This is a genomic window from Coriobacteriaceae bacterium, assembly GCA_025757745.1.
Lineage (GTDB): Bacteria > Actinomycetota > Coriobacteriia > Coriobacteriales > Coriobacteriaceae > Collinsella.
In genome coordinates, this window is sequence record CP107217.1 from 1,786,497 (window position 1) to 1,843,728 (window position 57,232).

Below are 57,232 nucleotides of genomic sequence, written 5' to 3' on the forward strand. Positions count from 1 at the left end.
ACAACATGAATGACGCCATCCGTCTGGGCAATCGCCTGATCATGATGCACGAGGGCCACGTTATCTACGACGTGGCGGGCGACGAGAAGAAGTCGCTCACCGTCGCCGACCTGCTGCAGAAGTTCGAGGAGGTCTCGGGCGGCGAGCTCGCCAACGACCGCATGCTGCTGAGCTAAAACCTGCCAATAAGGGACAGGTTTATTTTGGCAGGTTTTATCTGCGCAAACGTCAAAACCGCCGCAAAGGAACAGATACCTTTGCGACGGTTTTCGCATATCATGTCGATAATCCAGCGTCAGCAGGAACCACTGGTTAAGAACTAAGGAAACTGCCATGAGAAGACTCCTTCCCCGTCTTGCTTGACCGCCGCACTCCTTGCCGGCGTGCTCGCCGGCGGCCCAGCTTACGCCACCGCGGCCACCCCATCTCAAGTTATCGGCCCGTCCGATGTGATCGGACGGGCTTTTTGGTGGGTATCATGGTTGAATGATCATTAGGAGGTTTTCCCTACATGGAATTGTTTGAACCGATTCTTCATTTCTTTGAGCAGCGCTGGGTCCACAACATCATCTGGGCCGTCATCTTGGTAATAGTCACCGCCATCGCCGCCAAGGTGGCATCCAAGACCCTGCGCCACCTACTCAACCGAGACGACAACCCGCTTCCCGCATCGAGCATCTTCATCAACATCGCGCGTGCCGTCATTTGGATGATCGGCGGCAGCTTTATCCTCGACAACTGCTTTGGCATTAACGCAAACGCGCTCGTCGCCGCTCTTGGCGTCGGCGGCATCGCCATCTCGCTCGGCTTTCAGGACACGCTATCAAACCTTATCGGCGGCATGCAAGTGACCTTTATGGGCATCATCAAGCCCGGCGACAATATCGAGGTCGGCGGCGTGTCGGGCGTGGTCCAGGACATCACTTGGCGCCACACGACCATCGAGGACGCCTGCGGACAGACCATCATCGTCCCCAACTCCAACATCTCCAAGAACACACTCGTGCACCTCATGCCCTTTGGACGCGTTGTCGTTCCCGTCGCGGTGAAGGACACGTCAAAGTGGGACTCGCTCGATGCGCTGGCAGACGAGCTCGCCTGTGCCACCAAGGTCGCCGTTTCACCCATCTCGGGCTTTGACAAGGAACCCTACGTGCTCTTTAGCGAGATCGGCGACTTTGGCATTAAGGGTAAGATCATCTTTATCGTCAGTGACGACAGCACCACCTTTACGGCAGCCGACGCCTGCATCCGCGCCATCGCCCCCATCATCGCCTAAAACCACCGCAAAGGGGACAGGCACCTTTGTGGTGGTTTCGCATCGTGGTACCATGGTTCATATCGTTGTTTAAACGACTAAGGGAGTAGACACCATGGAAGAGGCCTATCGTCAAGCGCGCAAGCGCGGCGAACAGGGACGCCGTCGCGCCATCAGCCAAAGCGAGCATCCATATCTTACGGACCTCGACAGCTTGGTCGCCCAGCTTCCCTGCGGGCAGCGCGAGAACATCGGCCTGCGGGACATTCCGCTCGAAATGGTCGTCGGCACGGTTACCAAAGGTCGCCAGTCCGCCTTTTCGTGTAACTTTATGCCGCTGCTCCCCTGGAATACCGAATTCGCCCGCAAATGGTCCAACCTCTACGATATCCAAATCTCCGAGGGCTACCGCGACCCCATCATCGTCACCGAGTTCATGCACCGCTTTTACGTCCAAGAGGGCAACAAGCGTGTCAGCGTCCTCAAATTCCTTGACGCTCCGACGGTTTCGGCCAAGGTGACGCGTCTGTACCCCGGTAAGTGGGATTCCGTCGAGAGCCGCCTGTACGGTGAGTTTTGCGCCTTTTGGTACGTATGCCCCCTGTACGAGATTGAGTTTTCGCGCGAGGGCAGCTACGAGATGCTTGCCAAAATGCTCGGCCAAGATCTTGTCGAAAAATGGCCTCAAAAGAAGGTCGACTACCTACGTCACACCTTCCTGCTCTTTAAGCGCGCCTATCTTCGCGCGGGCGGCGACCACTTGGACATTACGCCTGCCGATGCCATGCTCGTCTACCTCAACGTCTACAACCAGGACCGTCTGCTGGATACGCCGACGGATATCGTCGTCAACCGTCTGTGCAAGATTTGGCGCGAGCTTGTCATTGCCGGCAAAAGCGACGAGGACAAAGTCGATCTTGTCGAAGCGCCGCAGCCCAACGAGAAAGAGGGCGCACCGACAAAAGCTACCTCGGGCGTGCTCAACTTCTTTATGAGCAAGACCGTCTACTCCACTGCCAATCCCATGCGAATCGCCTTTATCCACGAGTTTCCCTGTGCCACGTCGAGCTGGGACAGCCTACACGACCAGGGCCGCCGGTATCTTGATGAGCACTTTGGCGGCATCGTGCGCACCGAGGCGTTCGAGGACTGCCACGATTCGGACGTGTTCTACGCCGCCGTCGAGACAGCCGTAAAGCACGGGGCGAACGTCATCTTCTCGACCTCACACCGGCTCATGGAATACACGCTCAGGGCGTCAGTCGAGTATCCCCAGGTGCGGTTCCTTAACTGCTCAATCGGCCTTCCCCACCAAAGCGTCCGCTCGTACTTTGGAAAGATGTACGAGGCCAAGTTCCTACTGGGCGCCCTTGCCGCCAGCATGGCCGACAACCACCGTATTGGCTACCATGCGTCGGTCTTCGCCTCGGGCGCGCTGAGCGAAATCAACGCCTTCGCTATCGGTGCCTCGCTGCTCGACCCTCGTGCGCAGATTATCCTCACTTGGGGAGATGTTCCCGCCGGCGGTCTTGCCGAAGCCATGTGTCGCGAGGGCGTGAGCGTCATGACCGGCGCCGATATGTCCAAGTCTCTCGAGGACCCCACCGCCTACGGGCTTCACCGTCTGGTAAACGGCAAGGAAGTTACCGGTATTGCTATGCCGGTATGGAACTGGGGCCGTTACTACGAACTCATCGTACGCAGCCTACTGCACGGCACATGGGACGAGACCGCCGATGACCAGCAGGTGCGCGCCGTCAACTACTGGTACGGTATGAGCTCCGGCGTCATCGATATTCGCTACGCTCCGGGCCTACCCTATCAGACGCGTAAACTTGTGCAGCTGCTTCGCAACGGCATTGTCGAGGGCTCCATCAACCCATTTGGCGGCGAGCTCCACAGCCAGGACGGCGTGGTTCAGATTGAGGGCTTCCCTCCCCTGCCGAGTACGCAGATTGTCGAGATGAACTGGCTGGCTGACAACGTTATAGGCTCGATTCCGCAGCTCGATAACGAGCCGGAGGTCCGTGCCCTATGAATATCCTAGCCATTGCCGATGTAGAGGAGCGCTGCCTGTGGGAATGTTTTCGCAAGGAGCGCTTTGAGGACGTTGACCTGATTCTATCCGCAGGCGACCTGGATCCGGACTATCTTGAGTTTTTGGTCACTGTCATCAACAAACCGCTTGTGTACGTTCGTGGCAACCACGACGACCGCTACGCGCGCCATGCACCGGGCGGGTGCATTTGTGTTGAGGACAGCGTATATGTGTACCGAGGTATTCGCATTGCGGGTCTGGGCGGTTCCATGCGCTACCGCGACGGCGCGAACATGTATACCGAGCGCGAGATGGCAAAACGCATGCGCAAGCTATCGCGAAAAATCGCACTGGTAGACGGATGCGATATTCTACTTACCCATGCACCCGTCGCAGGCATGGGCGACCTGGACGACCTGCCGCATCGAGGATTCGAGTGCTTTAATGCGGCTCTTGAGTCTTGGGGTCCCGACTATATGATTCACGGGCATGTGCACCAAAGCTACGGCCCCAACTTTCAACGCGAGCGCCAACACCCATGCGGAACGAAGATTGTCAACGCCTGCGGCTATACCAAGATCGAAATTGACGAGGCGCGCTACCCCACGCGCGGTTGGAAGGCCGCTTGGCTCAACTCGCAAACCATGCGCCGCGAGCTCAAACGCCACGAAGCAATCGAGTCTTCAACCGCCAGAACCCCCTGGTAACTGCCAACAACCACCACGAAGGGGATAGGCACCTTTATGGTGGTTTTGCTGACTCGTCCGACCTGTCCATCACGGTGCTTGTGTAATTAACGAGAACACTCATTGTTTTGTAAGGACGGCGCTCACGTGCCGTCTTTTTTTGTCAACTTATGCAGTCTCGACCGTGTTGTATGTAGAGGGACCTCGCGAGACGCCTTCCCTATATCCACCACGACCAATTGGAGGTGACACTATGCCTGCACGCCGTAACCGCAATAGCACGCTCCGATGCGATGCCGATCAGATCGAGCGGGAAGCAAAGCGCTTGGTCGACACGTATTCCGACCTCATCCTTCGATTGTGCTATTCGGCCCTTGGATCCGCTGACGACGCTCAAGACATCTGCCAGGACACGCTGATCAAGATTCTCCAACGCACTCAACCGTTCGACTCGCTCGAACACGAACGTGCTTGGGTGATCCGAGTCGCACTGAACGCATGTCGCGATATCGGCCGTACGCACGCGAATCACCCGGTTGTCGACCTCGATTCGCTCCCCGATTTCTGCGCACCCGTAACACATACCGAGCAAGAATTCGCGCAACGCGACTGCGCCATTCTTTCCGCTGTCACGGCCCTGCCTCAAGCACAGCGCATCGCCATCTTTTTGCACTACTACGCAGGCATGAGCATCAGGGAAATCGCAGACGCCGTTCACGCGACGCCAGCTGCAACCGCCCAGCACCTTAGCCGCGGACGTGCGTCACTTCGGCTTTCCTTGAAAGGAGACCACAATGACTACGAATTCGAATGACTATCGCCACGCCCTGGAGCACATTTCGTTTACCGATAATGCGAAGCAGCACATGGCAAACTCGATTGCTCAGTCCGTCGCCTCAAGCGATGCGGCGACCGCTCAAAGCAACTTTAATGGCACGCGACGCAAGCCGCGCATCGCCCGCCATCCCGTAAGAACAGTCGCTCGCATTGCCGCTGTAACGGCAGTCCTCGCTATCGTCATTGGAGGCGCTGGCACGGCTATGGCAACAGGCGTCCTGCCGCTTCCTTCTGACATGCTTTCCGACATCTTTGACGGACCTGCTTCTCAAACCGAGATCATCGACCGTATTGGCCGGCCCGTCGGTGCTAGCTGCTCCAACAACGGAGTCACCGTGACCGCCGACGCCATCATGGGCGACAAGGATATGGTTACCATCGCCTATACGCTTACGTTCGACGATCCCGCTGCCCTGAAAAAGCTTTCCGAGCCGGGCGAGAACGGAACTATCGCCGGAAGTGTCGATGGAAACGTATACGTTGATGGCGAGCATGGCGGCCAAGGCCAATCATGGCTCATTGACAAGAACCCCAATGACTCCAGCATTCAATACTTTGCACAGTTCAGCGTTGAATCACCCGGCCTTATGGGCAGGACCGTCCGCACGCATATCAACTCTTTCGTTGTGCCACGTGCTGGCAAAGAGCTTCCCGAGTATAAGAAAATACTTACGGGCCCATGGGATCTTAAGTTCCAGCTGAATTACGAAGATACATCCGTTACGATTCCCGCGCCCAAATCGGTCAACTTTAACGGCACCAAGGCGACGATTCAAGAGGCCACCGTATCCTGCGTTGGCGTTTCAGTCCGCTACAACATAGATCGTTCCATCGAACACGACAACAACAGCGGCAAGATGTCTCAAAACATGGAGGAGTCTATGGATGCCGTTGGCAACATACCCCTCATCGTGACGTTCAAAGACGGTCATGTTGAGGACGCAACCAGCCACAGCGGCTATTTCGCAAATAAACTGGATAACGGCACCACTGATGTCCACAAGACCTGGCCGTTCTCGCAAGTTTGTGACACAGACAAGATTGCAAGCGTACAAATTGGCGATACGGTCATTCCCATGAATTCGTAACGCTACGCGGCTCGTATATGCACCCGGTTCCGCACTTCGCGTCTAAAGATGCGCTGTCATCGAGCAGCGTGAGCGCAAGGCCGCCCGTATGGTCGGCTGGGAACACCTCGTTGCGCTAAAAACCACCACGAAGGGGACCGGCACCTTTGTGGTGGTTTTGCTGACTCGTCCGACCTGTCCCAACGGTTTGTCTCAATCTGTAACAGGTAGGGCCCAAATAATCGGTTAGCTGTTACAGATCGAGACAGACCACGGATGCTCACCCGAAAATCTCAATCTGTAACAGGTAGGAACGATTTTGCCCCTTAGATGTTACAGATTGAGATATTTGACAGCTTGAATCGGCATCGCCTACAGCGCGGCGACGACCTTGTCGCCCATCGTCGTGGTGCCGAGGATCTTATCTGCCGGGGTGTTGACATCGGCGATGTCACGGGTGCGCCAGCCCTCGTCGAGCACGCGCGCCACGGCGCTCTCGATCCACGCGGCTTGCTCGCCCATGTCGAGCGCGTAGGTCAGCAGCATCGCCACCGACAAGATTTGAGCCAGCGGATTGGCCACGCCGAGCCCCGCGATGTCAGGAGCGCTGCCAGCGCTCGGCCCAAACAGCGATACGCCATCATCCAGCGAGGCAGAGGCAAGCATACCGAGCGATCCGGTAATCTGAGCCGCCTCATCGGACAGGATGTCGCCGAACATGTTCTCCGTCACCACGACGTCAAAGTCTGCCGGTCGACTGATGAGCTGCATGGCGGCGTTGTCGACGAGCAGGTCCTCAAGCTCCACGTCGGAGTACTCCTCGTCTTGCACGCGATGCACGATCTCGCGCCACATGCGGCTCGTCTCCAGCACGTTGCGCTTATCAACGCTCGTCACCTTGCCGCGACGTTTGCGCGCCGCCTCAAATGCCTGGCGCGCAATGCGCTCAATCTCGTACTCGCGATACTCCATCACGTCGACCGCACGCTGACCGGCCGCACCCGCAGCGCCCGCGCAGGTCACGGATGCGGGCGCCAAAGTCCCACGGCATGTTGTAGCCCATCGTATCGGGGATGTTCACGACCGTGGCACCGGCCTTTACGGCCGCCTCGATAATGCGCACCAGAAACTCCTGATCGGAGCGGCCGGCATCCTCGGCATAAAACTCAACATCGTCAACGAACTTGCGAGCATGTTTGACGGCATGGATCGCTCACTCAATTGCCCTTTCCTCAGTCATATGGAGCTTGTCGCGCAGGTGACTGGTGCTCACACCCAGCCCTGTATGGATACGGGGCCTCTGGGCCGTTTTGAGCGCCTCTGCAGCCACTTCGATATCCCTGTCGACAGCGCGCGTCAGGCCGCATACCGTGCATCGGTCGCCCGCAATCTTGCCAATCTCCTGTACGGAGCGAAAGTCACCAGGACTCGAGATGGGAAAGCCCGCCTAGATAACGTCCACGTTCATGCGCACCAGCTGGCGGGCGATGAAGAGCTTTTCCTCGGTATTCATGCTGGCGCCCGGCGACTGCTCACCGTCGCACAGGGTGGCGTCAAAGATTGTAATTTTGCGGCTTATATGTTCCTCCTGATTGACCGTTTTATGACAGATGGCTTTCAGGAGAGAGAGAAGGCCTAGAGATAGAAAAATACCCGTGTCGCTCATCACGCCTGAAAGCGGCAGACGATAGCGCACCCGGGTACAACAAATCGTTATAGCGAGATTACAACCCTAGCGCGCTATCCAATCTAGTAGCGCTAGGCCTAGGAGCTGTTGCGTGTTCTTAAACATGTTGGGCTCCCTTCGGCCTCGGGTAGTACTACATCGCGCTAAAGTACAACACAAGTAAAACCACCACAAGGGTGCCTGTCCCCTTCGTGGTGGTTTCGTTGACTCAAAAGCAAGAGACCCGGTCCTGCACGAGGCAGAACCGGGTCTCTTTAGCAATGCTTGCTTTGCTCAGGCAGTAACTGTTAGTTACTCAGCCAGGAAGTCGCGCTGGATAGCGGGATCGACCTTGACGCCAGGGCCCATGGTGGAAGACACGGAGATGGACTTGACGTACTTGCCCTTAGCAGAAGAGGGCTTGACGCGCAGGATCTCGGTGTACAGGGCAGCGTAGTTCTCGACGAGCTGCTGCTCAGAGAAGGACTTCTTGCCCAGGGGCACGTGGCAGATGCCGTAGCGGTCGGCGCGGTACTCAACGCGGCCAGCCTTGAGCTCGGAGACCATCTTGGCGACGTCCATGGTCACGGTGCCGAGCTTGGGGTTCGGCATGAGGCCACGGGGACCAAGGATCTTACCGATGCGGCCAACCTTGGCCATCATGTTCGGCGTAGCGATAGCGGCGTCGAAGTTGATCTCGCCCTTCTGAATCTGGGCGACAAGCTCGTCGGAACCGATGATGTCGGCGCCGGCAGCCTCAGCCTCGCGGGCCTTCTCGCCCTCGGCGAAGACGGCAACACGAACGGTCTTGCCGGTGCCGTGAGGCAGGGAGATGGAACCACGGATGTTCTGGTCAGCCTTACGAGTATCGATGCCCAGACGGAAGTGGGCCTCGACGGTCTCGTCGAACTTGGCGGTGTCGAGCTCCTTGATGAGCTTGGCAGCCTGAAGGGGGGTGTAGAGCGTGGCGCGGTCGATCTTCTCGGCAGCGGCGTTATAGCTCTTACCATGCTTAGCCATGTGCATTACCTCCTGTGGTTAAACGGGCGCGAGCCCTCCCACATCGTATCGTGTGCCCTATTGCACACATTTAACGGGCGCCCCGGTTGGAGCACCCGTCATTACCAAAAGAAATCGCTACTCAGCGATGGTGACGCCCATGGAACGGGCGGTACCGGCGATGATCTTCTTGGCGGCGTCAATGTCGTTGGCATTGAGGTCCGGCATCTTGATCTCGGCGATCTTGGTGAGCTGCTCCTGGGAGAGCTGACCAACCTTGTCGGCCTGGGGCTTAGCGGAACCAGACTTGAGGTTCAGCTCCTTCTTGATGAGGTGAGCCGCCGGCGGGGTCTTGGTGATGAAGGAGAAGGACTTATCCTCGAAGACAGTGATCTCAACGGGGATGATGTCGCCCTTCTTGTCCTGCGTCTCGGCGTTAAAGGCCTGGCAGAACTGCATGATGTTCACGCCAGCTGCGCCCAGGGCGGGGCCGACGGGAGGAGCGGGGTTAGCTGCACCAGCAGGAATCTGGAGCTTAATGACGTTGGCAACCTTCTTCTCAGCCATGGTCATTCCTTTCGAATCACGAGTGTGAAGTACTTGCTATATCGTAAGCACGCACGTGTTAGAAGCACTCCTGAGATGAGCAGTCACAGAAGAAGCACGCTCGAGCGAACGGACGAAAACTTAAGCGATGACAGCAACCTGGTTAAAGTCGAGCTCGACCGGCGTCTCACGGCCAAAGATCATCAGGGTGACCTTCAGCTTGCCTGCCTCGGTGTTAACCTCGGAGACCTTGCCATCAAAGTCGGTAAGCGGGCCATCGGTGACACGGACGGACGTGCCGACCTGAATATCGACCGAGGTGCGCTTGGGCGAATCGCCCTTACCGGGACGACGAGTCATCTTATTGTACTCGTCGCGGGAAAGCGGAGCGGGCTTGCCATTGCCGCCCAGGAAACCGGTAACACCGGGCGTGTTGCGAACACACGTCCACGCATCGTCATCCATCTCCATGCGAACCAGGACATAACCCGGGAAAATCTTGGAATCCTTGGTCTCGCGCTTGCCACCCTCTTTGATCTCGGTGACGCGCTCCATAGGAATCTCGATATCAAAGATACGGTCCTGCATGCCCATGGTCTCGATGCGATGCTCGAGATCGGACTTAACGCGGTTCTCGTATCCAGAGTAAGTGTGAACGACGTACCAACGCTTAGACATGGTTTAGCCCCTCAATCCAGAGAACAGAGCAAGAGCCTCGCCAAAGCCAGCATCGAGCAGAGCGATGACGACGCCGACGACGATCAGAGAAGCGCAAACGACGACCGAGTAGTTCACGAGCTCCTTCTTATCGGGCCACGTGACACGCTTCATCTCGGACTTCACCGAAGCGAAATACTTCTTGGTGCGGGCGAAGAAACCAGGCTTCTCATTCTTCTTGGACTTCGCAGCCTTCTCGTTCTTCTTGGCAACGGCCTTCTTGGCCTCAACCTTGGAGTTGGCGGCAGCGTTGTTGGCAGGTACCGGCTGCTGAGCCTTCTTCTTGTTCTTCTTGTTGGCCATTTGGGTTACCTCCGCGCAATGCGCTTATACATGAGTAAACCGTAAGCCCCCAATTGGGAGCTTACGGAATAATGACTGGCACGCCAGGAAGGACTCGAACCCTCAACACTCGGTTTTGGAGACCGATGCTCTACCAATTGAACTACTGGCGTATGTGACTAGAGACTAGCGAGTCTCTTTGTGCAGCGTGTGGTGACGGCACCAGGGGCAATACTTCTTGATCTCCATACGATCAGGCATGTTCGACTTGTTCTTGGTGGTCGTATAGTTGCGGCGCTTGCACTCAGTGCACGCAAGAGTAACTAGAGTACGCATTTATCCTGAACCTTTCATTTCCGCCCCGTACGGGCACGAGTTGGTACTTTATCAGCTCTACGTAAGTGCTGTCAATGAAAACCTCGAATCAATTGGTTCTCGCTGGATCCATTCATATTTGGAACACATCAATGAAGCCAGTGAGATCTAATCGATCCCTCACGCTCGGCTTAAGAGCGAGCGAAGCGCAATCGTCAGGGAACAAGCCCCGCGTAGAAAAGAACCCGGCACCCTATAAGTGCCGGGTTCTCTCTAAGTCAGCTATATCAAAGAGCTAATTTACTCAATGATCGTGGAGACGATGCCCGAACCGACGGTGTGGCCACCCTCGCGGATAGCGAAGCGCAGGCCCTCCTCCATAGCGATCGGGTGAATGAGGTCGCCCTCGATGGTGATGTGGTCACCAGGCATAGCCATCTCGGTGCCCTCGGGCAGCTTGACCGTACCGGTAACGTCGGTGGTACGGAAGTAGAACTGAGGACGATAACCATCGAAGAACGGGGTGTGACGGCCGCCCTCCTCCTTGGTCAGAACGTAGATCTCGCCGGTGAACTTGGTGTGCGGGGTAACCGAACCGGGCTTGCAGAGAACCTGGCCGCGCTCGATGTCCTCGCGCTTGATGCCGCGGAGCAGCAGACCGACGTTGTCGCCAGCCTCGCAGAAGTCCATGGACTTACGGAACATCTCGATACCGGTAACGACGGTGTTCTGGGTATCCTTGATGCCGACGATCTCGACGGGCTCGTTGAGCTTGAGCTCACCGCGCTCGACACGGCCGGTAGCAACGGTACCACGGCCGGAGATGGTCATAACGTCCTCAACGGCCATCAGGAACGGGAGGTCGTTGTTACGAGCAGGCGTCGGGATGTACTCGTCGACGGCGTTCATGAGCTCGCGGATAGCGTCCATCCACTTGGCGTCGCCCTCAAGAGCGCCCAGAGCGGAACCACGGATGACGGGGATGTCGTCGCCGGGGAAATCGTACTCGGAGAGGAGCTCACGGGTCTCCATCTCGACGAGGTCGATGAGCTCGTCATCGTCAACCATGTCGCACTTGTTCAGGAAGACGACGATGTAAGGAACGCCGACCTGACGGGCGAGCAGGATGTGCTCGCGGGTCTGAGCCATGGGGCCGTCGGTAGCGGCGATGACCAGGATAGCGCCGTCCATCTGAGCAGCACCGGAGATCATGTTCTTGACGTAGTCAGCGTGGCCCGGGCAGTCAACGTGAGCGTAGTGACGGGCAGCAGTCTCGTACTCAACGTGGGAGACGGAGATCGTAATGCCGCGCTCGCGCTCCTCGGGAGCCTTGTCGATGTTCTCGAACGCAGTGAAGTCAGCCTTGCAGCCCTCGGTCTCGGAGAGAACCTTGGTGATGGCGGCGGTCAGCGTGGTCTTGCCGTGGTCGACGTGACCAATGGTGCCGATGTTAACATGCGGCTTAGTGCGCTCAAACTTCTCTTTGGCCATAAAGCCCTCCTCTAAACAGGTCGTCCCCGGACGGGACTTTGCCTTTATACCATAGTGGCCTCTCAACATACTATTGAGAAGCCACCGTGTTACCTATGGTAGCGGTGACTGGATTCGAACCAGTGACGCCACGGGTATGAACCGTGTGCTCTAACCAACTGAGCTACACCGCCGGATGGAGCCTGCAACCAGACTTGAACTGGTGACCTCTTCGTTACCAACGAAGTGCTCTACCGACTGAGCTATACAGGCACTTGACGGGTGGGAGCTATAGGATTCGAACCTATGTAGGCAGAGCCAACGGGTTTACAGCCCGTCCCCATTAACCACTCGGGCAAACTCCCAATCGTTCAAGTATCCGCAGGTCCTTTGGTCTTTTGGACCGCCGCCCCCGCGAACGAAAAAGATAATACGATGCAACCTTGGGGGCTGTCAACGAAAACCTCTAGATACACGGTGCCGGGCGTATCTATATAGCCGTGACCTGCGGTTTTGTTGAGTTTGGATATGAAGGACGCTGGATTTGCATGTAGCGGTGACATTTCACGAGGGAATACTTTGTCGTAGTGGAGTGAGCCTGCAGAACATCCCTTCGATAACGACTCATTTGCACCTATATATAGGTGGAGATCGGGCTTCCGCGGCAAATTCGAGCGTGGATTATCTCCCGTTTGAAATCGAGCGTTGATAACCTCCCGCTTTTGGCGTGCCACTGGGCCCAAAGTGGGAGATTGTCTACGTTCATTCTCTAGGCGGGAGATTTTCCACTCTCGTGTGTCCGAATATCCACGCTCGATGACGATGGTCAACCTCGCCCCGGCTTCTGTCTCGATCTGTAACAGTAAGAGGGTTATTCCTCCTCTATCTGTTACAGATCGAGATGTTTCCCTGGCGGTCTCCAGTTTATCTAAATCTGTAACAACAAGAACGGTTTTCCTTCCCTAGTTGTTACAGATTGAGACACTTCTCAGCTCGCCCCCAGATTGTCTAAATCTGTAACAGCTGGGAGCTGAATGCTCGTCCTCGTGTTACAGATCGAGATTGTCGACTAACCCCAACCAAGCCCTTAAGCCAGTACCTCAGACCCGTTGTACAGTCTACTGCCTTTAAACGAGCGCAGCAGGAGTTCGCGACGTTCATCGAGGTCCTTCAGTTCGCAGGGGAACACGAACAGCATCACGTTTTGATGATACTTGTAATCTGCATAGACATCCGGATCGCCCAAACGTGTGGGTGTGGACACGATACCATCCGACATATGCTCGCTTGAGCCCACATAAATTCCCAGATAGTCACTGTAGTTCTTATCGTGACCGCCCTTTTGATACTTTGCGATAAGGTAGCAGCCAGGCGTATCAAAGCCGTTAAACGCAGCATCGACAGCCCTTTCCTGCTGGCAGACAAACTTGTGCAGGGGCATCACCGTCGACGCACTTTCGAAAATCGACTGCCTTGCGGCGTTGATCTTTTTGCGAGCCTCGGCGGCTTCTCTTGAGTCCTGGAACGCTTTCACAGCACCGTCCAGCGCGCCAACTGCCGCGCCAACGCCATCGGCCGCTACTCCGAACCCCTTGCCAATGCCATCGGCAACGACACGCGCACCGTTAGCAGCGCCGCCCGCTGCATCCATTACAGCGCCGCCAACGGCATCGACATCGACGCCGAGCTGCTTTGCGCCCTCAATGACACCAGCTGCCGCGGCCAGAACATCCGCCGCAAGATTCACCGCGTCTTTTACAGTTTTAAGGTTTACAACCATCCTGGTATTCCTTTCGACATTTCCCTCAACCGAACCGATTCATGACTTCCAAGAAGCGAGAGGGGCTTAGCTCGGCATCTCGCAACTATGTCTGATATCTCAAGCACCTAAATCAGCAGTCTAAATCCAAATGTACGAAACGTTCCAACAAGGTAGCTATTAATCGGCGAGCGCCTTGAGTGGCCTGAGGTGTGTCCCACATTTAGACTCACCTCCACTATTCGCAACCAGATTGAAATGAGTAGATTACGCTATCGGGCAGAGGGAATTGGCTCCAGTATTATGTCCGCACGAGCTCCTATTCTTTTTGACAGCGAACAGCCCGCTGTCAAAAGAAGGAGATTCAAATGGGCAACTTGGAAGAATTCGAATTGACTTGACGTGGATTTACGGTTCTTGCCGCTTCGGCTTTCGGAGCATTCTTTATTAAGCCCGAATCAGCCGCCAATTCCTCTTGCGACAAAACGTATCTCGTAAGCGTTAAAACAATCGGATACGGCTATCTCTGGGAAAAGGAGTTTGAAGACACCGATTGGATGGACGAGCCAGACGAGTCAGAAATCCAGCGCGAAGCGCTTAAACCGGGAACCATCCTCCGCTTCGAACAAGACCCCGATATCCCAAAGGACGCCGCCTGGCTCGACGTCGTGTCTGAAGACGGCGAGCAACTCTGCGACATCCCCTGGAATGCGACAGCGGAAGAGAAAGCAGCCGTCATGAGGATCGTCGATAAGATCAACGGCGGCCATAAAGTCTGGACAGAAGTGAGCGATGCCGAGCATTCTACGATTGACGCCGATCCAGACAATGCGCGCATTCACACAATTGAATTCGACGTGTTCTACCGGTAATTGCTGTGTGGTGTCCGATGAAATCGGCACGATCCAAGCCGACAAGGAGAACCAGGTTCACTTTTCGCCAGCTTAGTCTTACCATTCGTCCACCATGCCCATATGTGCAAGTAAACTCACTCGGTCACGTACTGCCTTGCCATCCCCATCGCATCCACCGTCATTTCGGGCGGTCTCAGTTCAAGCGCACAGTTATTCGACTGACGCCGCAGCAAGAGAGGAGCCCGTTTACCGAATAGAAAACCGTAGCAACTGCGGAATAGTCAGAAAGCGCTAGCATTTTCATATCAGGAAAGGAGAGCACTCATTATGGACAAAAAGAAAAGGACAGCCATCGTCTCTGCCGTCGCGGCCTTAATCGTTGCTATCGGAGCGTACTGGTACGTCAATTACCAGATACCGCACAATAAGGCTGTTGAGGCCTTCAACACCGCCGCCGACGGACTTTCAGGCCGCAACGATGACTTAGACGCCGCAATCAAAGAGCTTCAGGAACTGAACAAATCGAAGGATAAGCCCTATGATTCGTCGACGTCTGATTCCGCGACCAATGCGGTAGCCCAAGCTCAGGCCGCCAAAGAAGATATCCCCGCGATGCCAGGTAATACCGACGAGATAAACGCTATGGCAAAGAAGATCGACAAGATGGGAAAATACGATTCCGTCATCGCCGATCTTTCCACCGCCAAGTCCAACCTTCAAGACAGCATCGACCAACTCAAGCAGGTGACCAACCCCTCAGAGCAATTCATTCTGCAACGGCTCACGGGCATTGCCAACATCACGGCACTGGAAGCTGTTTCGGAGGGCAACGATCCAAATAATAAGTTAGGCAAACAGGGCGGTTACACCGCATGCATCTACTTTAATTCCGATTTGGTCGGCTCTTCCGACGTGTATCTTAGCGGAGATTACACCCCCGTCGTGGACGGCGGATGTGATGCCGGCGGAGCCGTCGAGGTGTACGCAAACGCCAAAGATGCCAAAAAACGCGATGAGTACTTGAGCAGCTTTGACGGCAATTCGATCTTAGATCCCGGTTCGCACAAGGTTGTTGGCACCTGTGTGGTTCGCACTTCCTGCCATCTTGCCGCATCGCAGCAAAACAGCATGACGAGCAACGTTGAACAGGCACTCATCAGGCTCGACAAGTAAGTTTTATATTCGTCATATCAACTAGCGATTAAGGAGTGTAGATATGAGCGACAGATTTCCCGATGTTGATTGGTGGTGCGATCGTTGCAACGCCCATCTCAACAATCAGCCAGGTTTTGACGATCACAAGTACACGTGGGTTTGCACTGAATGTGGTTACAAGAACAGTATCTCCGCAACCAACATTTATGAATCCGAAGAGGACTATCGCAACTCGCGTTAGGAGATTCTTATGAAATACAAGGTCGTTTATCATTTACCGAGCGGCGCCGACGAAGAGGAGGATGAGCTCTTTTATTCAGAATCTGAGGCTCACGACGCCGCACGCGAAGGACTTTCCAATTATCGAACGGGCGCAGAAGAAGACTATCTGTTAAACCCAGGCGACAATCCCCTCCACGATGACGATGGTTACAGTTACGACATCGTAGGGGTAGACGAGTAGGTCTGTTAGCCCCGCCCATTTGGGCGGGGCTTTTTCTCTGGCATCAACCAGATTCCCTTGCGCAGTACCAGTCAAAATGGTTAGCCCCCCTCTTTGCATCGTCTCAACCTGTAACAACTGAGCAGTTTTTTCCTCCTAACTGTTACAGGTTGAGACAAACCGAAAAAACAACGGTACGGCGGCGTTCTCCTACAGCCAATAAGGTCGAACAGTCTCTCTACTGTGCTTTTACGAAGCACAGAACATTACCAACGACCACGCAGTAATCCGTAACGCTCGCGTCGGTCAAATAAGGAACGGCCACCTTCTTGGTGCTGCCTTCGGGCATCGTCCCAAGATAGCCGCCGGTTGCAATCTCGTAGCCAGGCCACTCATAAGAGAAGTTAGGGCAAGTCAGATCGATACCATCAGGACCCTTAGTTTGAATCAAATCACCAAAGGAAATGCCGTCCGTTGTCTTGGGATCGATAGAGTCATTCGTAACCGTGCAAAGGAGATAGCTATAGTTCTGATTCTCAGACCAACCATCGAACTCACGAGCACGCTGGCTTGAGTCGGCGTCAACGACAAAACCGTCAACAGATAATTCCATCCCGCCTGCCTCAGTTTCAAATGAAATAGTCTGTCCAAGAGGAACGAGCTCAGAAGGCGACTTCACATATTTGGAAAGTGCCTTGGAATGGTCGTCATCCATTTTCAGCCCCGCTTTATCTTCAAGCTCCTTTACAACCGAAGCGGCCTTTTTGCATCCCTTGACGTAGTTGTCGTTGTAGGTAGCAGGGTCGTTCGGATAATTAACGAGGCCAGCGCTTTCCATATCCAAAGCAGACTTATAGTCCTTAACGAGATCTGCAAAAGACTCGTCCTCAAAATCCTTCGACTTGAATTTGCTCACTGCGTCAATTTGAACATCAATGCCCTGCTGCAAGAGAGAAATCTGCTCATCGATAGAACCAGCCCTCTTCGAAGAAACGTCGGACCAGTCAGCAATACCAGCCTCAACGGAATCAACAAAAGAAGCCTGGCGTTGGGCTTCTTCATTATTGACACCGCCACAACCAATTAGCGAAAGCCCGAGAACAGCAATGCAGAGAACTGCACCGAATCGCTTACCCATAGTTTTAATCCTTCCCATAGCAGCAAACACATTGATAAGGATAGGCGTAAATGAAAGTGCCGCCAGACCGATTCGGCAAACGGAACAGCGCGGGGGACGAATGAAAGAACGCCCGGACTTTCTATCCCATGCCAGCAGATCGTCCATCTCAGCATCTGGTTCACACGTCGTTGCACAGTTTTATACCGTGCGCCCAGTACATTCCGGCACGCGGCGCCCACACCGTATTCTCCGCGAATCACGGCGCGCCGACCACACGCCCTGCCAAGCTCGCGGCCGCGCGCGGATTCAATGCTCGCGCAAGGTGAGTTATCGTTGCCCACATCCACGCCACCGTGTCGTCGGGTTGCGTACGGTATACGACACCGCTGTTTAGCTCCATAACATAGTGCGTCATGCGCGCCCAGCTCGCGGTACGCCGCCAGTAGGCAACGTGGTTGGCAGCGCTCGCGTCGGCATTCCCCGCCTCATGGACTGCCAAAAACGTCGGCGAGCGGGCGCCGTGCCCCTGTGACACGATCGCCTCGCGGTTCTCGTAGGCCGCAGCCGGCGTGGTGAGCGCCAATGCAACCACCAGCACGGCAAGCCACACAGTCGATCTCTAATTCCTCATAGCCCTCCTAAAAACAAAGGCACCGTGGCCGTGAGCTGCAGCGACCCTGGGACAGACAGAATCACCTCCTAGACCGCACCGCCCGAGTCGAGCTCCGCCATCACCGGGGAGAGCGCAGCCATGATAAGAGCCACGACCAATGCACGCCATGCGTGGTCCAGCACCACCTGACCAAAAAATCAGGTCTACGTTGGCGATGATCACACCGAGGATGCCCTGGACGATGGCACGGGCCAATCGCCGCTACCATTCGTTTGAGTTCAGAAACTCTTCCATTACTCCGACCTTTCTGCCAGCGACTGAATGTCATGCTGTATGACGGCCATGTCCTGCTCAAGCCTGTAGGTGCGTTCAATCAGGGTGTTGTGCTTTTCAACGCGCTTCGACAAGATGTCGGTCTCGATCTCCATCACCGCGCGGTTGCGGGAGTTGGAGCACAGCGCGCCTGCAAGCGTGACGACACCACTAATAAGGACAACAACAATCGATTCCAAACGACTTCCTAACGTCTTCCGTTGGAACCATCATCGAGGGCGGTCACAAACGGATTTATTACTACATTCGTCCTTTTATTACTACGCCCATAGTGTTAGATTGCTCTATTACTACTGAAAATTCTAATTTTATGGTATTGCATTAGCTGAGAGGAGCGAATCGTGGAAACCTACAGCGTCAAAGACATTGCAGATCTGCTGAAAACAAATCCGGAAACGGTCCGCCGATGGATTAGGAGCGGAAAGCTAAAGGCAACGCGAGGGGCTTCGAGAAAAGAAGGAAGCTCGATTAGCACGAATGACCTTCTGAAATTCCTCCAGGAGAATGCAAAATACGCTGGAATTGTCGCCAGCGCAGCTTCTACCCCCATTGGAGCGATGTCGGCTGCGCTTCTGGGCGCGGCGGGCGGAATTGCCGCCCTTAAATCCAGAAATGAGCAGGCGATCGAAAACTCGACGGCAACTCAATATCAAATCTGCGCCTACCTGAACGATGAGATCCAACGACTCTCGGAAAGCATCGAACAAAAGGAGACGATCGCTTCCCAATTAAAGGCGGAGATTGAGCGAGACAAGGCAAAAATCGATGAGATGAGAGGGGCGATACTTCAACTTTCACAGGAAGAGAAAACAAAATGTATTGGAGGATAATAATGTGGGATTATGCACAATTGACCAAGACGGCAGCGGAATACGGCGGCCCCGACAAGTATATCGACACGATCAAAGCCTTCGCCCACGCCGAAGGATGCGCGAGCGGTTTTATAAAGGGCGCTGGTATTGCCACCTTGATATCCGTTCCGGTTTGTACTGCGATTGCAAAATTTTACGCAGACTATCAAGTCAAAAAAGAAGAAGCAAGCAGAGCAAAACAGGCCCTGTCAAATTATTTGCAAATGGAAGAAAAGATGGAAGAAAGTTGGGAGAAGAATCATGACGAAATATAAAGTCATTTACCATTATCCGGATGGGTCCGACGACGAAGAAGACGACCTCTTCGACACCGAGGACGAAGCCTTTGAAGTGGCAAGCTACGGCGTTTCCTGCTATAGCTCCGGCGCAGAGATCTTAAACATGTCTAACCCAGGCGATTACCCATTAGACGGCTCAGAGGATGACTGTGAATTCGAGATCATCGAATTCGACGAATAATGCCTCCGGCCCCGCCCGCAAGGACGGGGCCTTTTCATGCCTATTCTGTCATCGAGTACCCCGGTGCCGCCGCAGCGTCCACCACCGCCGTGGCGCCAGATATTTTGTTCGAGCTCCAGAGGCCTGTTCTGTTCGAGCGTGCGACTGTCCACGGCGTGCTGCGGCCCGGCCGCGCCGAACAACCTGACCAACCACCCCATCACACTCTTGGCGACATCGCACTCGACCACAATCTCGTATTTCGGTTTGCCGACATTAGACAAGTCAACCATCCGACCTTGAGCGCATCGATGAAATGCCTCGGGCGCTTGGAAAACCTCGCATACCGTTCTTCCGCCTCTCGTATCTTTCCCGAAACTGTCCACCCCAATGTAGTCAATTCGTCGATCGTCTCTTCGCCATCAACCTCAGCTCCCATGGATACCCTCCATAACCGGGCCCTCGCGGCCTAGTCGCTATTAAGGGCGTCCAAGATTTGGAACGCAGTTCACAACCAGCGCGGGCGTTTCTTTTAAAAGAAACGGGCCCTGTCCCACAAGGAACAGAGCCCGAAACTCTCATGGAGCCAGTGACAGGAATCGAACCTGCAACCCACTGATTACAAATCAGTTGCGCTACCGTTGCGCCACACTGGCACACTTGGCGCTTTCGCGCGAAGCCAGTTAAGAATAAAGGAATTACGGACTGGGCGCAACAGACCCTTTGACCGACCACATCTCAAAACTATTCGCCAGAACGAATAGTTTTAATTACAATTGAATAGATAAAACTGTTCGTTCTAACGAAGGGTTTCGCGATGCTTACTACCAAGGAAGCCGCTGAACTGCTCGGCATCACTCCGCGCAGGGTGCAGGAGCTCATAAAAAACGGAGCACTTGAGGCCCGGAAGGCTTCTGGCGTGTGGCTTATCGACAAAGACAGCATCGACACGCGACTCCGCTCCGTGACCAAAACGGGAGGACGTCCCCGCCGCGGCCACGGTAAGAGCGAGATCGCATTCACCCTCATGAACCGCACGCACGAAGTCGCCCAGCTGGTCTACAGCACATCGCGAAAAGACTTTACCCACATCGGTGCCGACATAGATTACGCCCACGCCCCTATTGGAGTATTTGGCCCTAATAGCCCCATATCGCTCGACTCCTTCCGCATCTGGTGGCGCGGCCGCGGTATCCCGCTCGCACGCATTGGGCTAGCCTCCCTGCTTGCAGAAGCCGCAGTCGATGTTCCCGACGAACTTGTCCAGCGAAATCTCGGCCTCTCCCTATCCGATCAGTATTGGATTAGACCCCAAGGTTCCGGTCTCGCTTGGGAGGATATCAACTTCTTCAATAATGCATTCGACGACGTCTCGTTGACCATTGCGCCCTTTGCCCCCGAGGGTAAAGCGGCCGTTGCAAAGCCCGACAACACCTCGGACGGCAATCTTCAAAAGTACTGGACATGCGAGGGCGGGCGCCGAATTCTGCATAAGGCAGGAGCACACCTGAACCAGGAACCTTATAACGAGCTGGTGGCGACCGCGCTCCACCGTCGCATCCTAAACGCCTGCGATTATGTGCCTTACTCGCTCGAGGGCATGGGCACTTCCGCCCTGAGCATATGCGATGTCTTCTTAACTGATGAAGAAGAGTATGTCCCTGCGTTCTATGTAAACCAGCACGCAAACGCAGATGAACGGCTAACCGACCACGAGCGATATGTAGCAAACTGCGAGGAGCTCGGAGTGACAGGCGTCAAGGATGCCCTTGACCGCATGATCGTATGCGACGACATCATCGCCAACTATGACCGCCATTGGCGTAACTTTGGCCTCGTGCGAAACGTCAACACGCTAACCTGCAGACCTGCCCCCATCTTCGATTCGGGCTCATCACTCTGGTGCAACATATCACTAGAGGAGCTTAGGGCGGGAGAGCACAGTTTTACCAGTGCACAATTTCATTCAAGCCCCGCCAAACAAATGTTGCTCGTCGAAGACATGGGCTGGTTTGACGGCGACAAACTCGAAGGCTTCGTTGACGAGGCAATCGAGACCCTGTCCAGAAACGACGCGCTCACGGCAAGGCTGCCATATCTAAAAGAGGCGCTTACATGGCGCCTCCGCAGAATGATCGACATCGCTGAATGGAGTTAGCGAGACAGCGTCGCGCCGTCAGCTCCCTTACCTCCCGCGCAACGCCTTGAGCTTTGCCAGGGCATCGGGGCTCAGGCGACTGCCCAGAGTCATCTTGATCTGCGGAGCTTCCTCTGCCTCGTGAACGTCGTTATCGATCTGCTTGATCTCGTCCACCAGCATACGGCTCGAGATGCGCGTAACACCCTTGCCCATGACGACGGCCTGGATTGTGCCGTCACTCGACACCACGGAGCACGCGCGGCCCTCCTCACGTGCCTCGATGCAGAGCTTCTGCACCACGGTATCGGCAGAGACGCCCGTCGGCGAAAACTCGATGCGCACGCCGCGGGCCGGCAGGTTGGGGCGCTCGCTGGAGATATTGCCCGCGCCGTCGAACACGATCACGGCCTCGTAGCGGCCCTGGGCAAAGGCGGCGACGTCGTTGATGAGGGCGGTGCGCGCCATATCGTGAACGTCGCTGGAATACGGATCGTCGGAATGGTCGTACACGAGCTTTTCGTAGCGCGGCGTGCAGTGGATCACGTTGTAGCCGTCGACCACCAGCAGCTCGGGCTTATTGGAGTGCACCGTCGAGACCGGATCGGCGATAGCCTGCGCAAACGCATTGCCGCCCACGCCGTAGGTCGCGGCCGAGACAATCGGCTTGGCCGAGCCTTCGCCAAAGCGCTTGGCCTTGGACTTGGCACGGTTCTTTTTGGACATGCGCTACTCCTCCCCCATGAGTTCGCCGGCGTTGCGGCGCAGCCACTCAAAGCACAGCGCCGTGGTCGCCTGGGCAACATTGAGGCTCTCGGTCATGCCGCGCTGGGGAAGCTTGGCCAAAAAGTCGCATTTCTCGAGCACCAGGCGCGAGATGCCGTCGCCCTCGGAGCCCATGACGAGCGCCACGCGGCCTTCGAAGGGAGCATCCCAGCAGCTGCCTTCGGCGTGCTCGGAGGCACCGCCCACCCAAAAGCCAGCGGCCTTGAGGTCATCGAGCGCACGGGCGATGTTGGGCACTTGCGCGATGGGCAGGTGCATGACAGCGCCGGCAGAGGTCTTGTAGCTGCCCACGGTCACGCCGGCGGCACGCTTGTTGGCGATGATGACGCCCGCGGCGCCCACGACCTCGGCGGAGCGCACGATAGCACCAAAGTTACCGTCGTCGGTCACATGGTCGAGCACCACGACAAGCGCCGGGCCCTCGCCTGCGCGGTCGAAAATATCGGCGACATCGGCATAGGGAAAATTACCCACCTCGAGCGCGATGCCCTGGTGCGCACCATGGCTCGACAGCACATCGAGCTGCGCGCGCGGCACATACTTAATGCGGACACCCGCGGCGTTGAGGTCGTCGACCAGGCGCGACAAGGCGGCATCGCGCTCCCCGCCCTCGGCAATGAGCGCGCACTTGATGGGAAAACCAGTGCGTAGCGCCTCGGCGGCAGCACGACGACCTTCGATAAACTCGCCTTTGGGGACCTGAACGTTGTCGCGGGTGCGATCTCGCTGAGGACGCGCAGCCTGGGCATGGGAGCGCTCGTGCTGGCCCTTGGGAGCGGCAGCGCGGTCGTTGCGGCGAATCGGACGCGAGCCAGAAGCAACCTGTTTGCCACCACGCGATGCACGCTTGCGATTGTCGGCCATAGGACGGCCTCCTAAATATAACTATCAAACGAAACAAATAGACCGACCGTCCGAGGTGCGGCAGATTGCCTTGAAAGAGGAGGGCATAGACCTTGAGGTCATGCCCGACGATTGAAAGGCAAGGTGCCGTGGCTCGGGCGGTCGGGTGCCTGGGAAACCCGCAGGGATTAGAGAGATTTGATACGGGTGCCGGCGGCGGTATCCTCGATCGTCAGACCCAGGTCCTTGAGCTGATCGCGGATGGCATCGGCCAGATCCCAGTTCTTGGCGGCACGGGCCTCGGCGCGAGCCTCGAGAATCTTGGCAGCTGCCTCGTCCACATCGTCACCCGTGTAGGCGACCAGGCCGGCGGCAACGCCCAAAAGACCCAGCGGCAACTCGACCTTAGGCTCGGGAAGCTCGACGCCAAACGTATCGAGCAGCTCGGTCAGCGTATCGGCGGCAGCCAGGGCTGCGGCCTTGTCGGCAGCATCGCCCGCCTGCTCCAGATACTGGTTGCACTCGGTGACAAAGCCAAAGACGGCGCCCATGGCACCGGCGGTGTTAAAGTCGTCGTCCATGCACTCCTTAAAGGTGGCGCGGGTCTCGGCGGCCTTGGCGGCAAACGCCTCGGATACTGCCTCATCGGCATCGGCCGTCGCGTGGTTCGCAGCCCAACGCAGGTTCTCGACCGTACCGGCGATACGCGTGAGCGAGTTCTCGGCACCCTCCAGGCGCTCCCAAGAAAAGTCGAGCGGCGAGCGATAGCTCGTCTGCAGCATCAACAGGCGCAGGGCCGCGGCAGAGTGCTGCTCGAGGACCTCGGCCAGCGTAAAGAAGTTACCGAGCGACTTGGACATCTTCTCGCCGTCGACCAGCAGCATGCCCGTGTGCATCCAGGTGTTGGAGAAACCCTGGTGCCAGGCGCAGGTGGCCTGGGCGCACTCGTTCTCGTGATGCGGGAAGGCAAGGTCGGAGCCGCCGCCGTGGATGTCGATCGGGGTGCCCAGGTAGCGGTGCACCATGGCGGCGCACTCGGTGTGCCAACCGGGACGGCCCTCGCCCCAGGGGCTCGGCCAGCTGGGCTCGCCGGGCTTGGCGGCCTTCCACAGGGCAAAGTCGAGCGGGTCGTTCTTGTCCTCGTTCTCCTCGATGCGCGCACCAACCATAAGGTCGTCGATGTTGCGGCCCGAGACCTGACCGTAGTTGGGATCGCTGCGCACGGCAAAGTACACATCGCCGTTATCGGCTGCGTAAGCGTGGCCCTGCTCGATAAGCGTCTTGATCATGGCGATCATGGGGCCGATCTCCTTGGTAGCGCGGGGACGCACATCGGGGTCGAGCACGTTGGCAGCGCGCATGACGCCGATGAACTTGTCGGAGAACTCCGTCGCGACCTCGGCGGCAGTGCGGCCCTGATCGTTGGCGCGCTTGATGATCTTGTCATCGACATCGGTGAGGTTCTGGGCGAACGTGACCTCATAACCGCTCGCGATGAGCCAGCGACGAATCACGTCAAAGCTGATGAACGTGCGGGCATTGCCGATGTGGATGTTGTCGTAGACCGTGGGGCCGCACACGTACATGCGGACCTTGCCGGACTCGATGGGCTGGAACTCTTCCTTTTTATGGGTAGCGCTGTTGTAGATACGCATTCGTTACTCCTTAACGGTTTTCTGTAGCAGGCAGACGGCCCAGGCACCGATTCCCTCGCCCTGGCCTTCCCAACCGAGCTTTTCGGTCGTAGTGGCGGCGACGCCCACGTTTTCGACGTCAACGCCCAGGGCATGGGCAAGGTTGGCGCGCATGGCATCGCGGTGCGGAGTGATCTTGGGCTGCTGACAGGCAATGGTGCAATCGGCATCGACAAACTCAAAGCCCAGCTCGCGCGCATAGTCCATCACGCGAGCGAGCAGCACCATCGAATCGGCACCCTCGTAGGCGGGATCGGTGTCGGGGAATAGCTTGCCGATGTCTCCCCCGCGGCAGGCGCCCAGAATGGCGTCGGCCAGGGCATGCGCGAGCACATCGGCATCCGAGTGGCCCAGCAGGCCGCGCTCGTAGGGAATGTCAACCCCGCCGATGATACATCGACGCCCCTCCACCAAACGGTGGACGTCGTAGCCGTGGCCAATGCGCAGGTTACTGAACATGGGGAAGGTCCTCTCCCTCGGCCATGCGGCCAAGCAGAATCGCGGTTACGGGACGCAGGTCCTCGGGCACCGTCACCTTAAGGTTATCGCGCGGGCTCTGGACACAGCGGACGCGCCCGCCCATGCGCTCGACCAGCGAAGAATCGTCGGTCCCGATAAAGCCCTCGGCGATAGCTGCGGTGTGGGCGCGCTTCATGGCGTCGACGCTAAAGATCTGCGGTGTCTGCGCGGCCCAGTAGAGCTCACGCGGCGGCGTCTCGACGATATTGTCGCCGTCGACGATCTTGAGCGTGTCGATCGCGGGCTGACCGCATACGACACCGTCGAGCGAGCGGTCGCCCACAAGCACGTCGATCGCATGATCGATGGCCTCGGTCGTGATAAGCGGACGGGCGCCGTCGTGGATGGCGACATATTCGAAACCCGCCGGAACCGCATGCACGCCGGCACGGGTGGAATCCTGACGGGTATCGCCGGCATCGGCGAAGCTGATGGGCGTGTCATAGTCAAACGGGTCGATGGCCAGGCGGCGCATCTCGGCACGGCGCTCGGCAGGGCACACCACCACGATGTGGCCGACCTTGTCGCTCCGATCGAACGCGCGGATGGACCAGCTCATAAGCGGACGGCCCGCTACATTGACGAGCTGCTTGCCACCGGGATTTCCAAAGCGCTGGCCGCTGCCACCGGCAACGACCACGGCGCATACGGGCGCCATTATGCGTTCCCCTGTTTGGTGCCCTTCATGCGGTACAGGGAGTCCGCAAGAATGGCAGGGTTGTTAACGCCAAAGTCGCCCAGGCGCTCCGGATCCTCGCTGATGTCGTCCATGAGCTCCTGCAGCGAGCCGTACTCGTCGACGATCTTCTCGGCCACGCCGTCACGCACGACGGACACACGCGAAAGCGTGCGCAGGCCCAGCGGTGTCATGACGGAGTCCTCGTCCAGGTCGTCGTAGCCCAGAACTGCCGCCACATGCTGCGGGTCGGACAGGTCCTTAGGCGTCATGCGGCTCAGGTTGGCGCGGATCTTCTCGGCATTGGCCTCGGAGGAATCGCTCGCGTAGTCGCGAATCATCAGGTCGTACTCGGTATCCATGCTGGAGCCGGCGAGCTGCTCGAGCTGCATCTGCACGAGCTTGCCCTGGTTACCCAGCTTGACAATGCAATCCTTAAGCTCAGTCTTTGCCTGCTGCATGATCTCGAAACTCGAGAAAATACCGGTAATGTCAGCGAGCGTAACGTAGTCGTCGAGCTCGAGGGCCGTCAGGCGCAACAGGGAGCGGTCGAGCGACTGACGGGTGGTCTGGAGCGTGGCGACGAGCTGGTTGACCGAGCTCATGATGGTGGTGACGGGCTGGATCTCGTAGCTCTTGCCGTGAACGTACACGTTGACGACGGCACGACGGGCCGAAACCGAGATCACGATGGCGTCGGTGAGCACCGACATGCGAGCGGCAGTACGGTGACGCATGCCCGTCTCGCTCGTGGCAAGCGAGGGATCGGGATTGAGGTGGAAGTTGGCGCGCAGGATCTGGGTGAGGTCGCCGTCGATAACGATGGCGCCGTCCATCTTGGAGAGCTCGAACAGACGGTTCGAGGTGAACGAAATGTTGAGCGGGAAGCCGTCGTTACCGGCAGCGAGCACGTTTTCGGTGTCGCCGACGCAGATAAGGGCGCCCAGGTGACCGGCGATGATCATGTCGAGGGCGGTACGGATCGGCTGACCAGGTGCCGTCAGGCGGATGGCCTGTTCCATACGCTTTTGCAGCTCGTTCTTATCCAAGGCATCGCTCCCATCGTATACGCTCCATAAACGCTAAATAGTTTCTCACGGTTTGTCCCTGCGGCGCTTGCGAAATCCGATGCTTACAGAATGAGCGAACACCGCCGAGAGCCTTAACCCAAATGAGCTGTTCATGTGGTAGCATCGGGATTCACATGAATGAGGGAGTAGTCGCGTGACCGGGTTCGCCTCCTGTGGCGCGGCAAGTCAACATACTGGCCGAAACGGTCTGGCTTGCCTTAATGAACGAGACTCGTGGTTGTACGCGCAGCACGTACGCCACGGGTCTTTTTTGTTGCTCCCCTGCCAGAAGTACACGCGGGTTCGCCCGCAGAGAGGGAGCCAGACTATGGGACTCGCAGAGCTCGTGTTGCTCGCTGTTGGCCTTTCGATGGACGCATTTGCCATATCCATCTGCAAGGGCCTTGGCATGAAGAAGATCAACCTTAAGGTCGCCGTGGTGCTCGGCCTGTTCTTTGGCGGCTTTCAGGCCGGCATGCCCGTAATCGGATGGGCGCTCGGCAGTCAATTCATGGGCATCATCGGGCCCATCGACCACTGGATCGCCTTTGTCCTTTTGGCCTTTATCGGCGCCAAAATGCTGTGGGAAGCCTTTACAGAAGACGAGGACGGGGGCGACGGCAAGGATGCCGAAAAGATTGACCTGGGCGAGTACCTGATCCTCGCCATCGCCACCTCAATCGACGCCCTAGCCGTGGGCATCTCATTTGCCGCGCTCTCGGTCGACATCGTGCCCGCCGTATCGCTTATAGGCATCACAACCTTTATCTTCTCCATCGCCGGCGTGGCGATCGGCCATACCTTTGGCGCGCGCTACGAAAAGCCTGCCACCATCGTGGGTGGCGTCGTGCTCATCCTCATCGGGCTTAAGATCTTGCTTGAGCATCTGGGGATTCTCGCGATATAAAAAACGCCTCTCATAAGCTCAACGTCAATGTAGAGGTCTCATGCAGAGTTTTGCATAATGCCTTTTCATGCAGACTTTTGCATGTCATACTGATATGCAAAAGTCTGCACGTTAGGAGATCGCCGTGGATACCCTTCCCATCACCACACCGCGCCAAGCTGGCATCTACGTGCGTCAGGCACGCGAGGCTCAGGGTCTCACCCGTGCCGCCCTCGCTAAAAAGGCCGGTGTTTCGGAGCGCCTGCTCGCATCGCTCGAGCTAGGAGACGCCACTGGCATTCGACTCGACAAGTTACTGACGATTTTCAATGCTCTTGGACTGGCACTCGCCGCTCAAGGGGATATCGGCGAAGCAAAAAACGAGCGACCAGTCGACGCCCCGCATGCCAATCCGCTGCCTCGCAGCATCCCCAGGCGCCATCACACTCAACGTCCTCATCATCGCAAGCGTCGCAGCACAACCATCCCGATTCTTGCAGATGCTCCCTTTACGTCCGAACTCTACGACAAGGCCTTCGCAGATTTCGCCATGTCCAATCTCGGAGTCTCGATTGCCGCAAACGCATCTGCCCAGGCAAAGCCTGAAGGGAAATAGCCCATGGCCACAACATCGCTTCGAACTATTATTTGCGGCGTACCTGCGGGAATGCTCATACAGGATGAGAGCGGTCTTGTCAGCTTTGCCTATGATCAAGACTATGACGGGCCGGCCCTTTCGACCAACATACCTGTATCGAATCGCACATACAGCCAACAGGTCATGAATCCGTACCTATTTGGCCTTCTACCCGACAGCGAAGACCAGCGAAAAGCGATTGCCGCCGAATTCGACGTTAGGCCCAACAACCCCGTTGCACTGCTCAGCCATATCGGACTTGACTGTCCGGGCGGAGTGCAGTTTTGTGCCGAAGAAGATGTCGACGCCGTCCTGCATCGCACCGGCGAATACCGCCCTATAAGCGATCACGAAATTGCCCTGCGTCTCAAGTCAATCAGAGATGACCGCGATGCATCGTGGATGGGCCTAGATGAAAGTTGGTCACTTGGAGGCAATCAGGGCAAGTTCGCTCTCGCGCTCGTAGACGGTCACTGGTGCGAATGCGTGGGCTCCTCGCCTACAACGCATATTTTCAAAAATGGCGTTATCGGTTTTAAACTCGAGGCTCTCAATGAGTTTGTCTGCATGAAAAGCGCCCAGCGCGCCGGTATCGCAACGGCAAACGTCGAATATCGTATGTTTGAGGACGAACCTACCCTCATTGTTGAGCGCTATGACCGCGTGAAAGTCGGAGACGGAACGATCAGGCGCCTACATCAAGAAGACCTCTGTCAGGCGCTTGGGGTGATGCCCGCCCAAAAGTACACGGCAGACGGCGGCCCGACCACACGCGACATTCAAGAGCTCCTCGTAACTACGAGCCACCATCAACTTAACCTGCATCTGTTTACGCAGATACTGTTCTTCAACGCCATTATCGGCGCACCGGATGCGCATGCGAAAAACTATTCCCTGCTCCTTGGAAACGACGGCGCAGCCATGATGGCTCGAATGTACGATGTCGCATCGGGCTTGGCGTATGAGCGCATGCGACGTCGGGCACGCCTTGCTATGAGCGTTGGCGGCGAAAATCGTGTGGGGCGCATCGGTCCAGGTGCTATCCGCCGATACCACGGTATGGGCGACCCCGCGCTGGAGACGGCGCTCACCGATGCCGGGCTATCCGAGAAGTTTTGCTTTGCGACCATGATGGACCTCGCCTACGAGGTACCCATTTGCATGGAAGAGGTCATGGACGAATACGCCGATCTGCCCGGCATGGCGGACCTGCGCGAGCATATGCTCGGCCCCGTCCGCGAAAACTGCCAGCGAACCCTCGACCTCATCAGGGCGGATATGGGCTAGACGCCAATCAATTTCCCATTTCTTAAAAGAAGAGAGGGGGCACCCGTCGCAAAGGCTCGGATGCCCCCTCTCGTAATGTCATTTGCAATCCGCTGGCACGTGGCTCGGACTGCTGCTAGCGCAACCTTTACGCAGCAAGGCGCTTGAGGACGTCGATGAGCAGCTCGTAGAAGCGCTCGGCAGAAGCGAGCTCCATGCTCTCGTCCGGGGTGTGGACATCGGAGAGCGTCGGGCCCACGGCGATGGCGTCCAGGCCGTGCAGGGCCTCGGCAAACAGGCCGCACTCAAGGCCGGCGTGAATGGACTCGATGCGCAGCTCGGAGCCAAAGAGCTCGCGATAGCTCTCGACAAAGACGTCGCGGACCGGCGAATGCTCGGCATAGCTCCAGCCGGGATACTCGAACTCGAACTTGGCGTCGAAGCCCAGGACATCGGCCAACGTCTGCAGGCGGTCCTTGAACTCGTTCTGCAGCGAGGTGATCGAGGAGCGCGGGGACAGCATGATCTTGACCTCGTCGTCAGAAGTGGCAACCACACCGATGTTGGAGGAAACCTCGACGGAGCCGTCGGTGGCGACGTTGCGGCGAATCACGCCGTTAGGGGCAAGACGCAGGGCGCGGATGAGGGCAAGCGCGGACTTCTGGTCCATGGCCTCGACCTCGGCGTCGTCGGCAATCTCGACGGTGCAGGTAAAGCCGGGGTCGAAGACCTCGAGCTCGGCAGTGACGTCGGCGATGATGCCCTTTGCGATCTGGGCCGCGGCCTCGGCGGCAGCGTGGTCGGCGTAGACCAGAACAGCCTTGCACTCACGGTTGATGGCGTTGTCCTTGGTGCCGCCGTTAAAGCTGACGATGGCGGGCTCGCCGGCGACCATCAGGCGGTCGATGATGCGGGCCATGATGAGGTTGCCGTTGCCGCGCTCCAGGTGGATGTCGGCGCCGGAGTGACCACCCAGCAGGCCGGAGATCTCGAGCGTAAGGGTGCTGCCGGTCTTGTGCTCGCGCACGATCGGGCAGGTGTAGGTAACGACGACACCGCCGGCGCAGCTGACGGTGGCCACGCCCTCCTCCTCGGAATCGAGGTTGATCATGGTGCGGGCGCTAATCTGGGACTTGTCGAGCGTCTCGGCGCCAACCAGGCCAGTCTCCTCGTCGGTGGTGAACACGCACTCGAGGGCCGGATGAGCAATCGAATCGTCGTTGAGCACGGTGAGCATCAGAGCGACAGCAATGCCGTTGTCGGCGCCCAGGGTGGTGCCGTTAGCGGTGAGGACGCCGTCCTTGACGACCAGGTCGATACCATCGGTCGTAAAGTCGTGCTCAACGGAGCCAAGCTTGTCGCACACCATGTCGATGTGGCCCTGCAGCATCACGGTCGGGGCATTCTCGGCGCCGGCAGATGCGGGCTTACGAATGATGACGTTGTAGACCTCGTCCTGATACACGTCGAGGCCGCGCTCCTTGGCAAACGCAACCAAGAAATCGCTGATGCCCTTCTCGTTGCCAGACCCACGGGGGATCGCGCTGATCTCCTCAAAGAAATGGAACAGCTGGGCGGGCTCGTAGCCAGTAATCTTGTAGTCCATGGTGCCTCCTTGGCGCAACTGGTTAGACAATAAGACATGCGCCTTGTATATTCCCAGACTTCGTTTGCATAAACCAGTCGAAAACGCCGAGCGCTCTCGCATCATCGGCTAACGGCGAGGAAACGCCACTTTATCAAGATAAAGCAGGTTAGACGGGCCGCGCCGAAGGGACGTTGGATCCTTCAACCAACTTCAACGCCTGTTGAACGTTAATGCATACACCATTGGTATGCTTAATAAGATTCTTGTCCTCGGTCACGACGTAATCGGCATCAATGCGATTGGCGACGCCCAGCATCAGGTCGTCCTCAAAGTCGTTGTGATGATACTTGAACACAAAGGAGTCGAAGACCTCGTCTGCACCGACCGAGGCAATAATCGACTTTTGCCGAATCAGGCGAACGCACGCCCACGCTGTCTCGTCGGCACCGGCGATGGCTTCGGGAGTGAGAGCCCCCTCACGGCGGGCGTCGGCCTTCATCGTCCTTCCCAGAATGTAATAGACGTCTTTGACAGACAGGGAGGACGAGAAGAGGACGATATCCTCCGCTTCCGCCGCGCGAGAAAGGAGCTCGACTATCGGCCTGGTCGCATTCGTGCGAGCGAGAAAGTAATCTAGCCAGACGTTCGTGTCGATCAGCAGCTTGAGCACACGTTTCGTTCCGACGCCGCTCATAATTCGATCCAATCACTGAATCTCTCGCTCATCATTTGATCGTATAACTCGTCGTAATCAAAGGCTTCATCGGGGCTCGGCCTCTGAATCGAGAACCGCTCATAAAAATTCGAAATTAACGCAGCCCCTTCCGAGACGCGGGACGAACTCACCTTCGATCGTATGTCGTCAGGCAGGACTTCGTCATCATTCTTTTTTGCGACGGGCATATGACCGTTCTCGGTCAAGTACTGCCACAGCTCCCTCACAGCTTGTGACGGCGTCATGCCGATATGCGCCAGCACGGCGTCCCCAGCCTCTTTGAGTTGGCGATCCATGCGTACATTCATCTGGACCGGCCGTGAGTCGAGTACCGATATTGGCATGCTAGCTCCTTCTGCTATACATATTTATATTTCGAGTATAGCACCATTTACTCATAAAAAAGGGGCGCCCCGACAGGAGTGCCCCTTCGCAAAGCTATGTTACGCCCTACAGCGCGCCGGAACCGGCTTGCATCATGCCGCCGGGGCCCGAGGTCACGCCGCCGCTCACGGGCGCGGCGTTGCCGGTGTGCGGTGCCGCCGGGGCGGTATCGCCACCGAGCGTGCCCGCCGGACGCGGTGCCGGGATCTCGCCCGTGCCGTGGCTAAAGACAAACTTGCCATCGGCCACGTCGCACAGGACGGTATCGCCCTCGCCCCACTCGCCGGCCAGAAGCTCCTCGGACAGCGGGTCCTCGATGAGCTTTTGGATGGCACGGCGCAGCGGACGCGCACCGTTGGTGAGGTCGGTGCCCTCGGCCACGATCTTGTCATAGGCCGCATCGGTGAGCTTGATGTTCATGCCGTTGGCAATCAAACGCTGACGCAGGTCGTCCACCAGCAGGTGCGCGATCTTGGTGAGATTCTCGCCCGAGAGCTTCTGGAACACCACAATGTCATCGATACGGTTGAGCAGCTCGGGGCGGAACAGACGCTTGAGCTCGCCCATCGCGCGACCACGGATCTCACTCGACGTGAGACCCTGCTCGCCGGTGGTGCCAAAGCCAACGCTCGCATCCTGCGCAATCTCGCGGGCGCCCACGTTGGACGTCATGATGATCACGGTGTTGCGGAAGTCTACCGTCTTGCCCTGGCTATCGGTCAGGCGGCCCTCCTCCAGCACCTGCAGCAAGATGTTGAAGATATCGGGGTGCGCCTTCTCGATCTCATCGAACAGCACGACCGAGTACGGGTGACGACGAACGGCCTTGGTGAGCTGGCCGCCCTCGTCGTGACCGACGTAACCCGGAGGGCTACCGATGAGCTTGGAGACCTCGAACTCACTACCGAACTCGGACATGTCGAAGCTGATGAGCGCATCCTTGCTGCCAAAGAGGTACTCGGCGAGCGTCTTGGCGAGCTCGGTCTTGCCCGTGCCGGTGGGACCCAGGAAGATAAAGCTGCCGCCGGGGCGACGCGGGTCCTTGAGCGGCGAGCGGCTGCGGCGCACGGCTTTGGCAACTGCCTCGACAGCCTCATCCTGACCGATGATGCGCGTCTTGAGCACGCTTTCGGCCTGCAGCAGGCGACGGCTCTCGCTCTCGGTAAGCGAGGACACCGGCACGCCCGAAGTCACGGACACGATATCGGCGATCTGACTCACATCGATGGTGAGCGGGCTGGCGTCGAGCTCGGCGGTCCAGGCGGCCTTGGCCTCGGCGAGCTCAATCTCGGCGGCCTTCTGTTGCTCGGTGATCTCGGCGGCCTTGTTCATGTCGTCGCTCTCGGTGGCCTCCTGCGCGGCGGCCTTAAGCTCCTCCACGCGATGCTCGGCCTCACGCACCGGCTCGGGCGCGCGATTCGCGGCGATGCGAGCGCGGGCACCGGCCTCGTCAATGAGGTCGATGGCCTTATCGGGCAGGAAGCGATCCTGGATGTAGCGGTTGGAAAGGTTCGCGGCAGCCTCGATAGCACCCTGCGTATAGCGCACATGGTGATGCTCCTCGTAGCGCGGCTTGAGCGCGGTCAGGATCTTGACCGTGTCCTCGACGCTCGGCTCCTCGACATCGATGGTCTGGAAGCGACGCTCGAAAGCCGGGTCCTTGGTGAGGTACTTGCGGAATTCCTCGGCCGTGGTGGCGCCGATAATCTGGAAGGCGCCGCGCGCGAGTACGGGCTTGAGCATGGAGCTCGCGTCGATGGAGCCCTCGGCAGAACCGGCACCGATGATGGTGTGCATCTCGTCGATAAACAGGATGACGTCGTCGGCTTCGGTGGCCTCTTGGATCACGTTCTTGAGGCGCTCCTCAAACTCGCCGCGATACTTGGCGCCCGCCACGAGGCCCGGCAGGTCGAGCGTCCAGATATTCTGGTTCATGAGGTTCTCGGGCACGTTGCCGGCTGCAATCTGCTGAGCCAGGCCCTCGACGATGGCCGTCTTGCCCACGCCGGGGTCGCCCAGAATGAGCGGGTTGTTCTTGGTGCGGCGCGAAAGAATTTCCATCATACGCTGGACTTCCTTTTCGCGACCAATTACAGGGTCGAGCTCGCCGTCGCGCGCCTTCTGCGTGAGGTTAGTCGCGAACTGCTTAAGCGTATCGGTGCCACTCCCCTTTTGCTGAGAGGCATCCGAGCCGCTAAAGAACGGCAGGCCCGCACCGGGACGACCAGCACCGGCGCCGGCGAGCGGACGCTTCTTGTCCTGGTCCTTGGCGGTGAGTTTCTCGATAGCCTTTTTGATAGAGGCGGACGACACACCCAGGCGCATGAGGATGTCCATGGCCATGCCGTTGCCCTCTTCGACGATGCCGATCAGCAAGTGCTCGGTCGACACGTAGGTCTGGTTATTCTCACGCGCCACGCGGAATGAACGCTCCATAACGCTAATGACGAGCGGCGTAAAGGCGAGCTTGGCCGCCTCGGTCTCCTCGCTGGGCTCGGGAACCGTGGTCTGGACCTCTTTGAGAGTATCCATGATGTCATCGTAGGAGATGTCGAGCGAACGCAGTGCCTCGGCGGCAATGCCCTCGTCCTCCTTGGCAAGCGCGAGCAGCAGGTGCTCGGTGCCCACCTTATTTGAATGAAGATCAAGCGCCTCTTGCTTGGCCATGGACATGACCTTACGCGCGCGATCGGTAAATCTATCTAACATGCTCGTTTCCTTACATGAGTTCATCGAAATCAAAACGCCCGCCCGTCGGCGGCGCTTTTGTCTCTTTACCCACAGGTTGTCTATGTTAACAGCTGGAGGAATATCTATAAACCCGGCTCACATGAATGCAGGTTATGACCGCATCGCGGGACTCACCGCGCGATGCGCGACAGGCGCCCCGCAAGAGAAACCCTAGGCGTCTTTCACCACGTCGGGACTCGTCGCACGCGATGCGCGATAGGCATCGGCCTCCTTGGAGACGCGTCCGAGCAGCTCGGATGTATCGACGCCCTCGACTTGCGCGACCGTTTCCACCGTCTGCATGGCGACCGCCCTCAGGTACGCGCACGCGCTGTCCCCCAGCTGCTCGAGGTCTATCTCCTCGCCGCCCTCCCGGACAAAGCCGACCGCCATCACAAAGCCCATGATGCCCGAGACCAGAAAGCCCACCGCAAAGCTCGAATCTGCCTTGAGCTCTTCTCCGTCGGGGTGGACGATCTCTCTCACGCGGTCGATGATGATCGTATGGATGCCCTGCACGACCTGCTCGGCGGCACCCGCCCTCATGGTGATGACGATGCGCCGCAGCAGGCAGCGGACGTCGCGCCGGTCGAACGCCGAAAGGTCGCCCTCGCTCGAAAAATGCCAGAGGGCATCGGTGATGAGCTCGTTATCCTGCAGCAGCTGGGCTATGGCGATGGCGACGAGTTCATCGAAATCGTGAAAATAGTAGTAAAACGTTCCGCGATTGCACTGGGCGGCGCGGGTCACCTCGCCAACCGACAGCTCGAAGATGCTGTTGTTCTCGATGAGCTCCCAAAACGCCTCGATGATACGGGTGCGTGCATCGGGCGCATCGGCGTCCTTACGCGGTCTCGCCATGCGCCTCACCGCACCCCTGCGCCTTGGCGTTCATGATGAGCATCTGAAGACGGTTCTCCACGTTGGCGAAGCTCACGTCGGGATCGTAGTCGAGCGGCAGGAACTGCGCCGTGGGATACTGCTCCTTGAGCGCATGGATGAGCCCGCGCCCCACGACATGGTTGGGCAGACACCCGAACGGCTGCAGGATCACGAAGTTGCGGCAGCCGCGCTTGGCGTGCTCGAGGATCTCCGCCGGAATCAGCACGCCCTCGCCCGCATCGAACGTATGGTGCAGGATCTTATCGCTCGCGCGCACGAGCTCGGGCATGCGCGTCGGCGGCTCGTAGAGCGGGCTCGCCGCGCCCAGGCGGTCGCAACGGTCGTGCGCGAGCTCGAACAGGTTGTCCGCCGTGGCGTACCAGGCCTTTTCGGGCAGCGACAGGTCGACGTGGAACTCGCGCGACTGCGCATGCTTGTAGAAATAGGTCTTGCGGATCACGTCGGTCATGCGCGCCTCGATGACCTCGAGCCCGTTGTCCTCGAGGTAGCGCTCGATCTCGTGGTTGGCGCCGAGATGGAAATTGAGCAGGTACTCGCCCACGATGAGAACGGTCGGATGCGGGTTCGAGCGGTCGTACGGAACGGCGTCCATGATCGCAAGCGCGCGTTTGAAGCCCGTCGCCTGGCCTCTCAGCCCGGAGCGCTCCATGCCCTCGATAACCTCATCGAGCGCGCGGTCGAACGCAGCGTCCGCCGCGCCCTTCTCGAGCTCGTAGGGACGGATGCGCCTAAGCATGGCCTCGAGGGCATCGATCATGGGAAGACCGTAGGCGATCTGGATGCTCGGGCCAAGGCCGAGCTTGAAGCCCGGATGCGCATTGTGGGCATCGACGTCGTCGTTGGTGAGCACCGGGACATAGTCGTATCCCGCGTCGTCGAGCGCGCGGCGCAGCAGGGGCATGTAGTGCGTCAGGCGGCAGTCGCCGATATACTTGCCAGTCACCACGGCGACGTCGTGCGGGTCGTACTTACCGCTCTCGAGTGCCGCGAGCGCCTCGCCGATCACGATTTGCGCGGGGAAGCAGATGTCGTTGTGCACATAGCGTTTGCCCAGGCGGATGGCATCCTCGCGCCCGATATCAAGGGCCTCGGCGCGCACGCCCTGATTGCGCATCGCCGCGGTCATGAGCCTGCAGAACGCATGGGAGGTGTTGGGGACCAGCGCGATCTTGTCGTGCCGGTCGCGCTTGGTGTACTTGACCTTATACGGGTCGTCGAGCGGATGGACCGCGTGCACCCGGGCGCCCTCGGCACGCTCCTCCGCGCGACGACGGTTGACCGACTCGATAAACGAACGCACGCGAATGCCCATGGGACCGGCGACGTCGCTCTCATCGAGCTTGATCATCATCGGAACCTTGGAGCCCATCTCGCCCATCATGCGCGCGATCTCGTCGGTGAGATACGCATCGTGGCCGCAGCCGAAGCTGCCCATCTGCACGAGCTCGAGCTCGGGCGTCGATGCGACGATGACCGCGCACGACAGCATGCGCGCATGGTAGTTGTTCACGATGTCGATGCGGCTGTTGGAAAGATCGACGTTGTAGACCCCCGGCACCGCATCGGGCGTCAGCACGGGGATGCCGCGCTCAGAGAAGAGCTTGGGCAGCCCGTGGTTGACCAGCGGGTCGTTGTGGTACGGGCGCGAAGCGATCACCACCGCGTAGCCGCCGTCCTCGCGCACGTTCTCGAGCACCTGCCTGCCGCGCAGCTGCAGCTGGTTCTCAAACGTCTGCTGCGCGCGGTCCGCCTGCTCGGTCGCCTTGGCAACCAGGTCGGCATCGATATCGAAGGTCTCCTTGCACCACGCCTTGAGCTGGCGGTTTCGGTCGCCCTCGTCGTACCAGTGGAACAGCGGCGTATCGAACGGAACGCCGAAACGCTCCTCCGGGTTATCGGAATTGCGCATCACGTAGGGGTATCCCTTTACGACGGCGCACATCCACTCGCTGGTAGAGGCGGTGTTTTCGGTGGGCACCGTCGTGATGATGGGCATGAAGATGCGGTCGACGCCGGCGTCGACGAGATTGCGGATGTGCCCGTGGACGAGCTTGGCCGGGAAGCACACGGTGTCGGATGTGACGTGCGCCAGACCGCGCTCGTACATCGCCTTGGTGCTGCGTCCCGAGACGCGCACCTTAAAGCCGAGCGTGCTGAAGAACGTCGACCAGAACGGCATGGTGTCCCAGAACTCGAGCACACGGGGAATGCCGATCGTGACATCGCGCCCCCCGCAGACGGGAACCGTGGGGCACGACTCGAACAGCAGCTTCTCGCGGTCGACAAAGAGATTGGGGGCAGCCGCGGTCCGGTCGCGCCCCGTGCCGGGTGCCTGTGCCTCGCAAGCACCCTGCGGACGCAGCTCCTCCGCCGCGGGAACCTCGCGCACGAGCTCATCCCATGAGATGGCGCCGCCGCGCGGGCAGCGATTGCCCGTGACGTAAAGCGAGCCGTCGCCAAATGCCACGACCGCGCGCTGGCAGCGGTTGTTGCACCGACGGCAGGTAACGCCGCCGAACTCGCGATGCTCGAAGCGCTCCACGGCATCGAGCCCGATAAACGACGTGCCGGCGTCGCCCTTGCGGCATTTCTCGCGCGCGAGCAGGGCGATACCGATAGCGCCCATCAGCCCCGGGTGGGGCGCACGCGTGACGGGTTTGCCCAGATACTGCTCGAATGCGCGCAGCACCGCGTCGTTTCGGAACGTGCCGCCCTGGACGACGACTTTGTCGCCCAGACGGTTGAGATTTGAAACGCGAATGACCTTGGTGAACACGTTCTCGATAATCGAACGGCAGAGACCGGCCATGATGTCGCCCGGACCCTTACCGCGCCGCTGCTCGGAAACGACGCTGCTGTTCATGAACACCGTGCAGCGGCTGCCGAGAACGGCGGGGGCTTTGGACGAAAATGCCTCGGTCGCGATATCCTCAACGGCTATTCCGAGGTTTTTGGCAAAACCCTCGAGGAACGAGCCGCAGCCCGCAGAGCACGCCTCGTTGACGACGATATCGGTCAGCACGCCGTGGTTGAGCCAGATGGCCTTCATATCCTGTCCGCCGATGTCGAGCACGAAGGTCGCATCGGGAACGCATGCGCACGCGGCGCGGGCGTGCGCGACCGTCTCGACCGTATGGTAGTCGGCGTGGAACGCGCGCGCGAAAAGCTCCTCGCCGTATCCCGTGGTGCCCACGGCATCGATCGCAAGCGTGACTCCCGCTGTCTCCCAGCGGTTCTTCAAGCTGACAAGACCCTGTTGGGCGACGTCGAGCGGTCTGCCGTTATTAGACGCGTAGAACGAATCGACAAGCTCACCCGCCTCATCGACCAGGGCGAACTTGGTCGTCGTGCTCCCCGAATCGATACCGAGCGCCACACGCACCGTCTCTCCGGGCGCATACGCATCCGGACCCTTTGCCGGCGTCTCTTTGCCATGGCGTGCCGTAAAATCCGCCTGCTCGGCAGGTGTGGCAAAAAAGGGCTGGGCAAGACGTCCCTCCCCGCTTGCGGGCGCGACCGTCTCGAGCTTATCCAGCCGGACAAAAGCGTCGGGAAGGTCGATCGGTTGGGACGATGCGAACATGTCGGTCAGCGACAGGGCGGCACCGCGCGCGACCATGATCTGCGGATCGCGCGGGACGATAACCTGATCGTCCGATAGATTCAGTTGCTCCCGGAACACGCGGACCAGCGTGGGGTTGTAGGCGAGCGTACCGCCCTCGAAGATTACCGGCGGCTCGATGTCGATACCCTGGGCCAGACCGCCGATCGTTTGGCGGGCGACCGCGTGAAGCGCCGAAAGCGCCAGGTCGGTGGTAGGAATGCCCTCGTTGAGCAGCGGCTGGATATCGGTCTTTGCGTACACGCCGCAGCGGCCCGAAACCTCGTGGACGGTCGTTCCCCGGCTTGCGAGCTGCTCGAACTCGCCCGATTCGGTGCCGACCCCCATGAGCTTTGCCATCTCGTCGATAAATGCACCGGTACCGCCTGCGCACGAGCCGTTCATGCGCATGTCGGCAACCTCGATGTCTCCCTTATCGTTGGTGCGGAAGAAGATCATCTTGGCGTCTTGGCCGCCCAGCTCGATGGCGCAGCGCGTCTGCGGATAGAACCTGCTGATCGCGAGCGCGTTGGCGACCACCTCCTGAACGTACGAGGCGCCCAGCGCGGTCGCGATATCGCGCGCACCCGAGCCGGTCACCGCAACGCGCAGCGACTCATGGGGAAAGCGCTCGGCGAGCTCGCCGAGCATGGCGCGCACGCTCGCTGTCTGACACGCCCCGTGGCGGCGATATCCCCACCACGCCTCGGTCATATCCTCGTGCATCGCGTAAACTTTGGTCGTCGTCGACCCTACGTCCAGTCCTACTAGCAACGCCATAATGCTCCGTCTCTCGCATTTTTCCTGCTAGAGATATACCACTCTACGTAATACAACAGACTGTTGTATTTAAACTCCGTATAAAATGCGGCTGCCGAAACGCTTCAGCAGCCGCCGAATGCACCAACAGATTGTTCTGCGCGCTAGCACGTCGGGCAACGGAGCAGCACGGGCCCTCCGGTCATGCGCACCGCTCACGCCCGCGATGCCGCCGAGAGAACTATCCACGCTTAGGGCTCCAACCAAGCAAGTCGCCCGCGCTCAGCAGATCCCTAAGCGAGCTACTCGCACTCAGGAGCCATAGCCTGCTCCAAGAGCTCGGCATGCTCCTCCTCGAAAACCGTCCCCACAGGGAAGGCGCGACGGAAGACGAAGTGGGAAATCGGACCGGCTACCAAAAGGTTCCACGGCAGCGCCATCACAAAATTATGCGGGATGTTGATCATCCAGATCGCGGGCACGGAATACAGGTTCGCAAGGATGCCACCGGGCATGTGCGTCAGACCCTCGCAGGCACCGTACAGCGACATGATGATGACCATGGGAACGACCATGCAGGAGCTGACGGCGAGCGTCATGGCGAGCGGCGAGCTCTTGCCCGGAGTGACCAAGTACTTAAAGGCGAAACCCTTGGCGAGCGGGCTGGCGACGAACCAGTCGCAGCACATGGCAAAAATGTAGGCAACGGGGAAGCCGAGCCACGCAGCGGCAACGACCTCGCCGTTGATGGCCCCATGCTGCAGGGCAACGTTGTAGATGCTCATCCAGAGCACCATGCAAAAGCACATGATAAAGGTGAACAGCAGGCTCTCTCGTTTGTTGATAGGCATGAAGGGCAGATTCCTCTCTGTGTTGTGCCGCGGCACCACGCAACAAAAACGGGCGGGCAAGATGGAGCTGTTGGGACTTCATCTCGCCCGCCCGTGGTACGTGCGTCTGCGACTACTTATGTGGTGGAACCAGCCTAGCACGAAACGCATGCGCTTCGTAAGCGTTGAGTTTATGAAGATGCAGGGCACCGATAATCCCCCGACCCCATAAGTTGCGGTGGAATACGGACTGTTTTGACCCTTTAAGCAGCAATTCAGTCCCTATTTCACCGCAACTCTTTTGGTGCAAAGTAACCTGTCCCCCTTGTACCAATTAGCTGGTGTGGCGCCAGCGAGGGTCGGTGAGAGTTCTCGCCACACCCAGCCCAACGGGCAGAAACGCTACGATGAGCACTGCGCGCACAAACCAGCCGAGCATATTGACTGTGTCGAAGGTGCACATGTAATACATAGAGCGATAGAGATACAGACCGGGCACCATAATGACAATCGAAGGCACCGTGAGGGCGATGCGCGGGTAGGTGAGCTTGACTTCAGCCAAGCTTGCGAGCAGCCCCGATACCAGCGCGCCGATAAACGCTGCTGCCTCGGGAGGCATTCCCGTGCTGAGGCCCAGGAAGGGAATCATCGTCGGCGCATCGACAAGGGTCAGACGCAGGGTATTGGACACGGCACCGATCAACCCAGCTGCCGCGGCCATCTTTACCGGGCTGTTGAACATCACCGAGAAGCCGAATACGCCAACGAAGCTCATCACCACGCGCAGGAGCGTAAGGGCAAGCGGCGAAAGGCCCAGTGGGGCAAAGTCGTCCGGCGCTAGGCCAACACACTCGGCAACCATCCAACCTACGAGGGTCGCCATCACAATAATCGATACGGCATATGAAAGGCGCTCGATACCGCTTCGCATGTCGAGCTTAGCGATGTCGAGGCCTGCCGTAATGAGCGGAAAGCCGGGAATCACAAAGAGCATGGCGCCGATATAGCCTTCTTGGTGCGACATTGCCCCCGGTATGACCTGGCCAAGGCCGAGCAATGCCAGCAGATACGAAACGCAAGCGAGCGCAACGCCGGTCGTCAGCGCGCTGAACTGACCAAGGCCCTGCTTGAGAATATGGGAGCGAGCAAAATTGCCGACACCAGCGCCTACGAACGCGCAGGCCATCTCGATAGGGCCGCCGCCGAGCAAAAAGACGAAGGCGCCACAAGCACAGGCCGCCGCAAGGCCCTGTTGCCAGGGAGCGTAATCGGGCTTTGAGCTCTCAACGGTCTTGAGCATCTCGTGGTATTCGTGCACGGTAAACCGGCGCCCGTAAATCTCGATTTCCTTTAAGAAGCTCTCCATCATCCAGATGCGATGGGTATTGACTCCCGTTGTGGGCAGGCTGACAACCTCGTTAAAGCAGTGGCCATCTTCGATGCAGGTGCACTCAAACGACAGGAGACTCAGGTCGACGTGAATCGTGACGCCGAGCACGTCAGCAACACGATTCATGGTATCGCGCACGCGCCAGGCACCCGTTCCGCTCGCGAGCATAAGCATACCGGTGCGGCAGACGATGGATGATTTATCGGTGAGCGGCGCATCGACGGCAAGTTCATCGCCTGCCGTCACGATCTGGTGCCAGTCAGTTTTCATATGGAGCGCGCCGGCACGGACACCGTGGTGCATGGGGGCTCTCGAAAGCAGCGAGTCAAGGCGCGAAGACTGTGGGGGCTCCGCCGATTCGCCCTCGTCCTCGTCGGGCTCTTCATCGATCAGATCAAAGGAATCAAGCGGCGCTGGCTCGCGACGGTCGATCAGCTCCTCGTCCTCATCATCAAAGTAATTGAACTGATCGAGCATGTCCTCTTCGATAGCACGCTCGCTCGCATCGTCCATCCCGGTGCTCCCTTCCTATCGACTAACCCCCATCCTAGACAGCGACGGCTAAAGGAAACATAAAAGAGACGGCTGTCATGCGAGCCATGTGTGCAATAGCCGTTGGGTAGTCGTTTGAGAACGCCCCCAATGACTATTGACGGCCAAGGCAACGCCGATGCCTTGGCAACGACACACCCTGCACCAGTAACTCGACAAGGACTGTCCCCAAGTGCCGGCAGAAAAGGAACGTCCCTAAGTGCCAACCAGGGCAACACCGCAGATAGAGGACGGACAGCGAAAGCCCACCAGAGCGAGCAAGGTGCCTTCAAGCAAAATGGCGCCGCAGGTTGAGTATAAGTCAGCGAGCGGGTCGCATTTGAGACAAGGTGACGTGAAACGAAAGGGCGCTGACCTTCTGGTCGCGCCCTTGAAGTTGAACGTCAGATTGTCCAAATGCGGCCCGCGCAGCGTCGAGCCGTTACGCGGTTCGTAGAACCGCGTAACCCCCTAGTACATCTTTGCGCCGGCGGGGATGGAAGCGTCGAGCTGAATCAGATTGAGGCGCTCCTCGCCCTCCTCCTCGTGAATAGCGCTGATCAGCATGCCGCAGCTGGGAATGCCCATCATCTTGCGCGGAGGAAGGTTGGTGATGGCGAGCAGGGTCTTGCCGACCAAGTCCTCGGGCTCATAGTATTCATGGATGCCGGAAAGGATGGTGCGGTCGGTACCGGTACCGTCGTCGAGCGTAAAGTTCAGCAGCTTCTTGGACTTCTTGACGGCTTCGCACGCCTTGACCTTCACGGCGCGGAAATCGCTCTTGGAGAAGGTATCAAAGTCGACAAACTCCTCGAACAGCGGCTCGACGGCGATCTTAGAGTAATCGAGCGTAGGCTTGAGCGATTTGACGAACGGGCTCGAGGCGTTGCCGGCCTCGGCGGCCTTGGCGGCAGCAGCACCGGACTGGAAACCCTTCTCGGGCTTCATGTGCGGGAACAGCAGGACGTCGCGGATGGAGGCCTGGTTGGTGAGCAGCATGACCACGCGGTCGATACCGATGCCGATGCCGCCCGCGGGAGGCATGCCGTACTCGAGGGCGCGCACGTAGTCCTCGTCGTACTCCATGGCCTCGTCGTCACCGCCAGCCTTCTCGGCCATCTGAGCGGCAAAGCGCTCGGCCTGGTCGACCGGGTCGTTGAGCTCGGAGAACGCGTTAGCGTACTCGTGACCGGCGATAACCAGCTCAAAGCGGTGCGTCAGACGCGGGTCGTCCTCAAAACGCTTGGCAAGCGGGCTGACCTCGATGGGGTAATCGCACACGAAGGTCGGGTTGACGATGGTGTCCTCGCCCAGCTCATCGTAAATCTCGGCGATGATCTTGCCAGCAGTCCACTCGGGCTTGATCTCCAGGCCCTTCTCGCGCGCGGCGGCAGCAAGCTCCTCGACCGGCGTGTCGATGGTGACTTTCTTGCCGAGCACGTCAGAGACAATATCAGTCATGGGGCGGCTTGCCCACTCACCGGAAAGATCGATGGTCTGGCCCTGGTACTCGATGACCTCGGGGTTGCCGATGGCCTTGTTGGCAGCCTTGATGACGCCCTGGGCAAGCGCCTTCATGCCCTCGAGATCGGAGAAGGCACGGTAGGCCTCCATCGTGGTGAACTCGGGGTTGTGGGTGAGGTCCATGCCCTCGTTGCGGAAGATGCGGCCAATCTCGAACACGCGCTCAAAGCCGCCGACGATGCAGCGCTTGAGATGCAGCTCGGTAGCAATGCGCAGATAGCACTCCTGGTCGAGCGCGTTGAAGTGCGTGATGAACGGCTTAGCCGTGGCGCCGCCCTGGATAGTCTGCAGGATGGGGGTCTCGACTTCCATGTAGCCGTCGGACTCCATGAAGCGGCGGAAGGTGGAGAGAATCTGCGAACGCTTGCGGAAGGTCTCGCGGACATCGTCGTTGGCGATCAGGTCGACGTAGCGCTGACGATAACGGGTCTCCTTGTCGGAAAGACCGTGGAACTTCTCGGGCAGCGGACGAACGGCCTTGGCAAGCAGGGTCGCGCTCTTAGGGGCAACGGAGAGCTGGCCACGCTGGGTGCGCACGACCACGCCGGTCACGCCCAGGATGTCGCCCAGGTCGAGGGCCTTGAGCGTACTCCAGGCAGCCTCGTCCATGTCGTTGATGCGGCAGAACAGCTGAATCTCGGCAGTCGCATCGCGCACGACGATGAACATGATCTTGCCCTGACCGCGCTTGGCGACCACACGGCCAGCGATCTTCACGATGTCCTCGGTGTCCTCGCCATCGGCAAGCTCGGCGTACTTAGCCTCGATATCGGCGACGTAGTCCTCAAGCTCAGAGTGCTCGGGATAGGGGTTCTGGCCCGCCTCGAACAGGGCGGCGCGCTTGGCCAGGCGGGTGGCGCGCTCGTCGTTGAGCGTCGATGCCTGATCGGCGGCGTTCTGGTTCTCTGCCATAAGTTAGCTCCTCAAACTAAAACGCTCCCCAGGATTCGGTCCCAGGGAGCGAAAACATACCTTTACGCGGGACCGTGGTCTAGCGTGCGATCTTGGCGATGGTGTAGACGCGAGTCTTGCCGGAAGGCGTAACGACCTCGACGGAGTCGCCCTCGCCGTGACCAATGATGGCGTGACCGACCGGAGACTCGTTGGAAATCTTGTGCTCGAGCGAGTTGGTCTCGGTGGTACCGACGAGCGTGACTTCCATGACCTCGCCGTTGGGATCAATCAGCGAAACGGTGGAACCGATGGAGACGGTCAGGTCGCCCGTGGTGGCAGCAACCTGAGCGTTGGCGAGGATGGCCTGGATCTCGGCAATACGAGCGGCGTTCTGGGCCTGCTTGTCCTTAGCGGCGTCGTACTCGGAGTTCTCCGAAAGGTCGCCGAACGCGCGGGCTTCCTTGATGTCCTCGACGATCTCCTTGGCGTAATCGCCCTCACGCCAAGCGAGCTCCTCGACGAGCTTCTGGCGGCCCTCAGCGGTCAGTACGATCTGGCTTGCGTCCATACGGATATCTCCCCAACTCTGATCAAACAATCAACTGTCAACAAAACGAAAAAGACCGGCTAGCCTGCGGGCAAGCCGGTCAGGTGCTCACCCCAAAGGGATGGGACTACTCTGCGTCCGCGTCGCTGTCCTCTGCCTGCTTCTTCTTGGCAGCAGCGAGCTTGGCCTCGAGCTCAGCGATCTCCTTGTCCTCCTCGGACTGCTCGACCACGACCTCCTCGGCCTGCTTGGTCTCGGCCTTATCGTCGCCCTCCATACCCTCGCGGATATTCTTGACGGTAGAGCCGAGGGACTTGCCGAGCTTCGGCAGGTTCTTGGGCCCGAAGATAATCAGGACAACGACGAGAATAATGATGAGCTCAGGAGCCCTCAGTCCAAACATGTAGACCTCCACAATACAGCGAGACAAGCTCGAATGAGTATACCGCGGGTATCGCGGTATCACAACAATAGCTAAAAAAAGGGACCGCAAGAAGCGGTCCCTCCTCATGCTCTGGTCGGGTTGACTGGATTTGAACCAGCGACCCCTGCGTCCCGAACGCAGTGCTCTACCAAACTGAGCCACAACCCGTTAGCTCGACTATAGTAACAAAGATTTTCGCCGCATGCTAGAGAAATTTTTATTTCTTTGGCACTTCGACGCGAACCGTGTTGGGAATGAGCTCCGTCGTGCAGGCCCACCAGCCGTTTTGCTGGGCAGCGTCGGCAAGCCTTTCGGCCGTGGCGGCGGTGTCGCAAATGGCAAACGAGCAGGCACCCGATCCGCACACATCTACAGCAACGGTTCCGTCCTGTTTACGCAGCCAATCGAGAACCGTTTGAATCTGCGGCTCCATCTGTGCGGAAATGACACCCAAGTTGTTATGGATGAGCGCATATGCCGTCTCGGCATCACCAGCACGCAAGGCAGAAGCTATCGCGCCGGGCTTGTCCGCAGGCACCGGGGCCTCGTCAAAACGTCGATAGGCCTCAATTGTCGAAACGCTCGCCTCGCGCGGCTTAACCAGCACGACGGGCGTCACGGGCAGCGCGGGGTACTCAGTTGCCAGCACGTCTCCCCCACCTACGTAGAACGCAGGACTCGCGTGCAAAAAGAACGGGACGTCAGCACCAATGCCCCGCGCAATGTCGTCGAGCGCTGGGTCGGTGCGATCAATGCCCCAGAGCTCCGCCAAGGCGACAATGACCGCGGCCGCATCCGTCGAGGGGCCGCCCAAGCCGGCGCACAATGGAATGCGCTTCTCAATCGTCACGCGGATGTTTGCCTCGCGACCATAATGCTCGGCCATAGCAACCGCAGCCCGATACGCCGTATTCTTTTGCATGGGAAAATCTGATGCTGGAACCGTCTGGACGGTCAGCGCCTGCGCCGGCGTGACCGTCACGGTATCGGAAAGACCGACGGCCGCCATCAGGGAATCGACCCTGTGGTAGCCGCGGTCATCGCGCTCGGTATGAACCCCCAGGTAGAGGTTAATCTTTGCCGGCGCGGTAAGGATGAGGGACCGATCGGTCACCGTTAGTGCTCCTCGAGCTGGTTGCCGAGCGGGGTAAAGATATGTTCGCCGCTCTCGGGGTCGAACAGTTCGACCTGGCCGGTAAGGACATCGATGTACTGGTAGGACTGACGCGATTTGCGGCCGCGACGCTCGTCAACCTCAACGATAAAGACAGCGGGGTGGACGCTCTTGATGGTGCCCATGCGCTCGATGACGCGGGTACGGCCCATGTTGGCCTTAACCTTGACGCGATCGCCCACCATATCGGTCAGCTTCTCGTGGATGTCGTCGACGTGATTGACTTCCATCTCTTCCATGAATAGGGCCTCCAGAGGGTGCAATTCAAAAAGGGGATAATACCCCTAAGATAGACAAAACTCTAATACTATAGCACCCTGTTGCAGCCATACGCAAGCAGCTAAAAAAGCCCGGTCCCAAATACGTACCAGACGATAACCTCACATGACCAGTTCACGTCAGCGAACGACCACCATTCGAGCCAAGGTGTCGCGAAAGAGGAGCGACGCGTACTTTGGTACGCGAGCGACGGTTTGAGCGACAGATTGGCCGAATGGTGGCCGTGCAGCGTCGAGTAGTTACGCGGTTTGGTAAAACCGCGTAACCTAAAGATTGTCTGTGTCCAGGACGATGGTGAACGGACCGTCGTTGACCAGGTCGACCTTCATATCGGCGCCAAAGATACCGTGCGCCACATGCTCAACGTCCTGAGCGACGAGTGTCAAAAAGTACTCGTAAAGTTCGTTAGCGACATCGGGCGCGCCGGCGTCCGTAAACGACGGACGGCGGCCGTGGCGGCAGTCGGCAAACAGCGTGAACTGCGACACCACGAGCACCTCGCCGTCGACATCCGCCAGCGCCAAGTTGGTCTTGCCGTTCTCGTCCTCGTTGATACGCAGCCCGCGGAGCTTGCCCCACAGCTTGTCGGCTTCGGCGCGTGTGTCGCCGTGGCCCACGCCCAGCAGCACCAAGTAGCCGCGTCCAATACGGCCCACGCACTCGCCGTCGACTGTCACGCTGGCGTTGAGCACGCGCTGCACCACCGCACGCACGGTCTACTCCTCGCCCGTCAGCTTGGCGGACAGATGCTCGAGCGCATGGAAACGATGGCTGATGGCGTTCTTCTCGTCCGCCGTGAGCTCGGCCATGGTCTTGCCCGGCGTATCGACCGGCAGGAACAGCGGGTCGTAGCCAAAACCGTGTTCGCCGCGGCCCTCGTGCGCGATAACGCCTTCGCAGGCGCCCTCGCCATAGGTGACCAGGCCGTCCGTATCGATAAGCGCGACGACGCTCATAAAGCGCGCGGTACGGTCCTCGTCTGCCACGCCTTCCAGGTTAACGAGAAGCTTGGCGTTGTTGGCGGCATCGTCGCCATGCACGCCCGCATAGCGCGCGCTATACACGCCCGGCTCACCGTCCAACGCATCGACGACCAAGCCGGAGTCGTCGGCGATGGCCATAAGGCCCGTCTCCTCGACCGCAGCCTGCGCCTTGATGATGGCGTTCTCCAAAAACGTCGTGCCGTTTTCCTCGGGGTCCTCAAAATCGCCCAGCTGGCCGAGCGCCACAAAGCGCACCTCGGGCATGACCTTGCCCAAAATGGCCTCGATCTCGGTGAGCTTATGGGCGTTGCCGGTTGCCACGACGATGGTCGCCGCCGGGTCGAGGGTGTCGATGTCAATCTTCTCAAGTGCCATAGCTGGTCTCCTTTGTCTCTATAGCAATGACGAGTTGAGGACGACGAGGACTTCGGCCTCTCTCCCGTCTCAATCAACGGCAGTCTTATACTTCGACGTTTTCCCAGATAAAACCTGCCAAAATAAACCTGTCCCTTTTTGGCAGGTTAGGCGAGGGCTTGGCGCTGAAGCTCGATGAGCTCGGCGATACCCTTGTCACCCAGGTCGAGCAGAGCGTTGAGACGCTTGCGGTCGAAGGGCGCCTGCTCGCCGGTACCCTGGAGTTCGATCATCTCACCAGAATCGGTGGCGACGAGGTTCATGTCGACCTCGGCGTGGCTGTCCTCGGAATAATCCAAGTCGAGCAGGGTGTTGCCGTCGACGACGCCCATGGAAATGGCGGCAACCTGGCCCGTGAGCGGGATGCGCTCGAGTTTGCCCGCCTCGACCCACATGGCAAGGGCGTCGTGCAGCGCCACCCAGGCGCCGGTAATGCTCGCCGTACGCGTGCCGCCATCGGCCTGGATCACATCGCAGTCGACGGTAACGGTGTACTCGCCGAGCGCCTTCATATTGACGACGGTACGCAGGCTGCGGCCGATAAGCCGCTCGATCTCCATGGAGCGGCCCTTGCGGTTGGCATGCTCGCGCTTGCAGCGTTTACCGGTCGAGGCCGGTAGCATCGCATATTCCGCCGTTACCCAGCCGGCCTTGGCGCCCTTGCGCCAACCAGGCACACCCTCCTCGATGGTGGCGGCGCACAGTACGTGCGTGTCGCCGAACTCAGCCAGGCACGAGCCGTGGGCGTGCTTCATGACGCCGCGGGTGAGCTTAACGGGGCGCAGCTCGTTGACAGCGCGGCCGTTGGCGCGGTTGACCTGCATGTATTCCATGGAACTATCCTTTCGGCAAAAGATGTGGCGAAGCCTCCGGCGACATTGCGAGCCTAACCGAGTTCGTCGATATCGACATGCTCGATGCTTTTAAGCGGCTGGCCAAAGATAAAGCTACCCGCCACCGCAAACTCGGCAATGTTGTCAGACGTGGTGGCAAAGCGATGCTGTGGCTCGGCGGCATCGCCCGCCAGCTGCTCACGGCGCGTGAGGATATCGGTCAGCTCGCGGGTGGTCTCCTCGGCGGAGCTCACCACGCGCACCCCGGGTCCTAGCGCATGGCGGATGGGACCCACCAGCAGCGGGAAATGCGTGCAGCCGAGTACCACGGTATCGATGCCACGATCGTGCAGCGGCTCGACTGTGGTGCCGACCAGCGCGCGAACGGCTGGCGTATCAAAAATATCCTCGTTCTCGAGCCACTGCTCCTGCAGATGCGCGCCCGAGGCGAGCTCGTGCTCGACGACCTCGACAAAGCTCGAAGCCGGGCAGCCATACACATCGACACCAGCATCCAAATCCTGGATGGCGCGCGTGTAGGCGCCCGAGCGAATGGTGAGGTTGGTGGCGAGCACGCCCACGCGACGCGTACGCGTGCTGTTGATGGCGGCGCGTGCGCCCGGGGCGATCACGCCGATCACAGGAACGTCGAGCACTTGCTGAGCCAGACGCAAGGCCGCGGCGGTCGCCGTGTTACAGGCGATGACCATGATCTTAACGTCGTGCCTCGATAGCCAGCGGCCCGCCTGCAGCGCAAACGAGCGAACCTCGTCCTCGGTGCGGGTGCCATAAGGGCAGCGTTTAGTGTCACCGAAATAGTAGACGGACTCGCGCGGAAGCGCCGTTGCGATCGCGCGCGCGACCGTTAAGCCGCCCAGGCCCGAGTCGAACACGCCGATCGGACGCGTGTCCCCGGCCAGATTATCGATATCGGACATTACCTCACCAGATTCTCTCTCGAAAAATGCGACCATGCGTGATGCGTCGCGCTACGAACGGGCCGCGACCAACAGCTCGGCCGTTGCCACCCAACCGTCGACAATCTTGCCGCGCGTAATATAGGCATTGTCGCAGGCATCCAAGAACTCCGGGGCACCGGCGCTCGTCAGACCGTTCTCGACCAGGCAGAACATGCCAACATGGTCGGCCATGTAGAAGTCGGACTCGGAGTCACCGAGCGCAAGCGTCTCCTCGCGCTCGATCCCCAGGTGCTCGCAGAAGCGCGCAATGGCAACGCCTTTGTTGAGACCCGCCGGATTGATGTTGAAGGCGCGGCCGTCCTCGACGCGATTAAGCTCGAGCGTCGTCGGCTTGGACAGGTGAGTCAGATGGCCGTTGCAAGCCCAGACCAGACCGCAGCCGGCCTCGTCCAGGATGGCCTGGACCTCATCGTCGGGCACATCGCCGCGCATGCCGACGGTGACCTCACGGTACTTGTAGCCGGTCGACATGTCGTTGTGGTATTCGATCTTGTGCGGCCAGCGGGCAAGGATCTTCTCGCACACGCCGGTCTGCTCGATCACCTGGTGCGGCGTGAGACCGCAGGCGGGGTCGTAGGGCATGTCGCCCGTCAGGTACTCCCAGTCGTTGGCCTTGAGGTCGTACATGACCAGGCCGCCCATCTCGCCGATGTAGGAGTTGAGGCCGAGCACGCGGGCGTCCTCATGGATCATGGTGCGATTGCGACCCGAGGTGGGAACCACCTGGATGCCGGCACGGGCGAGCGCGACAACCGCCTCGACGAGCTTGGTCGAGGGATTGCCGTCGTTATCGCGCAGCACGCACGAGCCGGGGGCGAGCATCGTGGCGTCCAGATCGGTAAAGACATACTTGACCTTGGCAAGGCGCTCGCGCATCTCGCCCGAAAGCTCGGCAACGGTCGGCAGGATGTTGTGGGACATGGTCACTCCGTTTACATAGAAGGGGCTGGTCTAGGCGTCGTACGCCGCAAGGGTGCGCTTGAGAATCAAACCGTCGCGCTCACAAGGCTCGGGTCCGTTCTTGCGCAGCATACACTCTTCCTCGCCCTTACCGGTCACGATGACCACGGCAGGACGGACAGTTTCGCGCACGGCAGTCTCGATAGCGGCAACGCGATCAGTCACGATTTGCCAGTTATCATTTCCCTGCGCTTGAACGTTGCGCGCGATCTCGGCGCAGATGTCCTCGACATCCTCGGGGCCGGGGTCATCCTCGGTAATCACGATTCGGTCGGCATACTTGCCAGCGGCGATGCCCATCGTGGTGCGTCGATCGACACCCTTACCGCCCGTAGCGCCAAATACAACCGCCAGCTCGCGCTCGGGATAGTTCTCGCGCAAGTCGCGCAGGAGTGTCTCGAGGCTCATGCCGTTATGTGCAAAATCGACGATGCCCAGGATTTTGCCCGATACGGACGGATAGAGCTCCATACGACCGGGAACGAAGACGCCCTCAAAGCCATGGACGATACCCTCTTCGGAAATGCCCAGGGCCTCGGCGCAGGCAATAGCGGCAAGCGCGTTGGACACATTGAACTTAACCGGCGTGGGAATCACAATGTCACGCGTAAAACGGGGCGTGCGCACCGTTGCCACCACGCCGCAGTCGCCATTGCGAATCGCCAGCGCAAGCACGTCGGCACGCTCGTCGGTCAGGGAGAACGTCACCGTACGTTCGCAACGAGATGCCGCCTCGAGCACGCGATCGACCTTATCCATATCGAGATTGACCACGGCAAAACGGCTCTGCAAGAAGATTTTGAGCTTGCTGGCAAAGTAATCCTCGAGCGTCGGATGCTCAATCGGCGAAATGTGATCCTCGCCGATATTGGTAAAGGCGCCGACTTCAAAGTCAATCTTGCCCGTACGCTCGTATTTGAGGCCCTGACTCGATGCCTCCATAACCAGCCACGGGGCACCCGCCTCCGCAGCATGCGCGATGCGAGACTGCAGCAGGAAGGATTCGGGGGTCGTCAGCTTGGAAGGGCCCGTCTCGATGCCGTCGTCGAACTCAATGCCCGTATTAAGAGCGGGTCGATGACAGCCCGTAAGCTTGGCCTCGTTGGCGAGGATGCCGCGCAGATAAAAGCTGCAGGTCGACTTGCCCTTGGTGCCTGTAAAGGCGCAGACCTTCACCTTACCCGACGGGTGCCCATAAAAGGCATCTGCCACCACGGCGAGCGTGCGACGAATATCGCTCACAATCACCGCGGGAAGATCAACATCGTAATCGACCTCGGAAACGTAGGCCACGGCGCCATCGGCGATTGCCGAAAGCAGGTACTCGCGCTTAAACGCACGGCCCTTGCAGACAAACAACGTGCCCGGACGCACCTGGCGCGAGTCATCAGTCGCAAACTCAATGCGCTGGTCGCACGAAGCGCTCGGTCTGGAAACAACAAGGTCATCTTCCTCGAGCAACTCTATATAGCGCATCAGAGTTAGCTTCTCTTGTGTCGGACTCGACATACAAAGACCTCTCTCGCTAAATTCAGCCTTAAAGGGCAGAAGACGTCCCGCGGCAGAAACGATGAAACATTCTGTATTATCAACCATCCTAATATGCCACCTGACCTTACGCGCATCACAGCCTTCTAAAAAATTGCATGGACTGTGCCGTGGTCTAATAAATGGCAACGGTGTTCACCCCGTGTAAAAACAAGGAAATCTGGGTGCTGTTCTTTAACATAGCGTTCGCAACCACGGCCCGCCGCTTCGTCTGAAGATCGGGACGTGGTTTTTTCGGTTCGCTCGGCGCTTATGCCCTATCACGAAACAAAAGATTGGCATGATAGTAAAGATTATTTGACATCAGCTGCCACAATCCTTGCGGCAGTACACCTGAGCCGTCAGCAGAAAGGATCTTGCATGTGCGGTTTTGTCGGTTTTACCGGTACAGATGAACAGAGTGAGCTGGTTCTCACGGCCATGATGAATCGCATCATCCACCGTGGTCCCGATATGGGCGGCCAGCATATCGTCGACAACGTTGCCTTTGGCTTCCGTCGTCTTTCGATTCTCGATCTTTCCGAAGCTGGAGCCCAGCCCATGTCGAGCGACGACGGCAAGGTCACGATTGTCTTCAACGGAGAGATCTACAACTTCCAGGAGCTTCGCGCCGAGCTGGAGGCGGCCGGCTACGCCTTCCACTGCAACGCTGATACCGAAGTCCTGGTACACGGTTACGAGGAGTGGGGCGAGGACCTGGTCAACCGTCTGCGCGGCATGTACGCGTTCGTGATTCACGACCAGAACAAGAACAAACTCTTTGGTGCTCGTGACATCTTTGGTATCAAGCCGTTCTATTACTACCAGGCATCCGATGGCTCGCTGCTGTTTGGCTCCGAGATCAAGAGCTTCCTGGACCATCCCAAGTTTGAGAAGGCTGTCAACCACGACGCGCTGCGCCCCTACCTGACGCTGCAATTCCCCGCCACGGAGGAGACCTTCTTTAAGGGCGTGTTCAAGCTTGCCCCGGCGCATTGCTTTACGTATGACCTGACGACCAACACCATGGACATCAAGCGTTACTGGAGCTGTGACTTCACCGACGACAACTCCAAGACCTTCGAGGAGTACGTGGACGAGTGCGACAAGGTCGTGCACGAAAGCGTCGCTGCGCACCGAATCGCCGATGTTAAGGTGGGCTCGTTCCTTTCTGGCGGTGTGGACTCCAGCTACATTGCCGCCTGTCTCATGCCCGACACCACGTATTCTGTCGGCTTCGATTACAAGAACTTCAACGAGACCAACTACGCCGCCGAGCTTTCCGACAAGCTGGGCATCAAGAACGTGCGCAAGATGATTACCGCCGACGAGTTCTTTGATGCACTGCCCGATATCCAGTACCACATGGACGAGCCGCAATCGAACCTGTCCAGCGTGCCGCTGTACTATCTGGCGCAGATGGCTTCCAAGGAGGTCACCGTCGTCCTTTCGGGCGAGGGTGCCGACGAGCTGTTTGCCGGCTATGAGTGGTACGAGGACACCCCCGAGATGCGTACCTTTAAGAAACGCGTGCCGCTCGGCGTACGTCACGCCCTGGGCTCACTCGTTCAGCATCTCCCCTACTTTAAGGGACACAACTTCCTGACGAAATGCGCCGAGGTTCCCGAGCGCTGGTATGTGGGTCAGGCAAAGGTGTTCGATCCCTCCGAAGTCGACGAGGTGCTCAAGCCCGCTTATAACACCGGCAAGAACGCCGCCGAGATGTGCGCCGAGTACTACAAGCAGGTTCCCGACTGCTGCGAGCTTTCCAAGAAACAGTATCTGGATATGAACATGTGGCTGCCGGGTGACATTCTGCTCAAGGCCGACAAGATGTGCATGGCGCATTCTCTGGAGCTCCGCGTTCCGTTCCTGGACAAGAAGGTCATGGAGTTTGCCGAGCACATTCCCGCCAACTACCGTGTTAACGAAGAAGGCTGCAAGCTCGTTCTGCGTCACGCTGCCAACCGCACGCTGCCCGACGAGTGGGCAACGCGCAAGAAGGTGGGCTTCCCCGTACCGGTCAAGTTCTGGCTGCGCGAGCAAAAGTATTACGACTACGTAAAGGAATACTTCACCGCGCCGTGGGCTGCTGATTTCTTTGACACCGATGCGCTCATGAAACTGCTCGACGATCACTTTAAGGGTCGCGCGCTCAACCAGCGCAAGATCTATACCACGCTGACGTTCCTCATTTGGTACAAGCGCTTCTTTATCGACGAGGACAAGGGCGCTAAAGTCGCCGCTTAGTTTTCGTTATGAATTAGCGGTGAACCACGCAGGGTTTCCGCTATACTCAATCTCTGCGGGCGATTGGCGCAACGGTTAGCGCAGGTGCTTTACACGCACAAGGCTGGGGGTTCGAATCCCTCATCGCCCACCACTGATTTGTTAGGCTCCCAGCTATGGGGGCCTTTCTTTTTTGGGCCCATCGCAGAGGGATTCGAACCCGACAGGGTGCGGAGCTGAGGAAACGCGAAGCGTTTTCCAGCGCAGCACGCGAGGAGCGGAGCGACGAAGCGGGGCGCGGACGGCGCCAGCCGCACGCGGACATCCCTCATCGCCCGCCATTGAATTGATAGGCCCCCAGCGATGGAGGCCTTTCTTTTTTGGGCCGGTGCATGGGATTCGAACCCGCAAGAGTGCGGAGCTGAGGAAACGCGAAGCGTTTTCCAGCGCAGCACGCGAGGAGCGGAGCGACGAAGCGGGGCTCGGGCGGCGAAATGGACCCTTGGCGAATACCCGTGTGCAAAAAATGCCAAATATGAGTACTGCTACCTTTTTAGTAGCAGCGTTTTCGAAGTCATAAAAGGCAAATCCGGCATTAGAACGACGATCGATAGTCCAGTTAAGCCAATTTGCCAACTACAAAACTGGACATATGTGGCCCAACTCATCTAAAAGTGCCTAATTTATATGTTACGAAGTTAGTGCCCGTACTCATATTTGCCACTTTTTGCACACGGCCTATCCCAGCCATGGTAAATCGATAGCAAAACGGGCTCCAGACCGCTGAATCGTGCCGCATATGGCACGTCCGCAGTCCGGAACCCGGTCCAAATTAAGTTATTGCGCCGTGTTAGGCCAAAACACCCGCCAGGATCTCGATCAGGTTGTCCACGTCGGCCTCTTCGCACACGAGCGGCGGAAGGAAGCGCAGCGTATGTGCGCCTGTAGCGTTGATCACGGCACCAGCCCCCAATGCACGGGCCACGACGTCGTGTGCATCACCCGCGGCAGCATCCAAATCGCAGCCGAGCATCAGGCCGCGACCACGCACC

Annotated in this window: 55 protein-coding genes, 7 tRNA genes and 1 pseudogene (2 of these 63 only partly in view); 19 read left to right on the forward strand and 44 right to left on the reverse strand. The window is 58.6% G+C overall.

Features of this window, described 5'->3' with window-relative positions; genetic code table 11:
• The 6 genes from OGM60_07775 to OGM60_07800 form a co-directional block, all read left to right on the forward strand.
• Positions 1-176, forward strand: partial view of an ABC transporter ATP-binding protein gene (locus tag OGM60_07775; protein UYI98784.1) — the 3' end only. Its footprint begins 619 nt before the window's first position; the window shows 176 of its 795 coding nt (coding positions 620-795); its start codon lies beyond the left edge, outside the window; the stop codon is at positions 174-176.
• 335 nt (positions 177-511) lie between these two features.
• Positions 512-1,279, forward strand: coding sequence for a mechanosensitive ion channel family protein (locus OGM60_07780; protein ID UYI98785.1), 768 nt, complete (start codon positions 512-514; stop codon positions 1,277-1,279).
• 94 nt (positions 1,280-1,373) lie between these two features.
• Positions 1,374-3,296, forward strand: a complete 1,923-nt coding sequence (locus OGM60_07785; GenBank protein UYI98786.1) for a BMP family ABC transporter substrate-binding protein — start codon at positions 1,374-1,376, stop codon at positions 3,294-3,296.
• Positions 3,293-4,003 (forward strand): metallophosphoesterase family protein, encoded by a 711-nt coding sequence (locus OGM60_07790; GenBank protein ID UYI98787.1) that lies wholly within the window; start codon positions 3,293-3,295, stop codon positions 4,001-4,003. Before OGM60_07785 ends, OGM60_07790 begins: the two co-directional genes overlap by 4 nt.
• A gap of 232 nt (positions 4,004-4,235) precedes the next feature.
• A complete protein-coding gene (locus OGM60_07795; GenBank protein ID UYI98788.1) occupies positions 4,236-4,796 on the forward strand; it encodes a sigma-70 family RNA polymerase sigma factor in 561 nt (186 codons plus the stop codon).
• Positions 4,777-5,907 (forward strand): DUF4179 domain-containing protein, encoded by a 1,131-nt coding sequence (locus tag OGM60_07800; GenBank protein ID UYI98789.1) that lies wholly within the window; start codon positions 4,777-4,779, stop codon positions 5,905-5,907. Before OGM60_07795 ends, OGM60_07800 begins: the two co-directional genes overlap by 20 nt.
• A 351-nt stretch (positions 5,908-6,258) precedes the next feature.
• On the opposite strand, the gene OGM60_07805 is transcribed toward OGM60_07800, so the two are convergent.
• From OGM60_07805 to OGM60_07865, 13 genes and pseudogenes are all read right to left on the reverse strand, one after another.
• Positions 6,259-6,924, reverse strand: coding sequence for an isocitrate/isopropylmalate family dehydrogenase (locus OGM60_07805; GenBank protein ID UYI98790.1), 666 nt, complete (start codon positions 6,922-6,924; stop codon positions 6,259-6,261).
• Positions 6,833-7,399 (reverse strand): annotated as a pseudogene (locus tag OGM60_07810) (hypothetical protein). Before OGM60_07810 ends, OGM60_07805 begins: the two are co-directional and overlap by 92 nt.
• 465 nt (positions 7,400-7,864) lie before the next feature.
• Complete coding sequence (gene rplA / locus OGM60_07815) at positions 7,865-8,572, reverse strand: 50S ribosomal protein L1 (GenBank protein UYI98791.1); 708 nt, start codon at positions 8,570-8,572, stop codon at positions 7,865-7,867.
• Between the two features lie 117 nt (positions 8,573-8,689).
• Complete coding sequence (rplK, locus tag OGM60_07820; GenBank protein UYI98792.1) at positions 8,690-9,118, reverse strand: 50S ribosomal protein L11; 429 nt, start codon at positions 9,116-9,118, stop codon at positions 8,690-8,692.
• A 120-nt stretch (positions 9,119-9,238) separates the two neighbouring features.
• On the reverse strand, positions 9,239-9,775 hold the full coding sequence (nusG, locus tag OGM60_07825; GenBank protein ID UYI98793.1) for a transcription termination/antitermination protein NusG: 537 nt from the start codon (positions 9,773-9,775) through the stop codon (positions 9,239-9,241).
• A gap of 3 nt (positions 9,776-9,778) precedes the next feature.
• Positions 9,779-10,117, reverse strand: coding sequence for a preprotein translocase subunit SecE (secE, locus tag OGM60_07830; GenBank protein UYI98794.1), 339 nt, complete (start codon positions 10,115-10,117; stop codon positions 9,779-9,781).
• A 76-nt stretch (positions 10,118-10,193) separates the two neighbouring features.
• Positions 10,194-10,269: transfer RNA gene (locus OGM60_07835), tRNA-Trp, on the reverse strand.
• A 13-nt stretch (positions 10,270-10,282) separates the two neighbouring features.
• Entirely contained in the window at positions 10,283-10,432 is a 150-nt protein-coding gene (gene rpmG, locus OGM60_07840) for a 50S ribosomal protein L33 (GenBank protein ID UYI98795.1), read from the reverse strand.
• Positions 10,433-10,711: 279 nt separating this feature from the next.
• Positions 10,712-11,902 carry an elongation factor Tu gene (gene tuf / locus OGM60_07845; protein ID UYI98796.1) on the reverse strand — a complete coding sequence of 397 codons (1,191 nt, stop codon included), beginning with the start codon at positions 11,900-11,902 and terminating at the stop codon, positions 10,712-10,714.
• Between the two features lie 96 nt (positions 11,903-11,998).
• Positions 11,999-12,075: transfer RNA gene (locus tag OGM60_07850), tRNA-Met, on the reverse strand.
• Positions 12,076-12,078: 3 nt separating this feature from the next.
• Positions 12,079-12,154, reverse strand: a tRNA-Thr gene (locus OGM60_07855).
• A 10-nt stretch (positions 12,155-12,164) separates the two neighbouring features.
• Positions 12,165-12,246 (reverse strand) — tRNA-Tyr (locus OGM60_07860).
• Positions 12,247-12,968: 722 nt separating this feature from the next.
• Positions 12,969-13,661 (reverse strand): hypothetical protein, encoded by a 693-nt coding sequence (locus OGM60_07865; protein UYI98797.1) that lies wholly within the window; start codon positions 13,659-13,661, stop codon positions 12,969-12,971.
• Between the two features lie 536 nt (positions 13,662-14,197).
• On the opposite strand from OGM60_07865, the gene OGM60_07870 reads away from it, so the two are divergent.
• The 4 genes from OGM60_07870 (at position 14,198) to OGM60_07885 (ending at position 16,112) form a co-directional block, all read left to right on the forward strand.
• Positions 14,198-14,512 carry a hypothetical protein gene (locus OGM60_07870; GenBank protein ID UYI98798.1) on the forward strand — a complete coding sequence of 105 codons (315 nt, stop codon included), beginning with the start codon at positions 14,198-14,200 and terminating at the stop codon, positions 14,510-14,512.
• Positions 14,513-14,821: 309 nt separating this feature from the next.
• Positions 14,822-15,667: a hypothetical protein gene (locus OGM60_07875; protein ID UYI98799.1), complete on the forward strand. Its 846-nt coding sequence runs from the start codon at positions 14,822-14,824 to the stop codon at positions 15,665-15,667.
• A 43-nt stretch (positions 15,668-15,710) separates the two neighbouring features.
• Positions 15,711-15,890, forward strand: coding sequence for a hypothetical protein (locus OGM60_07880; GenBank protein ID UYI98800.1), 180 nt, complete (start codon positions 15,711-15,713; stop codon positions 15,888-15,890).
• A 9-nt stretch (positions 15,891-15,899) separates the two neighbouring features.
• On the forward strand, positions 15,900-16,112 hold the full coding sequence (locus OGM60_07885; GenBank protein UYI98801.1) for a hypothetical protein: 213 nt from the start codon (positions 15,900-15,902) through the stop codon (positions 16,110-16,112).
• Positions 16,113-16,329: 217 nt separating this feature from the next.
• Here the strand turns inward: OGM60_07885 and OGM60_07890 are convergent, their stop codons facing one another.
• The 3 genes from OGM60_07890 to OGM60_07900 form a co-directional block, all read right to left on the reverse strand.
• Positions 16,330-17,376, reverse strand: coding sequence for a hypothetical protein (locus tag OGM60_07890; protein ID UYI98802.1), 1,047 nt, complete (start codon positions 17,374-17,376; stop codon positions 16,330-16,332).
• Between the two features lie 91 nt (positions 17,377-17,467).
• Positions 17,468-17,821 carry a hypothetical protein gene (locus tag OGM60_07895; protein UYI98803.1) on the reverse strand — a complete coding sequence of 118 codons (354 nt, stop codon included), beginning with the start codon at positions 17,819-17,821 and terminating at the stop codon, positions 17,468-17,470.
• A gap of 296 nt (positions 17,822-18,117) precedes the next feature.
• Positions 18,118-18,336 (reverse strand): hypothetical protein, encoded by a 219-nt coding sequence (locus tag OGM60_07900; protein ID UYI98804.1) that lies wholly within the window; start codon positions 18,334-18,336, stop codon positions 18,118-18,120.
• 162 nt (positions 18,337-18,498) lie between these two features.
• On the opposite strand from OGM60_07900, the gene OGM60_07905 reads away from it, so the two are divergent.
• Genes OGM60_07905 through OGM60_07915 form a run of 3 tightly spaced genes read left to right on the forward strand, consistent with a single transcriptional unit; the run spans position 18,499 to position 19,488 of the window.
• Positions 18,499-18,987, forward strand: a complete 489-nt coding sequence (locus OGM60_07905) for a helix-turn-helix domain-containing protein (GenBank protein UYI98805.1) — start codon at positions 18,499-18,501, stop codon at positions 18,985-18,987.
• A gap of 2 nt (positions 18,988-18,989) precedes the next feature.
• On the forward strand, positions 18,990-19,283 hold the full coding sequence (locus OGM60_07910; GenBank protein UYI98806.1) for a hypothetical protein: 294 nt from the start codon (positions 18,990-18,992) through the stop codon (positions 19,281-19,283).
• A complete protein-coding gene (locus tag OGM60_07915) occupies positions 19,270-19,488 on the forward strand; it encodes a hypothetical protein (protein ID UYI98807.1) in 219 nt (72 codons plus the stop codon). Before OGM60_07910 ends, OGM60_07915 begins: the two co-directional genes overlap by 14 nt.
• 560 nt (positions 19,489-20,048) lie before the next feature.
• Here OGM60_07915 and OGM60_07920 read toward each other — a convergent pair.
• Positions 20,049-20,123: transfer RNA gene (locus OGM60_07920), tRNA-Thr, on the reverse strand.
• A 161-nt stretch (positions 20,124-20,284) separates the two neighbouring features.
• On the opposite strand from OGM60_07920, the gene OGM60_07925 reads away from it, so the two are divergent.
• Positions 20,285-21,625, forward strand: a complete 1,341-nt coding sequence (locus OGM60_07925; GenBank protein UYI98808.1) for a DNA-binding protein — start codon at positions 20,285-20,287, stop codon at positions 21,623-21,625.
• 27 nt (positions 21,626-21,652) lie between these two features.
• Here OGM60_07925 and OGM60_07930 read toward each other — a convergent pair whose 3' ends face one another.
• The 6 genes from OGM60_07930 to disA form a co-directional block, all read right to left on the reverse strand.
• On the reverse strand, positions 21,653-22,330 hold the full coding sequence (locus OGM60_07930) for an NYN domain-containing protein (GenBank protein ID UYI98809.1): 678 nt from the start codon (positions 22,328-22,330) through the stop codon (positions 21,653-21,655).
• A 3-nt stretch (positions 22,331-22,333) separates the two neighbouring features.
• Positions 22,334-23,254 carry a 23S rRNA (guanosine(2251)-2'-O)-methyltransferase RlmB gene (rlmB, locus tag OGM60_07935; GenBank protein UYI98810.1) on the reverse strand — a complete coding sequence of 307 codons (921 nt, stop codon included), beginning with the start codon at positions 23,252-23,254 and terminating at the stop codon, positions 22,334-22,336.
• A 167-nt stretch (positions 23,255-23,421) separates the two neighbouring features.
• Positions 23,422-24,888, reverse strand: coding sequence for a cysteine--tRNA ligase (gene cysS, locus OGM60_07940; protein ID UYI98811.1), 1,467 nt, complete (start codon positions 24,886-24,888; stop codon positions 23,422-23,424).
• 3 nt (positions 24,889-24,891) lie between these two features.
• Positions 24,892-25,386, reverse strand: coding sequence for a 2-C-methyl-D-erythritol 2,4-cyclodiphosphate synthase (gene ispF / locus OGM60_07945; protein ID UYI98812.1), 495 nt, complete (start codon positions 25,384-25,386; stop codon positions 24,892-24,894).
• Positions 25,376-26,104, reverse strand: a complete 729-nt coding sequence (ispD, locus tag OGM60_07950) for a 2-C-methyl-D-erythritol 4-phosphate cytidylyltransferase (GenBank protein ID UYI98813.1) — start codon at positions 26,102-26,104, stop codon at positions 25,376-25,378. Before ispD ends, ispF begins: the two co-directional genes overlap by 11 nt.
• Positions 26,104-27,171, reverse strand: a complete 1,068-nt coding sequence (gene disA, locus OGM60_07955; protein UYI98814.1) for a DNA integrity scanning diadenylate cyclase DisA — start codon at positions 27,169-27,171, stop codon at positions 26,104-26,106. Before disA ends, ispD begins: the two co-directional genes overlap by 1 nt.
• Before the next feature lie 349 nt (positions 27,172-27,520).
• On the opposite strand from disA, the gene OGM60_07960 reads away from it, so the two are divergent.
• From OGM60_07960 to OGM60_07970, 3 genes are all read left to right on the forward strand, one after another.
• Positions 27,521-28,099, forward strand: coding sequence for a manganese efflux pump MntP family protein (locus OGM60_07960; GenBank protein ID UYI98815.1), 579 nt, complete (start codon positions 27,521-27,523; stop codon positions 28,097-28,099).
• A 124-nt stretch (positions 28,100-28,223) separates the two neighbouring features.
• Entirely contained in the window at positions 28,224-28,694 is a 471-nt protein-coding gene (locus OGM60_07965) for a helix-turn-helix domain-containing protein (protein ID UYI98816.1), read from the forward strand.
• Positions 28,695-28,697: 3 nt separating this feature from the next.
• The gene (locus OGM60_07970) at positions 28,698-30,002 is read left to right on the forward strand and encodes a type II toxin-antitoxin system HipA family toxin (GenBank protein ID UYI98817.1); all 1,305 of its coding nucleotides are present in this window, start codon (positions 28,698-28,700) and stop codon (positions 30,000-30,002) included.
• A 127-nt stretch (positions 30,003-30,129) separates the two neighbouring features.
• Here OGM60_07970 and OGM60_07975 read toward each other — a convergent pair whose 3' ends face one another.
• From OGM60_07975 to OGM60_08070, 20 genes are all read right to left on the reverse strand, one after another.
• On the reverse strand, positions 30,130-31,587 hold the full coding sequence (locus OGM60_07975) for an aminoacyl-histidine dipeptidase (GenBank protein ID UYI98818.1): 1,458 nt from the start codon (positions 31,585-31,587) through the stop codon (positions 30,130-30,132).
• Between the two features lie 148 nt (positions 31,588-31,735).
• Positions 31,736-32,263 carry a PIN domain-containing protein gene (locus OGM60_07980; GenBank protein ID UYI98819.1) on the reverse strand — a complete coding sequence of 176 codons (528 nt, stop codon included), beginning with the start codon at positions 32,261-32,263 and terminating at the stop codon, positions 31,736-31,738.
• On the reverse strand, positions 32,260-32,628 hold the full coding sequence (locus tag OGM60_07985) for a type II toxin-antitoxin system RelB/DinJ family antitoxin (GenBank protein UYI98820.1): 369 nt from the start codon (positions 32,626-32,628) through the stop codon (positions 32,260-32,262). The genes OGM60_07980 and OGM60_07985 overlap by 4 nt, the downstream gene beginning before the upstream one ends.
• A 106-nt stretch (positions 32,629-32,734) precedes the next feature.
• Positions 32,735-35,377, reverse strand: a complete 2,643-nt coding sequence (locus tag OGM60_07990) for an ATP-dependent Clp protease ATP-binding subunit (GenBank protein ID UYI98821.1) — start codon at positions 35,375-35,377, stop codon at positions 32,735-32,737.
• Positions 35,378-35,569: 192 nt separating this feature from the next.
• The gene (locus OGM60_07995; GenBank protein UYI98822.1) at positions 35,570-36,259 is read right to left on the reverse strand and encodes a TetR/AcrR family transcriptional regulator; all 690 of its coding nucleotides are present in this window, start codon (positions 36,257-36,259) and stop codon (positions 35,570-35,572) included.
• Positions 36,243-40,682: an acyl-CoA dehydratase activase gene (locus tag OGM60_08000; protein UYI98823.1), complete on the reverse strand. Its 4,440-nt coding sequence runs from the start codon at positions 40,680-40,682 to the stop codon at positions 36,243-36,245. The genes OGM60_07995 and OGM60_08000 overlap by 17 nt, the downstream gene beginning before the upstream one ends.
• A 281-nt stretch (positions 40,683-40,963) precedes the next feature.
• Positions 40,964-41,512, reverse strand: a complete 549-nt coding sequence (locus tag OGM60_08005; protein UYI98824.1) for a DUF2798 domain-containing protein — start codon at positions 41,510-41,512, stop codon at positions 40,964-40,966.
• A gap of 313 nt (positions 41,513-41,825) precedes the next feature.
• Positions 41,826-43,394, reverse strand: coding sequence for a threonine/serine exporter family protein (locus OGM60_08010; GenBank protein ID UYI98825.1), 1,569 nt, complete (start codon positions 43,392-43,394; stop codon positions 41,826-41,828).
• A gap of 489 nt (positions 43,395-43,883) precedes the next feature.
• Positions 43,884-45,848 (reverse strand): lysine--tRNA ligase, encoded by a 1,965-nt coding sequence (lysS, locus tag OGM60_08015; GenBank protein UYI98826.1) that lies wholly within the window; start codon positions 45,846-45,848, stop codon positions 43,884-43,886.
• A 79-nt stretch (positions 45,849-45,927) separates the two neighbouring features.
• On the reverse strand, positions 45,928-46,398 hold the full coding sequence (greA, locus tag OGM60_08020) for a transcription elongation factor GreA (GenBank protein UYI98827.1): 471 nt from the start codon (positions 46,396-46,398) through the stop codon (positions 45,928-45,930).
• A 106-nt stretch (positions 46,399-46,504) separates the two neighbouring features.
• On the reverse strand, positions 46,505-46,780 hold the full coding sequence (gene tatA, locus OGM60_08025; GenBank protein ID UYI98828.1) for a twin-arginine translocase TatA/TatE family subunit: 276 nt from the start codon (positions 46,778-46,780) through the stop codon (positions 46,505-46,507).
• Between the two features lie 112 nt (positions 46,781-46,892).
• Positions 46,893-46,969, reverse strand: a tRNA-Pro gene (locus tag OGM60_08030).
• 49 nt (positions 46,970-47,018) lie between these two features.
• Entirely contained in the window at positions 47,019-47,915 is an 897-nt protein-coding gene (gene ispE, locus OGM60_08035) for a 4-(cytidine 5'-diphospho)-2-C-methyl-D-erythritol kinase (GenBank protein ID UYI98829.1), read from the reverse strand.
• A 2-nt stretch (positions 47,916-47,917) separates the two neighbouring features.
• Positions 47,918-48,214, reverse strand: a complete 297-nt coding sequence (locus tag OGM60_08040; GenBank protein ID UYI98830.1) for a Veg family protein — start codon at positions 48,212-48,214, stop codon at positions 47,918-47,920.
• Between the two features lie 306 nt (positions 48,215-48,520).
• Positions 48,521-48,967 (reverse strand): D-aminoacyl-tRNA deacylase, encoded by a 447-nt coding sequence (dtd, locus tag OGM60_08045; protein ID UYI98831.1) that lies wholly within the window; start codon positions 48,965-48,967, stop codon positions 48,521-48,523.
• Between the two features lie 3 nt (positions 48,968-48,970).
• Entirely contained in the window at positions 48,971-49,612 is a 642-nt protein-coding gene (gene rdgB, locus OGM60_08050) for an RdgB/HAM1 family non-canonical purine NTP pyrophosphatase (protein UYI98832.1), read from the reverse strand.
• Between the two features lie 146 nt (positions 49,613-49,758).
• On the reverse strand, positions 49,759-50,484 hold the full coding sequence (rph, locus tag OGM60_08055; protein UYI98833.1) for a ribonuclease PH: 726 nt from the start codon (positions 50,482-50,484) through the stop codon (positions 49,759-49,761).
• A 53-nt stretch (positions 50,485-50,537) separates the two neighbouring features.
• Complete coding sequence (gene murI, locus OGM60_08060) at positions 50,538-51,422, reverse strand: glutamate racemase (GenBank protein UYI98834.1); 885 nt, start codon at positions 51,420-51,422, stop codon at positions 50,538-50,540.
• A gap of 51 nt (positions 51,423-51,473) precedes the next feature.
• Positions 51,474-52,385, reverse strand: a complete 912-nt coding sequence (locus OGM60_08065) for a Cof-type HAD-IIB family hydrolase (protein ID UYI98835.1) — start codon at positions 52,383-52,385, stop codon at positions 51,474-51,476.
• A 30-nt stretch (positions 52,386-52,415) separates the two neighbouring features.
• A complete protein-coding gene (locus OGM60_08070; GenBank protein ID UYI98836.1) occupies positions 52,416-53,900 on the reverse strand; it encodes a UDP-N-acetylmuramoyl-L-alanyl-D-glutamate--2,6-diaminopimelate ligase in 1,485 nt (494 codons plus the stop codon).
• A 432-nt stretch (positions 53,901-54,332) separates the two neighbouring features.
• Here OGM60_08070 and asnB point away from each other — a divergent pair, with 432 nt between their 5' ends.
• On the forward strand, positions 54,333-56,201 hold the full coding sequence (gene asnB / locus OGM60_08075; protein UYI98837.1) for an asparagine synthase (glutamine-hydrolyzing): 1,869 nt from the start codon (positions 54,333-54,335) through the stop codon (positions 56,199-56,201).
• A 57-nt stretch (positions 56,202-56,258) separates the two neighbouring features.
• Positions 56,259-56,334 (forward strand) — tRNA-Val (locus tag OGM60_08080).
• A gap of 696 nt (positions 56,335-57,030) precedes the next feature.
• Here the strand turns inward: OGM60_08080 and OGM60_08085 are convergent.
• On the reverse strand, positions 57,031-57,232 hold the 3' end of the coding sequence (locus OGM60_08085) for an aminotransferase class III-fold pyridoxal phosphate-dependent enzyme (protein ID UYI98838.1). It continues 1,082 nt past the right edge of the window; 202 of the gene's 1,284 nt are visible here — the last part of the coding sequence; the start codon falls outside the window, past its right edge; its stop codon occupies positions 57,031-57,033.

What these genes read in the sequence shown, in the direction of transcription:
- OGM60_07780 (UYI98785.1), top strand. Translation starts at nt 512, where the DNA reads ATGGAATTGTTTGAACCGATTCTTCATTTCTTTGAGCAGCGCTGGGTC.
- OGM60_07785 (UYI98786.1), top strand. Translation starts at nt 1,374, where the DNA reads ATGGAAGAGGCCTATCGTCAAGCGCGCAAGCGCGGCGAACAGGGACGC.
- OGM60_07790 (UYI98787.1), top strand. Translation starts at nt 3,293, where the DNA reads ATGAATATCCTAGCCATTGCCGATGTAGAGGAGCGCTGCCTGTGGGAA.
- OGM60_07795 (UYI98788.1), top strand. Translation starts at nt 4,236, where the DNA reads ATGCCTGCACGCCGTAACCGCAATAGCACGCTCCGATGCGATGCCGAT.
- OGM60_07800 (UYI98789.1), top strand. Translation starts at nt 4,777, where the DNA reads ATGACTACGAATTCGAATGACTATCGCCACGCCCTGGAGCACATTTCG.
- rplA (UYI98791.1), bottom strand. Translation starts at nt 8,572, where the DNA reads ATGGCTAAGCATGGTAAGAGCTATAACGCCGCTGCCGAGAAGATCGAC.
- rplK (UYI98792.1), bottom strand. Translation starts at nt 9,118, where the DNA reads ATGGCTGAGAAGAAGGTTGCCAACGTCATTAAGCTCCAGATTCCTGCT.
- nusG (UYI98793.1), bottom strand. Translation starts at nt 9,775, where the DNA reads ATGTCTAAGCGTTGGTACGTCGTTCACACTTACTCTGGATACGAGAAC.
- secE (UYI98794.1), bottom strand. Translation starts at nt 10,117, where the DNA reads ATGGCCAACAAGAAGAACAAGAAGAAGGCTCAGCAGCCGGTACCTGCC.
- rpmG (UYI98795.1), bottom strand. Translation starts at nt 10,432, where the DNA reads ATGCGTACTCTAGTTACTCTTGCGTGCACTGAGTGCAAGCGCCGCAAC.
- tuf (UYI98796.1), bottom strand. Translation starts at nt 11,902, where the DNA reads ATGGCCAAAGAGAAGTTTGAGCGCACTAAGCCGCATGTTAACATCGGC.
- OGM60_07865 (UYI98797.1), bottom strand. Translation starts at nt 13,661, where the DNA reads ATGGTTGTAAACCTTAAAACTGTAAAAGACGCGGTGAATCTTGCGGCG.
- OGM60_07870 (UYI98798.1), top strand. Translation starts at nt 14,198, where the DNA reads ATGGACGAGCCAGACGAGTCAGAAATCCAGCGCGAAGCGCTTAAACCG.
- OGM60_07875 (UYI98799.1), top strand. Translation starts at nt 14,822, where the DNA reads ATGGACAAAAAGAAAAGGACAGCCATCGTCTCTGCCGTCGCGGCCTTA.
- OGM60_07880 (UYI98800.1), top strand. Translation starts at nt 15,711, where the DNA reads ATGAGCGACAGATTTCCCGATGTTGATTGGTGGTGCGATCGTTGCAAC.
- OGM60_07885 (UYI98801.1), top strand. Translation starts at nt 15,900, where the DNA reads ATGAAATACAAGGTCGTTTATCATTTACCGAGCGGCGCCGACGAAGAG.
- OGM60_07890 (UYI98802.1), bottom strand. Translation starts at nt 17,376, where the DNA reads ATGGACGATCTGCTGGCATGGGATAGAAAGTCCGGGCGTTCTTTCATT.
- OGM60_07910 (UYI98806.1), top strand. Translation starts at nt 18,990, where the DNA reads ATGTGGGATTATGCACAATTGACCAAGACGGCAGCGGAATACGGCGGC.
- OGM60_07915 (UYI98807.1), top strand. Translation starts at nt 19,270, where the DNA reads ATGACGAAATATAAAGTCATTTACCATTATCCGGATGGGTCCGACGAC.
- OGM60_07925 (UYI98808.1), top strand. Translation starts at nt 20,285, where the DNA reads ATGCTTACTACCAAGGAAGCCGCTGAACTGCTCGGCATCACTCCGCGC.
- OGM60_07930 (UYI98809.1), bottom strand. Translation starts at nt 22,330, where the DNA reads ATGTCCAAAAAGAACCGTGCCAAGTCCAAGGCCAAGCGCTTTGGCGAA.
- rlmB (UYI98810.1), bottom strand. Translation starts at nt 23,254, where the DNA reads ATGGCCGACAATCGCAAGCGTGCATCGCGTGGTGGCAAACAGGTTGCT.
- cysS (UYI98811.1), bottom strand. Translation starts at nt 24,888, where the DNA reads ATGCGTATCTACAACAGCGCTACCCATAAAAAGGAAGAGTTCCAGCCC.
- ispF (UYI98812.1), bottom strand. Translation starts at nt 25,386, where the DNA reads ATGTTCAGTAACCTGCGCATTGGCCACGGCTACGACGTCCACCGTTTG.
- ispD (UYI98813.1), bottom strand. Translation starts at nt 26,104, where the DNA reads ATGGCGCCCGTATGCGCCGTGGTCGTTGCCGGTGGCAGCGGCCAGCGC.
- OGM60_07960 (UYI98815.1), top strand. Translation starts at nt 27,521, where the DNA reads ATGGGACTCGCAGAGCTCGTGTTGCTCGCTGTTGGCCTTTCGATGGAC.
- OGM60_07970 (UYI98817.1), top strand. Translation starts at nt 28,698, where the DNA reads ATGGCCACAACATCGCTTCGAACTATTATTTGCGGCGTACCTGCGGGA.
- OGM60_07975 (UYI98818.1), bottom strand. Translation starts at nt 31,587, where the DNA reads ATGGACTACAAGATTACTGGCTACGAGCCCGCCCAGCTGTTCCATTTC.
- OGM60_07980 (UYI98819.1), bottom strand. Translation starts at nt 32,263, where the DNA reads ATGAGCGGCGTCGGAACGAAACGTGTGCTCAAGCTGCTGATCGACACG.
- OGM60_07985 (UYI98820.1), bottom strand. Translation starts at nt 32,628, where the DNA reads ATGCCAATATCGGTACTCGACTCACGGCCGGTCCAGATGAATGTACGC.
- OGM60_07990 (UYI98821.1), bottom strand. Translation starts at nt 35,377, where the DNA reads ATGTTAGATAGATTTACCGATCGCGCGCGTAAGGTCATGTCCATGGCC.
- OGM60_07995 (UYI98822.1), bottom strand. Translation starts at nt 36,259, where the DNA reads ATGGCGAGACCGCGTAAGGACGCCGATGCGCCCGATGCACGCACCCGT.
- OGM60_08000 (UYI98823.1), bottom strand. Translation starts at nt 40,682, where the DNA reads ATGGCGTTGCTAGTAGGACTGGACGTAGGGTCGACGACGACCAAAGTT.
- OGM60_08005 (UYI98824.1), bottom strand. Translation starts at nt 41,512, where the DNA reads ATGCCTATCAACAAACGAGAGAGCCTGCTGTTCACCTTTATCATGTGC.
- OGM60_08010 (UYI98825.1), bottom strand. Translation starts at nt 43,394, where the DNA reads ATGGACGATGCGAGCGAGCGTGCTATCGAAGAGGACATGCTCGATCAG.
- lysS (UYI98826.1), bottom strand. Translation starts at nt 45,848, where the DNA reads ATGGCAGAGAACCAGAACGCCGCCGATCAGGCATCGACGCTCAACGAC.
- greA (UYI98827.1), bottom strand. Translation starts at nt 46,398, where the DNA reads ATGGACGCAAGCCAGATCGTACTGACCGCTGAGGGCCGCCAGAAGCTC.
- tatA (UYI98828.1), bottom strand. Translation starts at nt 46,780, where the DNA reads ATGTTTGGACTGAGGGCTCCTGAGCTCATCATTATTCTCGTCGTTGTC.
- OGM60_08040 (UYI98830.1), bottom strand. Translation starts at nt 48,214, where the DNA reads ATGGAAGAGATGGAAGTCAATCACGTCGACGACATCCACGAGAAGCTG.
- rdgB (UYI98832.1), bottom strand. Translation starts at nt 49,612, where the DNA reads ATGGCACTTGAGAAGATTGACATCGACACCCTCGACCCGGCGGCGACC.
- rph (UYI98833.1), bottom strand. Translation starts at nt 50,484, where the DNA reads ATGGAATACATGCAGGTCAACCGCGCCAACGGCCGCGCTGTCAACGAG.
- murI (UYI98834.1), bottom strand. Translation starts at nt 51,422, where the DNA reads ATGTCCGATATCGATAATCTGGCCGGGGACACGCGTCCGATCGGCGTG.
- OGM60_08065 (UYI98835.1), bottom strand. Translation starts at nt 52,385, where the DNA reads ATGTCCCACAACATCCTGCCGACCGTTGCCGAGCTTTCGGGCGAGATG.
- OGM60_08070 (UYI98836.1), bottom strand. Translation starts at nt 53,900, where the DNA reads ATGCGCTATATAGAGTTGCTCGAGGAAGATGACCTTGTTGTTTCCAGA.
- asnB (UYI98837.1), top strand. Translation starts at nt 54,333, where the DNA reads ATGTGCGGTTTTGTCGGTTTTACCGGTACAGATGAACAGAGTGAGCTG.